This is a genomic window from Microbacterium sp. CFBP 8801 (genome assembly GCF_014839455.1).
Lineage (GTDB): Bacteria > Actinomycetota > Actinomycetes > Actinomycetales > Microbacteriaceae > Microbacterium.
Genome location: NZ_JACYNU010000004.1, coordinates 57,672 through 113,337, shown reverse-complemented (window position 1 = coordinate 113,337; position 55,666 = coordinate 57,672). Strand labels below are relative to the sequence as shown.

General features: G+C 70.5%; 56 protein-coding genes and 2 tRNA genes (2 of these 58 only partly in view). 18 read left to right on the top strand and 40 right to left on the bottom strand.

From position 1 onward, the window contains the following. The 11 genes from paaC to IFR11_RS06670 all read right to left on the bottom strand — a co-directional run. A protein-coding gene (paaC, locus tag IFR11_RS06720) for a 1,2-phenylacetyl-CoA epoxidase subunit PaaC (protein WP_441005409.1) crosses the window boundary here: on the bottom strand, positions 1–251 show its beginning. Its footprint begins 682 nt before the window's first position; the window shows 251 of its 933 coding nt (coding positions 1–251); it begins with the start codon at positions 249–251; its stop codon lies beyond the left edge, outside the window. Then, positions 248–553 (bottom strand): 1,2-phenylacetyl-CoA epoxidase subunit PaaB, encoded by a 306-nt coding sequence (gene paaB / locus IFR11_RS06715; RefSeq protein ID WP_055838158.1) that lies wholly within the window; start codon positions 551–553, stop codon positions 248–250. The genes paaC and paaB overlap by 4 nt, the downstream gene beginning before the upstream one ends. Then, the gene (gene paaA / locus IFR11_RS06710) at positions 553–1,512 is read right to left on the bottom strand and encodes a 1,2-phenylacetyl-CoA epoxidase subunit PaaA (protein ID WP_055838161.1); all 960 of its coding nucleotides are present in this window, start codon (positions 1,510–1,512) and stop codon (positions 553–555) included. Before paaA ends, paaB begins: the two co-directional genes overlap by 1 nt. Before the next feature lie 164 nt (positions 1,513–1,676). Then, positions 1,677–2,987: a phenylacetate--CoA ligase PaaK gene (gene paaK / locus IFR11_RS06705; protein WP_191915647.1), complete on the bottom strand. Its 1,311-nt coding sequence runs from the start codon at positions 2,985–2,987 to the stop codon at positions 1,677–1,679. Continuing rightward, positions 2,984–3,454: a hydroxyphenylacetyl-CoA thioesterase PaaI gene (gene paaI, locus IFR11_RS06700; RefSeq protein ID WP_342030258.1), complete on the bottom strand. Its 471-nt coding sequence runs from the start codon at positions 3,452–3,454 to the stop codon at positions 2,984–2,986. The genes paaK and paaI overlap by 4 nt, the downstream gene beginning before the upstream one ends. Further along, positions 3,451–5,517 (bottom strand): phenylacetic acid degradation bifunctional protein PaaZ, encoded by a 2,067-nt coding sequence (gene paaZ / locus IFR11_RS06695; protein ID WP_191915646.1) that lies wholly within the window; start codon positions 5,515–5,517, stop codon positions 3,451–3,453. Before paaZ ends, paaI begins: the two co-directional genes overlap by 4 nt. Continuing rightward, positions 5,514–6,380 carry a 3-hydroxyacyl-CoA dehydrogenase family protein gene (locus tag IFR11_RS06690; RefSeq protein ID WP_191915645.1) on the bottom strand — a complete coding sequence of 289 codons (867 nt, stop codon included), beginning with the start codon at positions 6,378–6,380 and terminating at the stop codon, positions 5,514–5,516. Before IFR11_RS06690 ends, paaZ begins: the two co-directional genes overlap by 4 nt. Then, a complete protein-coding gene (locus IFR11_RS06685; RefSeq protein ID WP_244630629.1) occupies positions 6,377–7,186 on the bottom strand; it encodes an enoyl-CoA hydratase/isomerase family protein in 810 nt (269 codons plus the stop codon). Before IFR11_RS06685 ends, IFR11_RS06690 begins: the two co-directional genes overlap by 4 nt. Next, positions 7,179–8,369, bottom strand: coding sequence for a thiolase family protein (locus IFR11_RS06680; RefSeq protein WP_191915644.1), 1,191 nt, complete (start codon positions 8,367–8,369; stop codon positions 7,179–7,181). The genes IFR11_RS06685 and IFR11_RS06680 overlap by 8 nt, the downstream gene beginning before the upstream one ends. Before the next feature lie 378 nt (positions 8,370–8,747). After that, a tRNA-Arg gene (locus tag IFR11_RS06675) sits at positions 8,748–8,823 on the bottom strand. A gap of 14 nt (positions 8,824–8,837) precedes the next feature. Further along, the gene (locus tag IFR11_RS06670; RefSeq protein ID WP_191915643.1) at positions 8,838–9,602 is read right to left on the bottom strand and encodes an NRDE family protein; all 765 of its coding nucleotides are present in this window, start codon (positions 9,600–9,602) and stop codon (positions 8,838–8,840) included. Between the two features lie 107 nt (positions 9,603–9,709). Between IFR11_RS06670 and coaBC the strand changes: the two genes are divergently transcribed. Next, positions 9,710–10,924 (top strand): bifunctional phosphopantothenoylcysteine decarboxylase/phosphopantothenate--cysteine ligase CoaBC, encoded by a 1,215-nt coding sequence (gene coaBC / locus IFR11_RS06665; RefSeq protein WP_191915642.1) that lies wholly within the window; start codon positions 9,710–9,712, stop codon positions 10,922–10,924. A gap of 63 nt (positions 10,925–10,987) precedes the next feature. Here coaBC and IFR11_RS06660 read toward each other — a convergent pair whose 3' ends face one another. The 9 genes from IFR11_RS06660 to IFR11_RS06620 form a co-directional block, all read right to left on the bottom strand. After that, the gene (locus IFR11_RS06660) at positions 10,988–11,653 is read right to left on the bottom strand and encodes a peroxiredoxin-like family protein (RefSeq protein WP_191915641.1); all 666 of its coding nucleotides are present in this window, start codon (positions 11,651–11,653) and stop codon (positions 10,988–10,990) included. Positions 11,654–11,991: 338 nt separating this feature from the next. Beyond that, entirely contained in the window at positions 11,992–13,101 is a 1,110-nt protein-coding gene (locus IFR11_RS06655) for a DUF2510 domain-containing protein (RefSeq protein ID WP_191915640.1), read from the bottom strand. A gap of 66 nt (positions 13,102–13,167) precedes the next feature. After that, positions 13,168–16,581, bottom strand: coding sequence for an error-prone DNA polymerase (locus IFR11_RS06650; RefSeq protein ID WP_191915639.1), 3,414 nt, complete (start codon positions 16,579–16,581; stop codon positions 13,168–13,170). Positions 16,582–16,719: 138 nt separating this feature from the next. Further along, positions 16,720–18,264 carry a DNA polymerase Y family protein gene (locus tag IFR11_RS06645; protein ID WP_191915638.1) on the bottom strand — a complete coding sequence of 515 codons (1,545 nt, stop codon included), beginning with the start codon at positions 18,262–18,264 and terminating at the stop codon, positions 16,720–16,722. Further along, a complete protein-coding gene (locus IFR11_RS06640; RefSeq protein WP_055839451.1) occupies positions 18,264–18,980 on the bottom strand; it encodes a hypothetical protein in 717 nt (238 codons plus the stop codon). Before IFR11_RS06640 ends, IFR11_RS06645 begins: the two co-directional genes overlap by 1 nt. Positions 18,981–19,179: 199 nt before the next feature. Continuing rightward, positions 19,180–19,737: a cysteine hydrolase family protein gene (locus IFR11_RS06635; RefSeq protein WP_055938184.1), complete on the bottom strand. Its 558-nt coding sequence runs from the start codon at positions 19,735–19,737 to the stop codon at positions 19,180–19,182. A gap of 59 nt (positions 19,738–19,796) precedes the next feature. Further along, a complete protein-coding gene (locus IFR11_RS06630) occupies positions 19,797–20,294 on the bottom strand; it encodes an HNH endonuclease (RefSeq protein ID WP_055838194.1) in 498 nt (165 codons plus the stop codon). Between the two features lie 342 nt (positions 20,295–20,636). Next, complete coding sequence (locus IFR11_RS06625; protein WP_235560563.1) at positions 20,637–21,356, bottom strand: M23 family metallopeptidase; 720 nt, start codon at positions 21,354–21,356, stop codon at positions 20,637–20,639. Between the two features lie 426 nt (positions 21,357–21,782). Next, complete coding sequence (locus IFR11_RS06620) at positions 21,783–22,481, bottom strand: metal-dependent transcriptional regulator (RefSeq protein WP_055838197.1); 699 nt, start codon at positions 22,479–22,481, stop codon at positions 21,783–21,785. A gap of 98 nt (positions 22,482–22,579) precedes the next feature. Between IFR11_RS06620 and serC the strand changes: the two genes are divergently transcribed. Next, the gene (gene serC / locus IFR11_RS06615) at positions 22,580–23,701 is read left to right on the top strand and encodes a phosphoserine transaminase (protein ID WP_191915637.1); all 1,122 of its coding nucleotides are present in this window, start codon (positions 22,580–22,582) and stop codon (positions 23,699–23,701) included. Positions 23,702–23,716: 15 nt separating this feature from the next. Here the strand turns inward: serC and IFR11_RS06610 are convergent, their stop codons facing one another. Together IFR11_RS06610 and IFR11_RS06605 are read right to left on the bottom strand one after the other, a co-directional pair. After that, positions 23,717–24,394: a DUF3027 domain-containing protein gene (locus IFR11_RS06610; protein ID WP_191915636.1), complete on the bottom strand. Its 678-nt coding sequence runs from the start codon at positions 24,392–24,394 to the stop codon at positions 23,717–23,719. Further along, the gene (locus tag IFR11_RS06605) at positions 24,378–24,761 is read right to left on the bottom strand and encodes a cold-shock protein (protein ID WP_055838206.1); all 384 of its coding nucleotides are present in this window, start codon (positions 24,759–24,761) and stop codon (positions 24,378–24,380) included. Before IFR11_RS06605 ends, IFR11_RS06610 begins: the two co-directional genes overlap by 17 nt. Positions 24,762–24,868: 107 nt before the next feature. Here IFR11_RS06605 and IFR11_RS06600 point away from each other — a divergent pair, with 107 nt between their 5' ends. The 5 genes from IFR11_RS06600 to IFR11_RS06580 all read left to right on the top strand — a co-directional run bounded on the left by IFR11_RS06600 (position 24,869) and on the right by IFR11_RS06580 (position 31,200). Beyond that, positions 24,869–25,150 carry a hypothetical protein gene (locus IFR11_RS06600; RefSeq protein WP_055838209.1) on the top strand — a complete coding sequence of 94 codons (282 nt, stop codon included), beginning with the start codon at positions 24,869–24,871 and terminating at the stop codon, positions 25,148–25,150. Between the two features lies 1 nt (position 25,151). After that, entirely contained in the window at positions 25,152–26,882 is a 1,731-nt protein-coding gene (locus IFR11_RS06595; RefSeq protein WP_191915635.1) for a helicase-associated domain-containing protein, read from the top strand. Positions 26,883–26,987: 105 nt separating this feature from the next. After that, a complete protein-coding gene (locus IFR11_RS06590) occupies positions 26,988–28,637 on the top strand; it encodes a DNA repair helicase XPB (RefSeq protein WP_191915634.1) in 1,650 nt (549 codons plus the stop codon). Between the two features lie 69 nt (positions 28,638–28,706). Next, positions 28,707–29,399, top strand: coding sequence for a response regulator transcription factor (locus IFR11_RS06585; protein WP_055838218.1), 693 nt, complete (start codon positions 28,707–28,709; stop codon positions 29,397–29,399). 133 nt (positions 29,400–29,532) lie between these two features. After that, positions 29,533–31,200, top strand: coding sequence for a sensor histidine kinase (locus tag IFR11_RS06580; RefSeq protein ID WP_191915633.1), 1,668 nt, complete (start codon positions 29,533–29,535; stop codon positions 31,198–31,200). Between the two features lie 208 nt (positions 31,201–31,408). Here IFR11_RS06580 and groL read toward each other — a convergent pair whose 3' ends face one another. The 5 genes from groL to IFR11_RS06555 form a co-directional block, all read right to left on the bottom strand. Further along, positions 31,409–33,028 (bottom strand): chaperonin GroEL, encoded by a 1,620-nt coding sequence (gene groL, locus IFR11_RS06575; RefSeq protein WP_055838221.1) that lies wholly within the window; start codon positions 33,026–33,028, stop codon positions 31,409–31,411. Between the two features lie 168 nt (positions 33,029–33,196). Beyond that, a complete protein-coding gene (locus tag IFR11_RS06570) occupies positions 33,197–33,397 on the bottom strand; it encodes a cold-shock protein (protein ID WP_055838224.1) in 201 nt (66 codons plus the stop codon). Positions 33,398–33,528: 131 nt separating this feature from the next. After that, positions 33,529–34,131, bottom strand: coding sequence for a LytR C-terminal domain-containing protein (locus tag IFR11_RS06565; protein ID WP_070409550.1), 603 nt, complete (start codon positions 34,129–34,131; stop codon positions 33,529–33,531). A 35-nt stretch (positions 34,132–34,166) separates the two neighbouring features. Beyond that, entirely contained in the window at positions 34,167–34,421 is a 255-nt protein-coding gene (locus IFR11_RS06560) for a DUF3263 domain-containing protein (protein ID WP_055838229.1), read from the bottom strand. Positions 34,422–34,430: 9 nt separating this feature from the next. After that, on the bottom strand, positions 34,431–35,420 hold the full coding sequence (locus IFR11_RS06555) for a DUF2332 domain-containing protein (protein ID WP_191915632.1): 990 nt from the start codon (positions 35,418–35,420) through the stop codon (positions 34,431–34,433). A gap of 73 nt (positions 35,421–35,493) precedes the next feature. On the opposite strand from IFR11_RS06555, the gene msrB reads away from it, so the two are divergent. After that, positions 35,494–35,901, top strand: a complete 408-nt coding sequence (msrB, locus tag IFR11_RS06550) for a peptide-methionine (R)-S-oxide reductase MsrB (RefSeq protein WP_055838235.1) — start codon at positions 35,494–35,496, stop codon at positions 35,899–35,901. 14 nt (positions 35,902–35,915) lie between these two features. Next, a complete protein-coding gene (locus tag IFR11_RS06545) occupies positions 35,916–36,467 on the top strand; it encodes a nitroreductase family protein (protein ID WP_070410032.1) in 552 nt (183 codons plus the stop codon). Positions 36,468–36,568: 101 nt separating this feature from the next. Here the strand turns inward: IFR11_RS06545 and IFR11_RS06540 are convergent, their stop codons facing one another. Further along, entirely contained in the window at positions 36,569–37,510 is a 942-nt protein-coding gene (locus IFR11_RS06540) for a DMT family transporter (protein ID WP_191915631.1), read from the bottom strand. 156 nt (positions 37,511–37,666) lie between these two features. Between IFR11_RS06540 and IFR11_RS06535 the strand changes: the two genes are divergently transcribed. The 3 genes from IFR11_RS06535 to IFR11_RS06525 all read left to right on the top strand — a co-directional run bounded on the left by IFR11_RS06535 (position 37,667) and on the right by IFR11_RS06525 (position 40,639). Further along, entirely contained in the window at positions 37,667–39,556 is a 1,890-nt protein-coding gene (locus IFR11_RS06535) for an alpha-amylase family protein (RefSeq protein WP_342030257.1), read from the top strand. 16 nt (positions 39,557–39,572) lie between these two features. Beyond that, on the top strand, positions 39,573–39,845 hold the full coding sequence (locus IFR11_RS06530; protein ID WP_191915629.1) for a hypothetical protein: 273 nt from the start codon (positions 39,573–39,575) through the stop codon (positions 39,843–39,845). Positions 39,846–40,318: 473 nt separating this feature from the next. Continuing rightward, complete coding sequence (locus IFR11_RS06525) at positions 40,319–40,639, top strand: hypothetical protein (protein ID WP_191915628.1); 321 nt, start codon at positions 40,319–40,321, stop codon at positions 40,637–40,639. Between the two features lie 28 nt (positions 40,640–40,667). Here IFR11_RS06525 and IFR11_RS06520 read toward each other — a convergent pair. The 3 genes from IFR11_RS06520 to IFR11_RS06510 form a co-directional block, all read right to left on the bottom strand. Then, positions 40,668–40,740, bottom strand: a tRNA-Thr gene (locus IFR11_RS06520). A gap of 43 nt (positions 40,741–40,783) precedes the next feature. Then, positions 40,784–41,170, bottom strand: coding sequence for a hypothetical protein (locus tag IFR11_RS06515; protein ID WP_191915627.1), 387 nt, complete (start codon positions 41,168–41,170; stop codon positions 40,784–40,786). A 45-nt stretch (positions 41,171–41,215) separates the two neighbouring features. After that, positions 41,216–42,169 carry a DsbA family protein gene (locus IFR11_RS06510; protein WP_055838256.1) on the bottom strand — a complete coding sequence of 318 codons (954 nt, stop codon included), beginning with the start codon at positions 42,167–42,169 and terminating at the stop codon, positions 41,216–41,218. A gap of 210 nt (positions 42,170–42,379) precedes the next feature. Here IFR11_RS06510 and IFR11_RS06505 point away from each other — a divergent pair, with 210 nt between their 5' ends. Together IFR11_RS06505 and IFR11_RS06500 are read left to right on the top strand one after the other, a co-directional pair. After that, complete coding sequence (locus IFR11_RS06505; RefSeq protein ID WP_055838259.1) at positions 42,380–43,483, top strand: ABC transporter ATP-binding protein; 1,104 nt, start codon at positions 42,380–42,382, stop codon at positions 43,481–43,483. 81 nt (positions 43,484–43,564) lie between these two features. Beyond that, on the top strand, positions 43,565–44,887 hold the full coding sequence (locus IFR11_RS06500) for a DUF4032 domain-containing protein (RefSeq protein ID WP_055838263.1): 1,323 nt from the start codon (positions 43,565–43,567) through the stop codon (positions 44,885–44,887). A gap of 63 nt (positions 44,888–44,950) precedes the next feature. Here the strand turns inward: IFR11_RS06500 and IFR11_RS06495 are convergent, their stop codons facing one another. The 3 genes from IFR11_RS06495 to cysS are packed head-to-tail and all read right to left on the bottom strand — an operon-like array spanning position 44,951 to position 47,998. Further along, a complete protein-coding gene (locus IFR11_RS06495) occupies positions 44,951–45,592 on the bottom strand; it encodes an NAD(P)-dependent oxidoreductase (RefSeq protein ID WP_055839465.1) in 642 nt (213 codons plus the stop codon). Positions 45,593–45,609: 17 nt separating this feature from the next. Beyond that, a complete protein-coding gene (gene rlmB / locus IFR11_RS06490; RefSeq protein ID WP_055838266.1) occupies positions 45,610–46,611 on the bottom strand; it encodes a 23S rRNA (guanosine(2251)-2'-O)-methyltransferase RlmB in 1,002 nt (333 codons plus the stop codon). After that, positions 46,604–47,998, bottom strand: a complete 1,395-nt coding sequence (cysS, locus tag IFR11_RS06485) for a cysteine--tRNA ligase (protein WP_191915626.1) — start codon at positions 47,996–47,998, stop codon at positions 46,604–46,606. Before cysS ends, rlmB begins: the two co-directional genes overlap by 8 nt. Before the next feature lie 68 nt (positions 47,999–48,066). Here cysS and IFR11_RS06480 point away from each other — a divergent pair, with 68 nt between their 5' ends. Further along, positions 48,067–48,528, top strand: a complete 462-nt coding sequence (locus tag IFR11_RS06480) for a GNAT family N-acetyltransferase (RefSeq protein ID WP_191915625.1) — start codon at positions 48,067–48,069, stop codon at positions 48,526–48,528. Here IFR11_RS06480 and ispD read toward each other — a convergent pair. Both ispD and IFR11_RS06470 read right to left on the bottom strand, forming a co-directional pair. After that, positions 48,525–49,712 (bottom strand): 2-C-methyl-D-erythritol 4-phosphate cytidylyltransferase, encoded by a 1,188-nt coding sequence (gene ispD / locus IFR11_RS06475; protein WP_191915624.1) that lies wholly within the window; start codon positions 49,710–49,712, stop codon positions 48,525–48,527. The two genes, IFR11_RS06480 and ispD, sit on opposite strands and share 4 nt — an antisense overlap. A 43-nt stretch (positions 49,713–49,755) precedes the next feature. Further along, a complete protein-coding gene (locus IFR11_RS06470; protein ID WP_055838280.1) occupies positions 49,756–50,238 on the bottom strand; it encodes a CarD family transcriptional regulator in 483 nt (160 codons plus the stop codon). 134 nt (positions 50,239–50,372) lie between these two features. On the opposite strand from IFR11_RS06470, the gene IFR11_RS06465 reads away from it, so the two are divergent. After that, on the top strand, positions 50,373–50,963 hold the full coding sequence (locus IFR11_RS06465; RefSeq protein ID WP_197978914.1) for a DNA modification methylase: 591 nt from the start codon (positions 50,373–50,375) through the stop codon (positions 50,961–50,963). Positions 50,964–51,020: 57 nt separating this feature from the next. Here the strand turns inward: IFR11_RS06465 and IFR11_RS06460 are convergent, their stop codons facing one another. Next, on the bottom strand, positions 51,021–51,704 hold the full coding sequence (locus IFR11_RS06460; RefSeq protein ID WP_191915623.1) for a response regulator transcription factor: 684 nt from the start codon (positions 51,702–51,704) through the stop codon (positions 51,021–51,023). Next, positions 51,701–52,915 carry a sensor histidine kinase gene (locus IFR11_RS06455; protein ID WP_070409536.1) on the bottom strand — a complete coding sequence of 405 codons (1,215 nt, stop codon included), beginning with the start codon at positions 52,913–52,915 and terminating at the stop codon, positions 51,701–51,703. Before IFR11_RS06455 ends, IFR11_RS06460 begins: the two co-directional genes overlap by 4 nt. Positions 52,916–53,084: 169 nt before the next feature. Between IFR11_RS06455 and phoU the strand changes: the two genes are divergently transcribed. Further along, the gene (gene phoU, locus IFR11_RS06450; RefSeq protein ID WP_055838293.1) at positions 53,085–53,762 is read left to right on the top strand and encodes a phosphate signaling complex protein PhoU; all 678 of its coding nucleotides are present in this window, start codon (positions 53,085–53,087) and stop codon (positions 53,760–53,762) included. Between the two features lie 54 nt (positions 53,763–53,816). Here phoU and IFR11_RS06445 read toward each other — a convergent pair whose 3' ends face one another. Then, positions 53,817–54,569 (bottom strand): phosphoglyceromutase, encoded by a 753-nt coding sequence (locus tag IFR11_RS06445; protein ID WP_055838296.1) that lies wholly within the window; start codon positions 54,567–54,569, stop codon positions 53,817–53,819. Between the two features lie 41 nt (positions 54,570–54,610). Between IFR11_RS06445 and IFR11_RS06440 the strand changes: the two genes are divergently transcribed. Further along, entirely contained in the window at positions 54,611–55,399 is a 789-nt protein-coding gene (locus tag IFR11_RS06440) for a class I SAM-dependent methyltransferase (RefSeq protein ID WP_191915622.1), read from the top strand. A 42-nt stretch (positions 55,400–55,441) separates the two neighbouring features. Here IFR11_RS06440 and IFR11_RS06435 read toward each other — a convergent pair whose 3' ends face one another. Next, positions 55,442–55,666, bottom strand: partial view of an FUSC family protein gene (locus IFR11_RS06435; protein WP_181015943.1) — the final stretch only. The gene runs 885 nt beyond the window's last position; the window shows 225 of its 1,110 coding nt (coding positions 886–1,110); its start codon lies off the right edge, out of view; it ends in the stop codon at positions 55,442–55,444.

The window sequence follows — 55,666 nt, the reverse complement described above, 5'->3', positions numbered from 1 at the left end:
GCGAGGATCAGGGCGTCGTCGGCGAGACCGAGCGCGTAGGCGGCGACGTCGGGGTCGGTGGCGCGGTCGTCTCCGCCGGCCAGTTCGGCGGCGAGCTCGCGGGCATCGAGCGAGACGTCGCCGTGCGGGTCATCGCCGTGCGGGTCAGCGCCGTGCGGGTCAACGCCGTGCGGGCCGTCGCCGTGTCCCGCGTCGGTGACGTCGATGAACTCATCCGCCGATGCCCGCGACCCATCCGTCGTCGTCCTCACAGGTGCGGCACCCCCTCGGACGCGGTGTAGTACACCGCGTGCCGGTAGTTCTTGCCCGCCGGCGACTCGAAGAACGCGCCCTTGGCTCCCGGATCGCTCGTGGTCACGGCATCCGAGGGCACGACCCAGACCGACACGCCCTCACCGCGACGCGTGTAGAGGTCGCGGGCGTTGCGGACGGCGAGTTCGGCGTCGGGCGCATGCAGCGAGCCCACGTGCACGTGGCTGAGGCCGCGGTTGGCGCGCACGAAGACCTCCCACAGGGGCCAGGTCTCGGCGGGGCTCCCCCCGGGAGTCGCCATCAGGCGGCCGCCTTCGCGCTCTTCTTCGCGGCGTACGCGGCGGCGGCTTCGCGCACCCACGCGCCCTCTTCGTGCGCGTCGCGACGGTGCTGGCGCCGCGTGGTGTTGAGGGGGCCTCGCCCGGCGAGCACCTCGTGGAACTCACTCCAGTCGATCTCACCCATGTCGTACTGGCCCGTCTCGTCGTTGAAGCGCAGGTCGGGGTCCGGCAGGGTCACCCCGAGCACCGCCGCCTGCGGGACGAGCATCGACACGAACCGCTGACGCAGCACGTCGTTGCTGAAGCGCTTGATGTTCCACGCCGTCGACTGCGCCGAGTTGGGCGAGTCGTCGTCGGGGGGACCGAACATCATCAGGCTCGGCCAGTACCAGCGGTTCACGGCGTCCTGCGCCATCTCTCGCTGCGCGTCGGTGCCCTGCATGAGCGTGAGGAGGATCTCGAATCCCTGGCGCTGGTGGAACGACTCCTCTTTGCAGATGCGCACCATCGCGCGACCATAGGGTCCGTACGAGGCGCGGCACAGCGGCACCTGGTTGCAGATCGCGGCGCCGTCGACGAGCCAGCCGATCGCACCCATGTCGGCCCACGTCGGGGTCGGGTAGTTGAAGATCGACGAGTACCGCGCCTTGCCGTCGACGAGCTGCTGCGTCATCTCGTCGCGGGTGATGCCGAGGGTCTGCGCCGCCGAGTAGAGGTAGAGGCCGTGTCCGGCTTCGTCCTGCACCTTGGCCAGCAGGATCGCCTTGCGCTTCAGGCTCGGCGCCCGCGTGATCCACGCTCCCTCGGGCTGCATGCCGATGATCTCGGAGTGCGCGTGCTGCGAGATCTGACGGATCAGCGTGCGGCGGTAACCCTCCGGCATCCAGTCGCGGGGCTCGATGCGTCCGTCGGCCTCGATGAGGGCGTCGAACATCGCCTCGCCGTCGAGTGCGGCGTCCGTCGTGAGTGCTGTCGTCATCGTCGACTCCCTTTACAGACCGATCGTTCAGTAAAAGTGTAACCGGGGGCGGGTCGCCCCGCAACGGGCGTCCTCCTCCGTCTTGACGGCGCCGAGGAACGCCCGACCGGCGCGAGCCCACGATGGTCCGCGGTCTCGACGTCGGCCCGGCGCCCGGGCGCCCGTCACCGCAGGTCGTACACCCGCTTGTACTTGCCCTCGCTGCGCGGCAGGGCACCCGGCTCCTCGACGTTCACGTCGACGCTCGTGCCGATGAGCACCTTGATCCGCTGCTGCAGCACGATACCGGCGGCCTCGCAGACCTCTCGCTGCAGGGCGGGGTGCCGTTCGATGCGGACGGTCATGGCATCCATTCGTCCTTCGCGACGCAGTTCGAGCACGAAGTGCGGGGTGAGCGTCTCGATCCCCATCACGATCTCCTCGATCTGGGTCGGGAAGAGATTCACCCCGCGCAGGATGATCATGTCGTCGTTGCGCCCGGTGATCTTCTCGATGCGCCGCATCGACGGGAACGCCGTGCCCGGCTTCAGGCGGGTGAGGTCGCGGGTGCGGTAGCGGATGACCGGGAACGCCTCTTTGGTGAGCGAGGTGAACACCAGTTCGCCCAGTTCTCCGTCGGCCACCGGGGCGCCGCTCTCGCCGTCGATCGTCTCGGGCAGGAAGTGGTCCTCCCACACGTGGGGGCCGTCTTTGGTGAGCGCGCTCTCGCTGGCCACCCCCGGGCCCATCACCTCACTAAGTCCGTAGATGTCGACGGCGACGACGTCGAGGCGCCGCTCGATCTCCCGGCGCATCTCGTTGGTCCAGGGCTCGGCGCCGAGCACGGCGACGCGCAGCGACGTGGACCGCGGGTCGACGCCGGCCGACTCCAGCGCGTCGGCGATGGTGAGCAGGTAGCTCGGCGTGCAGAGGATCGCATCGGGCGCGAAATCCTGAATGAGCTGCGCCTGGCGCGCGGTCTGCCCACCCGACATCGGGATGACGGTCGCCCCGAGCCGCTCGATTCCCGCGTGGGCCCCCAGCCCTCCGGTGAACAGGCCGTACCCGTAGGCGTTGTGCACGCGATCGCCCGCGCGGATGCCCGCGGCGCTCAGCGAGCGCGCGACGAGATCGGCCCAGCGATCCAGGTCACCCGCGGTGTAGCCCACCACGGTGGGGCGCCCGGTCGTGCCCGACGAGGCGTGGATGCGACGGACCTCGGCCATCGGCACGGCGAACATGCCGAAGGGGTAGGTCTCGCGCAGGTCGGCCTTGGTCGTGAACGGCAACAGCCGAATGTCGTCGAGGGCGCGGATGTCGTCGGGGCGCACGCCCGCGGCGTCGAATTTGCGGCGGTACGTCTCGACGTTGTCGTAGGCGTGCCGCACGGTCCACTGCAGGCGCTCGAGCTGCAGCGCGCGCAGGCTCTCGAGCGGGATGCCGGTGGGATCGACGGATGCCAGGAAGTCGGGGCGCGAGGGAACGGTCATGGTCATCGGGACACCTCCGTGGTGGAGAGCGCGGCGTCGCGCTCGGGGTCGGGTGTGGCGGTGGGTCGGGAGTCGGCCGGCGGACGCCGATCCGTCGTGATGCTGCGCCCGCGCACCTCGGCGACGAGGTCGCCGGTCTCGTCGGTCACCCGGATGTCGTACAGGCCCGTCCGCCCGCTCCGGGCGCGGCGGGCGGCGGTCGCCGTCAGCGTCTGCCCCGCGGTGGTGGACTTCAGGAACGTGACGTCGGCGCCGCCGGCGACGGTCACGCGCTCGTCTTCGTTGCACGCGATCGCGAACGCCGTGTCGGCGAGGGTGAAGACGAGCCCGCCGTGGGTGATGGCGAAACCGTTGAGCATGTCGTCGCGCACGGTCATCGACACGCGGGACTCCCCCGGCGCGTCGTGCTCGACGACCATGCCGAGCATCGCCGAGGCCTGATCGCGCTGCATCATCGGTCGGAGCGCGCTCACACCAGCACCTCGGCGGGCTGCCACGTCTTCGCCACGAGTGTCAGCACGTCGTAATGCGCGACGATCTCGTCATCCTGGTTGTGGATGACGGCATCCCACCGCACCTCGCCGTACTCGTCGGTCTCGCGCGGGGTGATCTGTTTCGCCGTCAGAGCGACGCGGATGCGGTCGCCGGGTGAGACGGGGGTGACGAAGCGCAGGTTCTCGAGGCCCGAGTTCGCGAGCACCGGACCCGGTGCGGGATCGACGAACAACCCGGCCGCCCACGACACGAGCAGGTAGCCGTGCGCGACGCGTCCCGGGAAGAAGGGGTTCGCCGCGGCGGATTCCTCGTCCATGTGCGCGTAGAACGTGTCGCCGGTGAAGTTGGCGAACACCTCGATGTCGTCGAGGGTGACTTCCCGCTCGGCCGACTCCACGGCATCGCCGATCCGCAGGTCGGAGAGGGGCTTGCGGAACGGATGCCGCCCCGCGGTGTCGGTCTCGGCTCCCGGATGCCACACCCCCGTCAACGCGGTCAGCATGCGCGGCGAGCCCTGGATCGCGGTGCGCTGCATCGAATGCAGGACCGAGCGGATGCCGCCGAGCTCCTCGCCGCCGCCGGCGCGGCCGGGTCCGCCGTGCACGAGGTGCGGCACGGGGGCGCCGTGCCCGGTGGAGGTGCGGGCGTCGTCGCGGTCGAGGAAGAGCACGCGGCCGTTCATCGCGCCCATGCGCGTGAGCAGCTCGGTGGCGACACCGGGGTCGTGGGTCGCGACGCTCGTCACGAGCGAGCCGCCGCCCCGGCCGACGATGGTCGCCGCCTCCGCGACGTCGGTGTACTCGACGATGCTCGCGACCGGTCCGAAGGCCTCGATGTCGTTGACGGCCGGGGTCGTGGCATCGGCGAAGGCCAGGAGCATGGGCTCGAGGAAGGCGCCGTCGGCCGGGCTCGCGCCGTCGGCCACGCACGCGTCGGGGGCCTCCGCCGACCCGACGACGAAACGCCCGCCCGCGTCCTGCAGCACGGCGACCTGCCGCAGCACCTCGTCGCGCTGCTCGCGCGAGACGAGCGGTCCCATGGTCACGCCCTCGACGCGCGGGTCGCCGACGACGACGCGTTCGGCGATCTTCTCGCGCAGCGCCGCGGCCACGGCATCCGTGGTCCCCGCCGGCACGATCGCGCGGCGGATCGCGGTGCACTTCTGCCCCGCCTTGGTGGTGAGCTCGACCAGCAGCTGCTTCACGTACGCGTCGAACTCGGGGGTGCCGGGCACGGCGTCGGGGCCGAGGATCGAGGCGTTGATGGAATCGGTCTCGCTCGTGAAGCGCACGCCGGTCTTCGCCTGGGCGCGCAGGCGCTCGGCGGTGGAGGCGCTGCCGGTGAAACCGACGGTGTCGCCGAGGTCGAGCAGGTCGAAGAGGCCGGGAACGCTGCCGCTGACCAGCTGCAGCGAGCCCTCGGGGAGCAGGCCGGTCTCGACGACCATGCGCACCCAGGCCTCGGCGATGTACGCCGTGGGCGTCGCGGGCTTGACGATCGTGGGGAGGCCGGCGAGGAACGCGGGGGCGAACTTCTCGAGCGACCCCCACATCGGGAAGTTGAAGGCATTGATCTGCACCGCGACGCCGGGGAGGCGCGTGTACACGTGGCGCCCGAGGAACGATCCGTCCTTCGACAACGGTTCGACCGGCCCGTCGAGCACGACGGTTCCGGCGGGCAGCTCACGGCGGGCCTTCGACGAGAAGGTGAACAGCACGCCGATGCCGCCGTCGATGTCGCTCAGCGAGTCGCGGCGGGTCGACCCCGAGCGCATCGACAGCGCGTACAGCTCTTCGCGGCGCTCGTTCAGCGCGATCGCGAGGTTCTTCAGCACCATCGCGCGCTGGTGGAAGGTGAGGGCGCCGAGGCTCCGCTGGCCCTCCCGGCGCGCGAAGGCGACGGCGCCCGCGAGGTCGAGACCCTTCGTGCTGACGCGGACGACCTCGTCGCCCGTCGACGCGTCGCGGACGACGGCGGCGTCGGGATCCTCGACGGGCGTCCACCAGGCGCCCTTCACGTAGCTCGGGAGAAACGTCATCATTCGCTCCATTCGTAGAATCCGCGGCCGGTCTTGCGGCCCAGGTGCCCCGCGTCGACGAGCTTCTTCAGCAGCGCCGGCGGGGTGAAGCGCGCGCCGAAGGCGCGCTCCAGTTCTTCGGCGATGCCGAAGCGCACGTCGAGTCCGACGATGTCGGTCGTGCGCAGGGGGCCCATCGGATGCCGGTACCCCAGCTCCATGGCCGTGTCGATGTCGTGGGCCGAGGCGACGCCCTCCTCGAGCATCCGGATCGCCTCGAGGCCGAGGGCGACGCCGAGGCGGCTCGACGCGAACCCGGGCGTATCGCGGACGACCACCGCGGTCTTGCCGATCGCGGCGATCCACACCCTCGCGGCCTCGACCACCTCGGGGGCGGTCGCAGCCCCCGTCACCACCTCGACGAGCGCCGAGGCGGGCACCGGGTTGAAGAAGTGCAGCCCGACGAAGCGCTCGGGGCGCACGAGCGATGCGGCGAGCGCGTCGATCGAGATGGACGAGGTGTTGGATGCCACGACCGCACGATCCGACACGACCGCCTCGAGGCGGGTCAGGGCGTCGATCTTCAGCGCGCGGTCCTCGGGGACGGCCTCGACGACGAGGCCGGCGTCGGCGAACGCGGCGGGGTCGGTCCCGGTGGTGAGGGCCGTGGCATCCGGCGTCTCGATGCCCCGCACGGCCGAGCGCTGCAGGGCCGTCTCGACGCGTTCGCGTGCGGCATCGGCCGCGTCGGCGTCGCGCTCGACGACGTGCACGCGGGAACCGGCGAGCAGGAACGCGTGGGCGATGCCGGCGCCCATCCGGCCCCCGCCGAGCACGCCGATGGTCGAGGGCAGCGAGGCCGCGGGGGCCGAATCGGGAAGGGTCATCTCTTCTTCCTCTCGAGGAACGCGGTCATGCGGGCGCGCTTGTCGTCGCTGTCGAACAGCTCGGCCTGCAGTTCTCCGTCGATCGCGGGGTGCTCGGCGCGGGGGGCGAGCAGCGCGCGCTTGGTCAGCACGGTCGCCCGCACGGAGTTCGCGGCGATGCGGTCGACGATCGCGTGGGCGGCGCCCCGCAGGTCGCCGGGCTCGTGGATGCTCGACAGCAGGCCCCACGCGAGCGCCTCGTCGGCGTCGATCACCCGCGCGGTGAGCAGCAGTTCGCTGGCGCGCGCGTGGCCGACGATCTCGGGCAGGCGCCAGGCGGCGCCGGCGGCGGCGATGATGCCCAGGCCGGGCTCGGGGTTGCCGAAGCGCACGCGGGGTGTGCCGATGCGGATGTCGGCCGCGTAGGCGAGCTCCGCTCCCCCGCCGAGGGCGAAGCCGTCGACGGCCGCGACGACGGGCATCGGCAGGTGGCGGATGCGGTCGAACACCGTGGCGTTGATGCCGCGGCGGGCGTCGTCGCCGGTGCGCTCGCGCAACTGCGCGATGTCGGCCCCCGCGGCGAAGATCCCGCCGGCGCCGGTGAGGATCAGCGTGCGCGGTCGCTGCTCGAGCTCGGCGCACAGCGCGTGCAGCTCGTCGACCATGGCCTGATCGATCGCGTTGCGGCGATCGGGGCGGTCGAGGGTCGCGATGACGCGGTCGTCGAAGGCGTCGACGCGCAGACGGGAGGCGTGGCTCTCGGTCCCGTCGACGACCTCGGGGGTCCGGCTCGCGTCGGCGGCGGCCCCGCGCGTCGGCTCAGCCATCGACCCGCTCCACGATCATCGCGGTCCCCTGTCCGACGCCGACGCACATGGTCGCGAGCCCGTACCGGGCGTTCTCGCGCTCCAGGCGTCCGAGCAGCGTCACGAGCAGGCGGCTGCCGCTCGATCCGAGCGGATGACCGAGGGCGATCGCACCGCCGTCGGCGTTGACGATCTCGGGGTCGAGTCCCAGCCGTCGCATGCACGCGAGCGACTGCGACGCGAACGCCTCGTTGAGTTCGACCGCGCCGAGGTCGGATGCCGAGAGCCCCGCCTTCGCGAGCGCCTTCTCGGTCGCGGGCACGGGACCGAGGCCCATGATCTCGGGCGCGAGAGCGGCCGACGCGTGCGAGACGAGGCGCGCGCGGGGTCGGAGTCCGTAGCGTTCGACCGCTCTGGCGCTGGCGACGACGACCGCCGAGGCGCCGTCGTTGAGCGAGCTGGAGTTGCCCGCCGTGACGACCTCACCACCCTGGACCACCGGGCGGAGCCGGGCCAGCGCCTCGAGCGAGGTGTCACGGCGCGGACCCTCGTCGGCGTCGACCACCCCTCGGCCCGTGTCCACCGCGACGATCTCGCTCGCGAAGCGCCCGGCATCCTGAGCCGCCACGGCCCGCTCGTGGCTCCGCAGGGCGAAGGCGTCGGCGTCGGCGCGGGTGATCGCGTCCACGCGGGCGACCTCCTCGGCCGTCTCGGGCATCGAGAAGGTGGCTTTGTCGCGCGCGGCGAGGCGCGGGTTGGTGAAGCGCCAGCCGATCGAAGTGTCGAAGGAGGCGCCGGGCTTCGCCCACGCGCGCTCGGGCTTCGCCTGAACCCAGGGCGCGCGGGTCATCGACTCGACGCCGCCGGCGACGACGATGTCGGCATCGCCCGACCGCACCGCCTGCGAAGCGAGGGCGACGGCGCTCATCCCCGACGCGCAGAGTCGGTTCACGGTGAGGCCGGGGATGGCATCCGGCAGTCCCGCGAGCAGCACGGCCAAGCGGGCGACGTTGCGGTTGTCTTCGCCGGCCTGGTTCGCGGCCCCGAGGATGACCTCGTCGATCGCGTCGACGGGCACGCCCGCGCGCGTCACGGCTTCAGCCACGACGAGGGCGGCCAGATCGTCAGGACGAACGGATGCCAGAGCCCCGCCGTACCGCCCGACCGGGGTGCGCGCACCGCCGATGAGAAACGCCTCCGACATCGCCATCCTCTCCCCCGCCGACGTTGGCGAGGTCGTTCATCCTCGACTTCGAGGTTTTCCGACCGATCGTTCAGTAATCATGTCACGGTGGGGGTGCGAGTGGCAACGGGCGTGCGCGGGCGCGGGTTTCACGCGGGCGGGATCTCACGCGCGCGGGGCCTCACGCGGGCGGAATCGCGAGCGCGCCAAACACCCACGTCCCCTCGGATCCTCAGCGTGAACGCGTGAGCCCGCGACGTCTGTGCGCGCGGCGAACACCCGCCGACTGCCGGCCCGGAGCGGCGCCTCAGCCGGAACGCGCGACCCCGTGGAGCGTGTGCGCGGGGTCGCAGCCGGCCATGCCGACCGTTCGATGTGCCGACAGCCGCGACCAGGAAGTGGTGCCCCCGACAGGATTCGAACCTGCGACGCCCGCGTTAGGAGTGCGGCGCTCTATCCCCTGAGCTACGAAGGCGGGATGGATCCAGCCTACTGCGGCCTCTCGGCGGTCTCGGCGCGCGGGACCATCGCCGAGGGGATGCCGCGGCGCAACCGCGCGGCGAGTCCGTCGTCCCAGCGGCCGGGCTCCTGCAGTGTGGCTTCGCGCACATCGACGCCGCCGGGTCCGATGCTGGCGACACAGACGAGCAGCGACTCGAGCACGTGCCCGTCATGGTCGTCGCGGCGCAGCACCGCCGCGCCCGGGTCGTGGGTGGACTGCTCGACGACGCCGAGCCACGGCATCCACCACTCCTCGCCCGCGGCGAGGCCCACACGGCGGAATCCCGCCAGCCATCGCGCGATGCGCGGCGTGCCCTCGTCGTCGACCGCGTGGTGGGCGATCATGTGCGTGCCCGGTGCGAGGCGCGTGCGGCGGGCGACCAGGCCGTCCCACTCCACGAGGTGGGCGCCCGCGGCATCCACCTCGACGAGATTGAAGCCCCGCGTGAGCGGTCGATCCGGGATGCCGTCCCCCACCGCGTCAAGGGGAACACCGCCGCGCGTGACGACCTCGTCGTCGCCGCGGTCGGACAGGTCTTCGCGATTGAGGAGCACCGCGAGGCGGGCCGCGTCGGGGTCGACGGCGAGCCAGGCACCGCCGGCGCGGTCGTCGCGCACACCCAGCACTCCGCCGCGCTCCGGCCACCAGCGGCCCAGACCGCGCCACGGCCGGTGGCGGTCCTCGTCGCGCACGGCGAGCAGCCGCACCGGTTCGCCGGGCATCCCCGGAACGTCGATCACGACCGTGCACATCTGCTCCACGCTACCCGGGCGGGGGTTCGGTCGGGGCGCTGCGCGGTCCCCGGGGCGCGCGCGGTACTCGCCACCCGCCACCCGAGCCGACCTGGAAGACTGGGGCGATGTTCGTCGTGGTGGGAGTGACCGGGGGCATCGCCGCCTACAAGAGCGTCAGCCTCGTGCGACTGCTGGTCAAAGCGGGACACGACGTGCACGTGGTGCCGACCGACGACGCACTGCGCTTCGTGGGTCTGCCGACGTGGGAGGCCCTGAGCCGCAACCCCGTCACGACGTCGGTGCACGATGACGTCGCCCGTGTGCGCCACGTCGCGCTCGGACAAGCGGCCGACCTCGTCATCGTCGCCCCCGCGACCGCCAACACCCTGGCCGCGATGACGGCGGGCTTGGCCTCCGACTTGCTCGGGACGACACTGCTCGCCACGACCGCGCCGGTCGTGGTGGCCCCGGCGATGCACACCGAGATGTGGCGGCACCCGGCGACGACGCACAACATGACCGTGCTCCGCGCGCGCGGGGTGCACGTCGTGGGTCCCGCCGACGGAGTCCTCACCGGCGGCGATTCAGGTCCCGGACGCATGTCGGAGCCGGAGGAGATCGCGGCGGCGGCCCTCGCTCTCGTCGAACGCCCGCGCGACCTCGACGGTCTGTCGATCGTCGTGAGCGCCGGAGGCACGCGTGAGCCGATCGATCCCGTGCGCTTCCTGGGCAATCGTTCGAGCGGACGCCAGGGTGTCGCGATCGCCCGCGCCGCCGCCGACCGTGGCGCGCGGGTGACCCTCGTGGCCGCGCACCTCGACGCCGACGTGCGCCCCGATCCACGCGTCGAGGTGATCGCTGCGGGTACCGCCGAGCAACTCGGACGGGCGATGGATGCCGCGGCTCCCGACGCCGACGTGATCGTGATGGCCGCGGCGGTCGCCGACTACTCGGTGGCCACGGTCGCCGAGCACAAGCTCCGCAAGCAGGACTCCCCCGGCGGTCTGACCCTCGAGCTCGTCGAGAATCGCGACATCGTCGCCGGGCTGGTCGAGCACCGCCGGCCGGGGCAGACGATCATCGCCTTCGCCGCCGAGACGGTGGGTAGCGACGAGGAACTGCTCGAACGCGCTCGCGCAAAGGCCGCGCGCAAGGGCGTCGATCTGCTGGCCGCCAACGCGGTCGGGTGGTCGCGAGGGTTCGAGACCGCCGACAATGCCCTCACGATCGTCGGTCGCGACGGTGGGGTCGTGGCCACGGCATCCGGTTCGAAGGACGACACCGCACACGCCCTGCTCGATGCGATCGTCGCGACGCGGGCATCGACGCTCGAGGCCTGACGCCGGTGGACCGTGTCGCACGGGTGCAGGAGGACGAGCGGCCCGCCGCCCGTCCTCCCCGCGTCATTCGCTGCGAACGCCGTCGACCGCGTCGATGATCCTGCCCGGCTCCGTACGCGTCGTGTAATCGACGTGGACATCGGCGAAGCGCACCACACCGGCGGCGTCGATCAGGTACACCGAGGGGAACGGAACGCGAGCGGTCTCGTCGGCGTTGCTGTCGGCGACGTCGAAGCCGAGCTCGGTGTGCGCCGCGCGCGCGTCGACGCTCGGCTCGGTGACGATGCCGAAGCGTTCGGCGAGCGTGTTCGCGGGGTCCGAGAGCACGGTGAACTCCAACGACCCGTTCGTCGTACTCTGGGCCGATCCGTCGGGCGTCTGCGGCGAGATCGCGATGAGCTGGACTCCGCGTTCCTGCAGCGCGGGCAGTAGTTGCTCCTGATAGGTGCGCAGAGTGATGTTGCAGTACGGGCACCACGCACCGCGGTAGAACACGACGACCGACGCGGCTCCGGCCCGGGCCTCGGAGAACGTCGTCGCCGCCCCCTCCGCGGTGACGAGCTCGGCATCCGGGGCGTCGTCACCCACGTCGAGCGCTCCCGCCGGGACGCCGGCGCTGCGAAGGGCGGCCTGCTCGTCGGAGAAGACCGCCGACAGTCGGTCTCCGATCTGCGCCTCGAACCCGGCGGTGAAGCCGTCGATCTGCTGCGCGATGGACGGTGTGGACATGCGTCGCCTCCCGGCGGAATCGGCGTCACGCGCCGGCTCCAGAAACCTAGGTCCGCCCGCAGGGGTCAGGGCTGTTCTCGTCATCCAACGAGACGCGACGTCACGAGGCGTCACGAAGGGTGCGCCTCATCCCCGCGCCCCCTCTCGGCCACGGGACTTCTCGAACACGGGCCTTCTCCGACGGCCCCTCTCCGACGTGGCTTCCCAGACAGGGGCCTCTCAAACACGGGGCCTTCCAGACACTGGGCCCTCCAGAAACGGGGCCTCCCAGACGAGGGCTCTCCGGGGCTCGAGGCGGTTCTCAGGTGGGGGCCCGCTCGGGGCCCCCACCTCGTCACTCAATAACCGAGGTTGTACTGGGCTTCTTCGATGAGGGTGAAGACCTGCGTCAGGATGATCACGAACCAGATCGCGGCGATGACGATCGAGACGACCGTCACGACGATCGACGCCCAGACGGGGGCGAGTCCGCTGCCCGTGCGTCGCCGCAGCACCACGCCACGACCGATGACGTAGACCAAGCCGCTGCCGATGACGAGCACCAGGAAGCTCCACGCCCAGTGGAACGGCTTCTCGACGCCACGGGCTCGGAGTTGGCGCCAGTCGAGGAACGAGAACAAGACGACGAGGGCGCCCAGGACGACGCTCGCCAGAGTGGCGACCGTCGAGACGATGGCGTCGGTGCCCATCGCGCCGGGTTCGCCGTACAGGCCGGCGTAGAAGGACTCCCGGATGTACGACGACCAGTCGAAGAGGAACAGCGACAGCACGCCCACCAGCGGCAGGAAGACGACCAACCACACCCAGACGGTGTTCGTGGGGATGTCGCGACGCAGCACGGGCTGGGCGCCGACCGACGGCGCGGCGGGATAACCGCCGTACCCGGCGGGGGCGGGCGTTCCGGGGTACGCCGGCGCCGACGAGTACGCGGGAGCAGCCGAGGGCGGGGTGACGGGGTACGCCGCGGGCGGTGCGGACGCGAACGGCGCACTGGGTGCCGGAGGCGCCGGGATCGCACTGGGTGCCGGAGGCGCCGGGATCGCACTGGGTGCCGGAGGAGCGGGAACCTCGCTGTGCACTGCCGGTGCGGAAGCGTCGGTGGCGGCATGGTCGGTCGACGACGAGGGCGCGGCGGGGTCGTTCGACGCCTCACCGGAGAGGGCAGGCTCCTCCGCGGCGGCGGCGGCGGGCGTCGGGGTCGACTCGGGGGCGAACCCGTGGGCGGCGGCAGACGCCGAAGTCGACTCGTGGGCGGCGGTGTCGGCGTCGTCAGACACCGGAGCCGACTCGGACGCGGAACCCGAGTCCTGCGCGGCCACCTGCGGAACCCCGTCGCCGTGCACGGGGCGCACCTCATCGGTCCAGGCGGTGCCGTCCCACCGGCGCAGGCCGTCGCCGCCTGCGGGGTCGGGATACCAGCCTTCGGGCGGAGTGGGTGTGTCGGTCATGTCGTTTCCCCTGTCGTGGTGCGGAACCGGGCGAGATTGCCCCGAGTCTAGTGACGGCGCCCGACATCACCGGAAGTCCCGGGACGCGTGCGCGACGCCGACCTGGAGATCGGTGAAGCCGTCGGCGACCACATTGGTCACTCCCTCGACCGATCGTTCGAGCATGCCCCGCACGATGAGGGCGGGTGATTCCCGCGCGACCCGCCGGTACCTGTTCCACACTCCCACCGAGCAGATGATGTTCATCAGTCCGTGCTCGTCTTCGAGGTTGAGGAAGGTGATGCCGGATGCCGTGGCCGGGCGCTGCCGATGGGTGACGAGCCCCGCCACCTCGATGCGACGATCGGTCTCGAAGGTGCGGAGCTCCCGCGAGGTGAGCACCCCGCGCGCGTCGAGCGCCGAGCGGAAGTGGGTGAGCGGGTGGTCGTCGGCCGAGAGCCCGGTCGCCCAGAGATCGGCCGCGAGCACCTCGTAACTCGACGGGTCGGTGAACAGCGGCGGCTGCACGGCCACGAGCGAGTCGGGAAGGAACTCGGCGCGATCGAGCGCCGCCGACCCGGCCAGCCAGATCGCCTCGCGCCGGGTATGGCCCAGGCTCTCGAAGGCCCCCGCCGTGGCGAGCGCCTCGAGTTGCGCCGTGACAAGTCCCGTGCGCCGCACGAGGTCGCGTTGATCCCGATAGGGGCCGCCCCTCTCTCGTTCGGCGACGATGCGCTCGGCGACCTTCTTGCCGATCCCGGTCACTCCGGCGAGCCCCAGGCGCACGACGAACCCGCCGTCTCGGCGATGGGCGATGGTCTCGTCCGGCTCCGACGCATCGAAGTCCCCCGTCGGGGACTGCTCCGCGTGCGCGCAGGCGTCGAGACCCGTCGGGGCGCGGGCGCCCGTCTCGTCGACCGGCTCGAGGCCCGCTTCGACGCTTGAGCGCAGCAGGTCGGGCCGCCGTACGGTCACCCCGTGCCGGCGGGCATCGGCGGTGAGGGTGGCGGGTGAGTAGAACCCCATGGGCTGGGCGCGCAGCAGGCCGGCGAGGAACGCCGCCGGGTAATGCAGCTTGATCCACGAGCTCGCGTACACCAGCAGCGCGAACGACAGCGAATGCGATTCGGCGAAACCGAAGTTCGCGAACGCCTGGATCTTCGCGTACAGATCGTCGGCGACCTGACCGACCAGACCGTTCTGCGCCATGCCCTCGTACAGCTTCTCGCGCAGGGAGTCGATACGCTCGAGCCCCCGCTTGGACCCCATGGCCCGGCGCAGCAGGTCGGCGTCTTCGGCAGAGCAGTTGCCGATGGCGACGGCCATCTGCATGAGCTGCTCCTGGAACACCGGCACTCCCATCGTCCGCTCCAGCACCGGCTCGAGCTTGGGATGCACGTAGGTGACGGGCTCCTGTCCGAGCTTGCGTCGAACGAACGGATGCACGGCACCGCCCTGGATGGGTCCCGGGCGGATGAGAGCGATCTGCACGACCAGGTCGTAGAACTTCCGCGGCTGCAGACGCGGCAGCAATCCCATCTGCGCGCGGGATTCCACCTGGAACACCCCGATCGAGTCGGCGCGGCACAGCATGTCGTAGACGGCCTTCTCTTCTTTCGGCAGCGTGGACAGCTCCCACGCCTCGCCCGTGGCATCGCGGATCAGGTCGAAGCAGTACTGCAGCGCCGCGAGCATGCCGAGCCCCAGCAGGTCGAACTTCACCAGCCCCATCCACGCGGCGTCGTCTTTGTCCCACTGGATGACCGTGCGGTTCTCCATGCGCGCATGCTCGATCGGCACGACCTCACCCACCGGTCGATCGGTGAGCACCATGCCTCCGGAGTGGATGCCGAGGTGGCGAGGCGCTTTCAGCAGCTCCGACGCGAACTCGATGACCTGATCGGGGATGTCGTGATCCGCACCGGTTTCGAGCGTCGCTCCCCACCGTTCGACCTGCTTCGACCAGGCGTCTTGCTGGCCCGGCGAGTGCCCGAGCGCCCGAGCCATGTCACGGACGGCGTTCTTGGGACGGTACTGGATGACATTCGCCACCTGCGCCGCACGCTCGCGCCCGTACTCCTTGTAGACCCACTGGATGATCTCTTCGCGGCGATCGGAGTCGAAGTCGACGTCGATGTCGGGCTCTTCGTCGCGCAGGCTCGACAGGAAACGCTCGAAGGGCAGCTTGTAGAAGATCGAGTCGACCGCGGTGATGTCGAGCAGGAAGCACACCGCGCTGTTCGCCGCCGACCCGCGCCCCTGGCACAGGATGCCGCGCCGCCGGGCCTCGGCGACGATGCCGTAGACGATGAGGAAGTACCCCGGGAAGTCCTTCATCTCGATCACACCGAGTTCGCGTTCGATGCGGTTGCGATCCTCGTCGGAGAGCCGGGGGTACTTGCGCGGTACGGCCTCCCACACCAGATGCCGCAGCCAGGACATGGGGGTGTGCCCCTCGGGGACGTCTTGGCGCGGAAGCGCGGGCTTGGCGCGGCGCAACGGGAAGGCGACCTCGTCGGCGAGCGTCACGGTGCGCGCCACCGCTCCGGGATACCGGGCGAACCGCGCCGCCATCTCGACCCCCGAGCGCAGGTGCGCGCCGGCGTGCGCGGGAAGCCACCCGTCGAGTTCGTCGAGACCGCGGTTGGCGCGCACGGCGGCCACGGCGGCGGCGAGAAGTTCTTTCTGCGGGGCGGCGTAGTGCACGTTGTTCGTCGCGAGGATCGGCAGCCCCCGCTCGGCGGCGAGCGCCGCCAGCACGTCGTTGCGTCTCGAGTCGAGTGGACTGCCGTGATCCATCAGCTCGACGTACACGGCCTCGGGGCCGAACAGGTCGACGAGGGTGTCGAGTTCGCGCGCGGCCCCCGTGGGCCCTTCGAACGCCAGAGCTCGGCGCACCGTGCCCTTGCGGCATCCGGTGAGCACCGCCCAGTGCGGGTCACCTGGCCCGCCCGCGCGTTCGGCCAGGTCGGCGAGGTCGTAGACGGGACGCCCCTTCTCGGCACCGCTGAGCTGCGCGTGGGTGATCGCGGCGGCGAGGCGGTGATAGCCCTCTTCGCGGCGTGCGAGCACGAGCAGATGCGATCCGCCCGGGTCGGCCTCGCCGTTCTGCGGACCGGTGAGACCCAGCGACAGTTCTGCGCCGAAGACGGTGTTCACCGTGCGCGCCTCGGCGGCCTCGGCGAAGCGCACGATGCCGTAGAACCCGTCGTGGTCGGTGAGGGCGAGGGCGTGCAGGCCCAGTCGTTCGGCTTCTTCGACGAGTTCTTCGGGCGACGAGGCTCCGTCGAGGAACGAGTACGACGAGTGCGCGTGCAACTCGGCGTACGGCACGGTGTCGGCCGGGCGCGCGATCGTCGGCGGCACGTAGGCGCCGCGCTTGTGCGACCAGGCGGGGCTGTCGCCCCCGTCACCGTTCGGCGGGGCACCGGTCGGGCGCCGGGCGTCGCTGAGCACGCGCTCGAGTTCCGACCATTTCACCGGCGGATTGTTCCAGCCCATCGGCGCACCTCCGCCCGGGTTCTGTTCATCGATGGGGAGCAGACGGCGGGCGCGAGGCCCGCACCGCCCGAGGGGACGTCGCCGGTGCTGCTGCCGCCGCGGCCCGAGGTTCGTCGAGAGGAGCGGTGGAGCCGAACCTCAGTCATAGCGTCCCTCCGCCCGCCACTCCCCTTCTTCGACCACCAGCAACCAGGCGCCCCCCTCGGCGTCGATCACTTGGAACCGATGCGCCCTGCGCCGTCGCAGGGGATCCCATCCGCGTTCGCTGATCGGCCAGGGCCCCGCCCATTCGCTGATGCGTCGCCGCTGTCCCGCCGTCTCGAGCACCGCCGGTGGAGCGCTGAGCGCGTCGCGCTCCCCCACCGTCACCGGGGCTCCCGCGATGTCGGTGACCCCGACCGGTCGGGGTTCGGGGTAGACGGTGGCCGGCAGCGGATCGGGCAGGCTGCCGGGCCAGGGGCGCGCGCGTTCCTTCGCCGTCACGGCTCGGTCTCCCCAGGGCACGAGCACCTGCCGTTCGGCCAGCCAGCGTCCCCCGCCGATCACGGGAGTGACCACTTCGCGGTGGCCGAGCATGGCCTGCACGCGCGAGAGGGCATGGTGGACGCGTTCGTCGGGCCCCGCCCCGAACAGCCCCTTGGCGTGGTGGGCGGCGGCGTCGACGGCCTCGGGCTCGATGTGCACGCCCGCCACGCCGCTGCCGAAGATGCCCTGGGCGTCTTCGGCGAGCTGCCAGCGCACCCGGTCGACCACCGCGGCGGCGTCGAACGATCCGGGATGCAGCCACACGCGTTCGCTGCGCTCGGCCCGCTCACCCGTCAGCACGACACGCAGCTCGGTGCACACCAGGTCGTGGGCCCCCAATCGGGCGATGAACTCCTCGGCCGCCACGCGCATGCCGAAGGCGATCTGGTCGGCGAGTTCGAGGGGAGGCTCGAAGGCGACGTCGCGGTGCAGCTCGGGTGGAGGGGTGCGCGGCTGCACGGGTTGCGAGTCGAGTCCTCCCGCCAGCGCATGCAGGCGCACTCCCCGCTCTCCGAAGCGTTCCCGCACCCGTTCGGCCGCGAGAGTGGCCAGATCACCGAGGGTGTGCACGCCCAACCGAGAGAGCAGACTGCCGAACTCCTCGTCGTCGAGGGTGGCGATCGACAGCGGTGAGAGGAACGCCGCAGCGTCACCGGGCGCCACGATGCGCACGGGCTCTTCGACGGTGGCCGAGCGGGCGGCATGCTCGGCGGTGAAGACACCGTCGGCGACGCTCGCCCGCACCTCGCCGAAGCCGTCGTCGTGGAGGAGGCGGATCAGTAGGCGCGCCGCCTCGGCTTCGCCACCGTAGTAGCGCGCCGGACCCCGCGCCCGCAGTGCGCACAATCCCGGCCGTATGATCTGCACCCCGGGGGCGCGTTCTTCGATGCGGGCCACGACGGGGGCGAACACACGCGCGTCGCGCACCGGGTCGGCGGGGACCACCTGGAGGGTCGGACACAGGGCCTGAGCGTCACGGCGTTTCTGACCTCGTCGCACCCCCTGCGCGCGGGCGGCCCACGAGCTGGCGACGACGAGGTTGTGGGAGAACACCGCCACCGGGGCCTCGGGGCGAGGAGGCGTGACGGCCTCGGCGACGAACGCCGTGATCGGCCAATCGGGAAACCAGAGCACGAGGCTGCGCGTGGGAGCCTGCATCAGCCGACCGCTCTCGGACGATACTCGTCGCGCTCGCGAGGGACGAGACGTTCGGTGGGCGTACCCAGCAGCTCGACCGACCCGTCGGCCGCGGGCAGCAGCATGCGCGCCCGACGGGCGTGGGGCGAGCGTCGGCTGCTCACCGACACGGTGAGCTCACGCCCCGCCAGGTACCCGTGTCCCTGACCGAGTCCCGTCCATCGCGGGTCGGCGACGTCGATCACCGCTTCGGCCTGCGGCCAGGCGCCCTGCACCAGCAGCACGGCTCCGCGGTCGCGCAGCCGGGCGGCCAGACGTGTGGTCTCGGCACCCCCGCGGGCCGCCGTGGAACCCGACGGCGGGCGGACGGCCACGACCGGCAGCACCTCGGCGATCGTCGCCGTCACCGCCAGCCATCTCGGCCCCGGGTCGGGGATGAAGACCAGACGATCGAGGTCGAGGCCGTATTTCTCGGCGGCCTCGGCTCCCAGCTCGGGCATGCCGATCACGCCGCACCACGAACCGTCTTGCGAGGGCCGGGCCAGCAGGGCGAGCAGCAGCGACGCGGATCGGGCGAGGGCATAGGCCGACCCCGCCCGCAGACCGCCCCCGGGAAGCAGGGACGAGAAAGCCGGATGCGTGGGCAGCACCGGGGCGTCCATGCGCCGGCCCTGCATGCGCTCCAAGCGATCGCGCAGCGCGTGGATGTCGGGTACGGCCTGTACCTGGTCTCTCACGATCGCCCTCACTCCCACAGGCTAGAACATTTGTTCTAGTGTCTCAATCCCTGTGGGTCGAAGATACGATCGACCTCCGACATTGCCGTCGTCCCTTCGCGAGACGGCACGACGCCGCGAGCCCGACGCCGCGCGCACCGACCGACACCAGCCCCGACGCGAGGTGCCGACGCCCCCGCGACGCGGGGGGCGGCGCGCCTCAGACCAGGTCGACGGTCGCCGCGATCCGCGCGAATCCGCCCTGCTGCAGCACGACGGCCGTGTTCGCCATCAGCTCGGCAGCCGTCCGGGTCACCGTTCCGAGCCCCGCGACCTCACCGCTCAGATCGAAGGTGCGCGTGGCATCCAGAACGACCGTCACCTCGTAACCGAGGTTGCCGGCCATGCGCGCCGTGGTCTCGACGCACATGTTGGTCTGGATGCCGCAGATCACCAGTTCGCGGATGCCGTTCTCGCCCAACCAGGCGTGCAGGTCGGGGTCGCCGTAGAAGGCCGAATTGACATTCTTCGTCACTCGCAGGTCGGCTGAGACCTTCGCGACCGCATCGACCAGCGCGTTACCGCCTTCGTCCGGGTGCAGGGGCGATCCAGGCGACGCCGAATCGTGCCGCACGACGACGATCGGCTCGCCCTCACGCTGCCACGCCCCGATCAGCGCGGTGACGTTGCGCTCGCAATCGGGGTTGGCGGTCGGCCCCCAGAAGTCGAGGTCGTCGAATCCGCGCTGCATGTCGATGACGATCAGGGCACGAGGCATGCCCCCATCCCATCACCCGGATGCCGGGGACGCCAGCGCCGCGAAGACGGCGACGACGCTCACGCCGCCAGGGCCAGGTACGGCTCCCACCGCGGATCGCTCTTGTCGACGCCGCGCACGGTCCAGGACGATCCGCGCGGGGGCGCCGGCACCAGACGGAGATCCCAGTGCATCTCCTGGGGGGTGCGATCACCCTTGACGTTGTTGCAGTGCAGGCAGCAGGCCACGAGGTTCTCCCAGGTGTCCTTGCCCCCGCGCGAACGCGGCAGCACGTGGTCGATCGTCGACGCCGCTTTGCCGCAGTACCCGCAGCGGTGCGCGTCACGACGCAGCACCCCGCGCCGCGTGACCGGCACCTGCCGCGCCCCCGGCACCCGCACGTAGCGGGTCAGGATGATGACCGCCGGGCGATCGTAGGTCCCCGCCGCGGCCCAGACCGGATCCTCGTCGATGCGTTCCACGACCGTGGCCTTGTCGTTCATCACGAGCACGAGGGCCCGCTTGAACGACACGACCGCCAGGGGCTCGTATCCCGCGTTCAATACCAGTGTGCGCATTCACGTCTCCTCTCGAATGGCCGAGACGGCTTCTCGGATGTTCGACTTGCGACGACGGCCCGCGCGCAGGGCATGAAAAAAGGCGCTGTCTAGACAGACAGCGCCTCGGAAGTCGCGGCGACACCGCGGCATCCGAACACACGATGCCGAAGAACGAGCAGGCCGAGCGCATCCATGGTGCGGATGCGAGGCCTGATGCTCATCGGGCTTTCCCTTCGGTTGTTCCGACGTCGGAGACAGGCTAACCCACCCCGACACGCCCGGGGGCGGCGGGATCGGGAAACGAGAGACGGCGTGTCGGAGAACATCGTTCTCCGGCACGCCGTCTCTCGTTCGGTCTGATCAGCCGGCGTTCTGCTGCAGCCAGGCGTAGGGATCGACGACCGATCCGTTGATGTGCACCTCGAAGTGCAGGTGGTTCGCGGTCGAGCTTCCGGTCGAGCCGACGAGGCCGATGAGCTGGCCCGCGGCGACCGTCTGACCGGCCTGCACCTGGCGGCTGCCGTACGTCATGTGGCCGTAGGTGGTCGACACCTTCTGGCCGTTGATGACGTGCTCGATGACGATGCCCACGCCGTAGCCGCCGAAGCTCTCGGACGAGGTGCTCACGACGCCGGCGGCGGCGGCGAAGATGGGCTGCCCACCCGGGGCGAGCAGGTCGACGCCCTGGTGGTAGCCGGAGTCCCACAGGCCACGGCCGAGCACGTAGCTCGACAGGGGCCAGCGCACCTCGCCCGAGCCGGGGGCCGTCATGTTCAAGTCGATCGACGAGACCGAGGCGCCGGCATTGGATGCCAGCTGGCGGGCACGCTCCGCAGCTGCGGCGGCAGCGGCTTCGCGGTCCTTCTTCTGCTGGATCTCGTCGGCGGTGGTCGCCGAGTAGCTGCTGCGGTCGAGCGTCTCGGCGGCGGCGTCGGACGCCACGACCAGCGACTGGTTGTCGGGGGCCGACACCTGCTGCAGGGTCATCGTCTCGGCCGCGGGCATGGTCGCCGCGTAGGCCGGGATGGCGACGGTGGCGACGAGACCGGCGACCATCGTCAGGATCACGGCACTGCGCACGGGCTTGCCGTGGCGACGCGGTCCCGAGGGACGTCGTGCGGGGGCGGTGCGAGATGCCGGCGGAGTCGCCGACGTCGAGACCGCCACCGGTCGCTGCGGGGGTCGAGCGACGGCTGCGCGCGCGCTCTTACGGGTGAGACCCGTCGTCGGAACCTCGGGTAGGTCCCCGACGGGATCGGTGGTTTCAGCCAAAAGTCCTCCGGCGCCTCTGCGTCCAGGACGCTAGCTCGTCAGCACTCGATGGGGCACGATGTGCGGGCTTCACCCTCTGCAGACGACGAGCCGATGAGGCAAACCGCGAGGGGTCCGACGGCGGGCTTCTCGCCTGTGGACTCTCGAAGGCTACCCGAAGATAACGAACAAGTCACGCTCCGATCACCGTGTTCAGGCAATGCTCGGTCGCGGAACGCGGGGGTGTCGGCAGGCTCAGTCCTCGGCGACGAGGAAGATGTGCGACGCCACCTCGACCGGCAACTCGAGACCGTCCTCGATGCCCTCCATCTGCACCAGCACGTATCCCTCGTTGAAGCGATAGTCGCCGCGCGCCCCCGGGAGCACCCCGGCGGCCTTGAGCTGCTGGAGCAGCTCGGGGTCGACCTGCGCGGGTTCGGCCAGGCGGCGCACCGTGCCGGTGATCGGATGCCCGGCGTCGGTGAGCTTGCGGACGAGTCCGACGACACCGTCGTCGAACGTGGAGCTGGCCGCATCGCCCAGCTGGTCGAGTCCCGGAATCGGGTTGCCGTACGGCGACTCGGTGGGGTGGCCGAGCAGTTCGACGAGGCGGCGTTCCACCTGCTCGCTCATCACGTGCTCCCAGCGGCAGGCCTCGTCGTGCACGTAGGCCCAGTCGAGGCCGATGACGTCGCTGAGCAGGCGCTCGGCGAGACGGTGCTTGCGCATGACGTCGACGGCCTTCTGGCGGCCGGTGCCGGTCAGCTCGAGACGGCGGTCCTCCGAGACGACCACCAAGCCGTCGCGTTCCATGCGTCCGACCGTCTGCGAGACGGTCGGGCCCGAGTGGCCGAGGCGTTCCGAGATGCGGGCCCGCAGGGGCACGATCTTCTCTTCCTCGAGCTCGAGGATCGTGCGCAGGTACATCTCGGTGGTGTCGATGAGATCTGTCATTCGGGTGTCCTCGGCGTCGCGCGGCTGGAACCTCCAGCCTACCGACCCCCTCCGTCATGAGCGCGGGAAGCCCGCGGAGGGGACCATAGAATCGAGCCATGTCGCACGTGGAACTGCCCACAGGTCTCCTGCCCGCCGACGGTCGCTTCGGGTGCGGCCCCTCGAAAGTGCGCGGTGCGCAGCTCGAGTCGCTCGTCACCCGCGGAGCCTCGATCCTGGGTACCTCGCACCGCCAGGCGCCGGTGAAGAACCTCGTCGCGAGCACGCGCGAGCGTCTCGCCCAGCTCTTCCGCCTTCCCGACGGGTACGAGATCATCCTCGGCAACGGTGGATCGACCGCCTTCTGGGATGCCGCATCCTTCGGCCTCATCGAGAACCGCAGCCAGAACCTGGTCTTCGGCGAGTTCGGCGGCAAGTTCGCCGCCGCTGCCGCCGCGCCCTGGCTGCAGGCGCCCGACGTCCGTCGCGCCGAGCCCGGCACCCGCACGGTCGCCGAGCCGGTCGACGGCGTCGACGTGTACGCCTGGCCGCACAACGAGACCTCCACGGGCGTCGCCGCCCCGGTCGAGCGCGTGCACGGCGATGCCGGCGCCCTCACCGTCATCGACGCGACCAGCGCCGCCGGCGGCATCGACTTCGACGTCGCCCAGGCCGACGTGTACTACTTCGCCCCGCAGAAGAACCTCGGTTCCGACGGCGGCCTCTGGTACGCCGCGGTGTCGCCGGCCGCGATCGAGCGCATCGAGCGGATCGCCGCATCCGGTCGGTACATCCCCGAGTTCCTGAGCCTGAAGAACGCGGTCGACAACTCGCGCCTGCAGCAGACGCTCAACACCCCGGCGTTGGCCACCCTGCTGCTCCTCGACGACCAGCTCGGATGGATCCTCGACAACGGCGGACTGAGCTGGGCGGGCGCACGCACGGCCGAGTCCTCGGCCGCCCTGTATGAGTGGGCGTCCGCGAGCGCCGTCGCGACGCCGTTCGTCTCGTCTCCCGCCGACCGCTCCCCCGTCGTGGTCACGATCGACTTCGACGACTCCATCGACGCCGCGGCGATCGCGAAGAGCCTGCGCGCGAACGGGATCGTCGACACCGAGCCCTACCGCAAGCTGGGCCGCAACCAGCTGCGCGTCGCGACGTTCGTCTCGATCGAGCCCGACGACGTGCGCCGCCTGATCGGGGCCATCGACTACACGATCGAGCACCTGCCGACCGCCTGACATCGGGCGGGCNCGTCAGTAGCTGCGGTCGTCGCCGCCGTGCACATCGTCTTCGTCGTCGGAGTCGTCGCCCTCGACGCCGCCGTCCGAGTCGTCGTCTTCATCCGAATCATCGTCATCGTCGTCGTACGAGTCGTCCTGCGCGTCATCGTCACGCGTCGCGTCCGCGCGTTCGTCACCGTCCGCGTCGAGCTCGTCGATGTCGACACCGTCGAGGTCGCCCGCGTGGAAACGTGCTTTCGGCCCGTCGTCGTCGAGCTCGTCCTCGTCATCTTCGAGGTCGTCTTCGTCGTCGAGGTCATCGTCTTCGGTGTCGTCGACGTCGGAGTCGTCGGCATCCGCGCCGATGCCCGCCGCGGCCGTCGCCGCCTGAGCGGCCTGGTACTCGGCGAGACGCGTCGCCCACGGCACCCAGTCCGGGGCCAGCAGAGCGCCGTCACCGGGCATGAGTTCGGCTTCGAGCACGGTGGGCTCCGCGTCGTCGACGACGGCCACGCTCACGGTCCAGAACCAGCCGGGGTAGCCGGCGAGACGCGTGTGGAACCGCAACGACACCACACCGTCGTCCTCGATCGCGTAGCCCGCGGCCGGACCGATACCGTCGGCCGGCGTGATCTCCCGCAGGGCGGCGAGAGCCAGGTCGTGAGCGCCGATCAGGCGCTCGTCGACGGGCTGCTCAGGCTTCGAAGTCATCGGCGACCTTGCGCAGCACCGCGGCGATCTTCTGCGCGTGCGGCCCGTTGGGGTAGCGGCCGCGACGCAGGTCGCCACCGATGCCGTCGAGCAGCTTCACGAGGTCTTCGACGATGATCGCCATGTCGTCGGCGGGCTTGCGCGAGCGCTTCGACAGACTCACCGGCGCATCGAGCACGCGCACCGAGAGCGCCTGCAGACCGCGCTTGCCGTCAGCGACACCGAACTCGAGACGGGTGCCGGCCTTGGGCCCGGGTGTCCCGGCGGGCAGGGCGGTGGCGTGCAGGAACACGTCCTGGCCGTCATCGGTGACGATGAAGCCGAAGCCCTTCTCGTCGTCGTAGAACCTGACCTTGCCGGTGGGCATGGACACCTCGCTGGATGAGTGCGCGGAGCGCACGGCGGAACACGGAACCCGATCGGATGCCGGCCTCTCAGCCTACGCCACCGCCGCCAGGCAGTAGGCTGAGCCCGATGAGCACCCGCACCTCCCGCGACAGCACGCCGGGCGACGACGTCCCGGTCCGCCGCATCGACCGCGTCCTGGCGTTCATGTCGCTGGGGCTGCTGGCCCTCGCGATCGTGTGCTTCTTCTCGGTCATCATCGGATCGAGCTCCGGTGCCGACATGCGCTCCGGCGTGTGGCCGACCGTGGGCCTGCTCACCTACTTCGCACCCCCTGTGGCCTTCGCCTGTCTGTTGGCCGTGCTCATCATGAGCTTTGTGCGAAGGGCCCGGGCGAACAAGGCCCGCTGACGTGCCCGAGACCTCCGCACAACGCGCACTGGCGGTCTCGTTGAGCGCGCGCCCCGACGCCGAGCTGGCTCGTCTGTTCGCCGATCGCCAGGTCTCCCCCTCGAGCACCTGGCGCGACATGTTCGACGCCGCCGAGGCCCTGCTCGACCCCGTTTCCGTCACGCGCGGGCTCGTCGCACTCCCGCGCTCCGCAGCGCTCGCCCTCCTCGCCGCCGTCGCAGGCGAACCGGCCCCCGAACCGCAACGCTCCGAGCTGGCATCCCGAGCACTCGTCGACGACGACGGCCACCCGTTCCCCAGCGTGGTCGACGCGGTGCGACAGGTCGCGCCCGACGGCATCGCCGACATGAGTGATCCGCGATCCGGCCACGGGGCTGCGGCGGTCGACGCCGAAGCCGCCGCCGAAGCCGCCTTCACCAGCGCCGCCTCGGTGGCCGACATCCTGCTGCTCACCCTCGACGCTCCCCTCGGACGCATCGGGTCGGGCTCGCTCGGCGCGAGCGAGCGTCGACGCCTGGTCGACGCCGGCGCGGTGTCGACCCCGGCCGAAGCCGACCTCCTCGTCGGTCTCGCGTTCGCCGTCGGCCTGCTCGGCACGAACGAGCGCGCCTGGCTGGTGTCGCCGACCGGGCGCGAGTGGTTGCGTCTGCCGACGCTCGAACGCTGGGAACGCACCGCCGCGGCGCTCCGCGACGCCCTTCCCGCCGCCTTCCGCAGCGCGGCCGGCGGATGGATCCCGCGGGGGCAGTGGCCCGGCGCCACCCCCTTCGACCCCGACGGCCCCGAGCGCGCCGCGGTCTGGGCGCAGCGGCTCGAGCGCTGGGGACTCCTCGACGTGGCCGGCGGTGTCCCCGCGTGGGCCCGAGACCTCTCCGACGGCGGTTCCGTCGACGTCTCGGCGCTGCGCGACCTGCTTCCCCCCGAGGTCGACCGCGTCTATCTGCAGAACGATCTCACCGCCATCGCCCCGGGCCCCCTGGCGCCGCATCTCGATGTGCGTCTGCGCTCCATGGCCGCGCGCGAGTCGCGCGCACAGGCCTCCAGCTACCGCTTCAGCGCGGCCACGATCGGCGCCGCCATCACGGCCGGCGAGACCGCCGACTCCCTGCGCGAGTTCCTCTCGGGACTGTCGCTGACCGGACTGCCGCAGCCGCTCGCCTACGTCATCGAACGCACGGCGGCCGAGCACGGACGAGTGCGCGTCGCCGCCGATCCGACGTCCCTTCTCACGCGCGTCACGACCGAAGACGAGACGCTGCGGCGCTCGATGGACGTCGACCAGTCGCTGCGGTCGGTCGCCCTGACGCGCACCGGCGACGAGCTCGTCTCGCATGTGTCGGCCGACGTCGTGTTCTGGGCGTTGACCGATGCGCACTACCCCGCCGTGGCCGTCGACGCCGAGGGGCGCCCGCGGGCGCTCGAGCGCGCGAAGCTCGCGGCCGAGACGGCGTCCGACCACGATCCCGCTGACACGTACACGCCGCTGGTCTCGCGCTTGCGCACCGGCGCAGACGATTCGGATGCCGCCTGGCTCGAGCGCGAGCTCGATCAGGCCGTGCGGGCCCGCGCCGTCGTCGACGTGACGGTGCGGCTTCCCGACGGCTCCGCGCGCGTGTTCCGCCTCGAAGCCACGGGCCTCGGCGGTGGACGCCTGCGCGGCCGCGATCGCGCCGCGGACGTCGAGCGCACCCTGCCGCTGTCGCACATCGACGCGGTCTCGCTCGTGGGGTGAGGACGGTCGAGCCCCACCCGGTCGAGCCCTGCCCGGTCGAATCCTGCCCGGTCGAACCCTGCCCGGTCGACCGACCAGTCCTGGACCCCGGTAGACTCGAACGCTATGGCTGACGGCCCCCTCATCGTGCAGAGCGACCGCACCGTCCTCCTCGAGGTCGCACACCCCGAGGCAGAGACGGCGCGGCATGAGCTCGCGGTTTTCGCCGAGCTCGAGCGCGCACCCGAACACATCCACACCTACCGCATCACCCGTCTGGGCCTGTGGAACGCCCGCGCGGCCGGACACGACGCCGAGGCGATGCTGCAGACCCTCGACCGCTGGTCGCGCTTCCCGGTGCCCGCATCGGTGAGCACCGACATCCGCGAGACGGTCAACCGGTACGGTCGCCTGGTCATCGAGCGCAACGACGACAAAGAGCTCGTGCTGCGCTCGCCCGACCCCGCGGTCCTCAGCGAGGTGTCGCGCAACAAGCGCATCGCTCCGCTCCTGATCGGTCACCCCGCCCCCGACAGCTACCTCGTCGATGCGTGGGCGCGCGGGCACATCAAGCAGGAGCTGCTGAAGATCGGGTGGCCGGCCGAAGACCTCGCCGGGTACACCCCCGGAACCCCGCACGCGATCGACCTCGCCGAAGACGGCTGGAGCCTGCGTCCCTACCAGCGCCAGGCCGTCGACTCCTTCTCCGAGGGAGGATCCGGCGTCGTCGTGCTCCCCTGCGGTGCCGGCAAGACGCTCGTGGGCGCCGCGGCCATGGCCGACACGCGCACGACGACCCTCATCCTCGTGACGAACACCGTGAGCGCCCGTCAGTGGCGCGACGAGTTGCTGCGGCGCACGAGCCTCACCGCCGAGGAGATCGGCGAGTACTCCGGTCAGGTGAAAGAGATCAAGCCCGTCACCATCGCGACTTACCAGATCCTGACCGCCAAGCGGAAGGGCGAGTACGCCCACCTCGCACTGCTCGATGCGCTCGACTGGGGTCTCGTGCTGTACGACGAGGTGCACCTGCTGCCCGCTCCGGTGTTCAAGCTCACGGCCGATCTGCAGGCCCGACGTCGACTCGGCCTCACCGCGACGCTCGTGCGCGAAGACGGTCGTGAGGGCGACGTGTTCAGCCTCATCGGCCCGAAGCGCTTCGACGCGCCGTGGAAAGAGATCGAGGCCCAGGGCTTCATCTCCCCCGCCGCCTGCTACGAGGTGCGCATCGACCTCCCCGCCGACGAACGTCTCGAGTACGCGGCCGCCGCCGACGAGGACCGTTACCGGCTGGCGGCGACCGCCCCCGCCAAGATCGACGTCGCGCGGCGCCTGGTCGAGCGGCATCCGGGCGAGCGAGTGCTCGTGATCGGGCAGTACCTCGATCAGATCGACGAGCTCGCGCAGGCTCTGGACGCCCCTCAGATCACCGGCGCGACCCCGATCCCGGAGCGTGAGGAGCTCTTCCAGGGCTTCCGCGACGGCAGCATCCCGCTGCTCGTGGTGTCGAAGGTGGCCAACTTCTCGGTCGATCTGCCCGAGGCCTCCGTCGCGATCCAGGTGTCGGGTTCGTTCGGGTCGCGTCAAGAAGAGGCCCAGCGCCTCGGACGACTGCTGCGACCCAAGCAGTCTCAGCACACGGCGAGCTTCTACACGCTCATCGCGCGCGACACCGTCGACCAGGATTTCGCGCAGAACCGGCAGCGTTTCCTCGCCGAACAGGGCTACGCCTACACGATTCTGGATGCCGACGGGATCGACGCCGCAGCCGCCTGACCCATATCAGCGTGCGGCTTTCCGTTCCATATCCAGCGCATTGCTGGGTGCAGTCACGATAATGAGGGAATGACAGCTCCTCGCATCCTCGTCGTGGACGACGAACCGAACATCCGCGACCTGCTCATCACGAGCCTGCGCTTCGCCGGTTTCCAGGTGCGAGCCGTGGCAAACGGCGCGCAGACCATCTCGGCCGTGCTCGAAGAGGAACCCGACCTCATCGTGCTCGATGTGATGCTGCCCGACATGAACGGGTTCAGCGTCACCAAGCGCCTGCGGGGCGCGGGGTACACGGCCCCCATCCTCTTCCTCACCGCCAAGGACGAGACCGAAGACAAGATCATGGGCTTGAATGCCGGCGGCGACGATTACGTCACCAAACCGTTCAGCCTCGACGAGATCGTCGCGCGCATCCAGGCGATCCTGCGCCGCACCATGCAGGCCGACGAAGAGTCGATCATCCGCACCGGTGAGCTGACGATGGATCAGGACACCCACGACGTCAGCGTCGGCGACGTCTCGATCGATCTGAGCCCCACCGAGTTCAAGCTGCTGCGCTACCTGATGCTCAACCCGAACCGTGTGCTGTCGAAGGCGCAGATCCTCGACCACGTGTGGGAGTACGACTTCAACGGCGACGCGGGCATCGTCGAGAGCTACATCTCGTACCTGCGCCGCAAGATCGATCCGCACTCGTCCGAGCCGCTCATCCAGACCAAGCGCGGCTTCGGCTACATGCTGAAGTCGGGTAAGACCGCCTGAGCGGAGGCTCCCCCTGTCGCACTCCGACGACACCCTCACCCGCTGGTGGCGTGGCCTGAGCCTTCGGGCCAAGGTCACCGGCGTCACGGTCGCGCTGCTCGCGATCGGGTTGTTCGCCGCGGGTATCGGCACGATGGTGTTCCTGCGCACGACGCTGGTCAACAACCTCGACGAGCAGCTCGCGCAGCAGGCGGCCGGGAGCATCGCGAACAGCATCTTCACCACGAGCGACACCGACGGTCGCATCACCTTCACCCAGGTCGACAACGCTCCGCAGATCGGGTCGATGGTGGTCGTGTACGGGCCCGACGGGCGGCGCGAGGCGTTCTACAACGGCACGTCGTCGCGCGCACTGCCCGATCTGCCCGCGACCTTCACCGTCGAGCAGACCTACAGCCAGATCGACCGGCGGATCGAGCTCGAGAACCCCGAATCCGGTCAGCACTTCCTCGCTCGCGTGGGGGTGCTGCAGGCCCCCGGCAATCCCGGGGTCTACACCCAGATGGTGATCCAGCCCCTGGCCCCCACCGATCGCATCGTCGCGGCGTACGTGGGGATCTACGCGTTCGTCGCGTTGCTCATCCTCATCGCCAGCGCACTGCTGACCCGCTGGCTCGTGACGCTCACGTTCCGCAACCTGCGGCAGGTCGAGACGACCGCGATGGACATCGCCGCCGGCGACTTCAGCCAGCGCCTGACCGACATCGTCCCCGACACCGAGGTGGGACGCCTCAAGACGGCGATCAACGCCATGCTCGCGCGGATCGACGGGGCGCTCGTGCAGCGTGACGCGACCGTGCGCCAGATGCGACGCTTCATCGGCGACGCCAGCCACGAGCTGCGCACCCCGCTCGTCACGATGCGCGGGTACGCCGAGCTCTATCGCATGGGCGCCATCCGTTCCGACGAAGACGTGGCGCAGTCGATGGAACGCATCGAGAAGGAAGCCATCCGCATGGGGGCCCTCGTCGAAGACCTGTTGGCCCTCGCGCGACTCGACGAGCGTCGCGACGTCACGATCACCTCGCTCGATCTGCGCCCGATCGCTCGGGATGCCGCGATGGATCTGCGCGTGACCTCCCCCCAGCGCGAGGTGACCGTCGACGACACCACCGCGCGCACCGAACGCGTCGTCCCGCTGATGACGCTCGACCCGCTCCTCGACGCCGCAGGAGAGCCCGCGTCGACGCCCGGGCGCCGCAGGGGTGCGCCGCCGACGTCGGCGATGGCGATCGCCGGGGCCACCCTGTCGCGTCTGCGTCGCCGTGCCCGAGAGGCGGGCGAGACGCACACGGCCGCGGGCGACGACCCCGCCGCTCCGACCACGCCCCTGGGCGTCGTGCGCACGCCTCCGAGGCTCGCCCCCGTCGTCCTCGGCGACGAGAACAAGGTGCGCCAGGTCGTCGCCAACCTGCTGGGCAATGCGCGACGGTTCACCGCCGACGGCTCCCCCATCGGCCTGCGTGTGGGGGTCGACGCCGACGCCGACATGGGGTGGATCGAGATCATCGATCACGGTGAGGGCGTTCCCGAGCAGATCCGCGACCAGATCTTCCAGCGCTTCTGGCGTGCCGACACCTCGCGCACGCGCGAGACCGGCGGTTCCGGCCTCGGGCTGTCGATCGTGGCATCCATCGTCGATCTGCTGCACGGCACGGTGCAGGTCGTCGACACCCCCGGCGGCGGAGCGACGTTCCGCGTCTCGCTTCCCCTGGCCGACCGGCGCGACGCGCAAGAGCACGCGCTCATCGAGACGCAACCGCTCGAGCGCCTGCCCGACGACTACCGCCCCGACGCGTAGACCCGACGCTTCCGCCCCGGCCCCGGCTCCCACCCGCCACGTCGCACCTCGGCGGAGTTCTCGAACCGTGTCCCAAGAGATGCAGGCCGCGTCCCACATCGGGTTGCCTGGCGCCGCGGCAGGCAACCAGAAGTGGGACATGTGCCCCAACCGGCCGGCCAGCAGCCACGCGAGCCAGCAGCCAACNCTGTCACTACCTAGGCGTGGATCAGAAGTCCATGCCACCGGTCGGGTCGCCCGCGGGAGCGGCCGACTTCTCGGGCTTGTCGGCGACGACGACCTCGGTCGTGAGGAACAGACCGGCGATGGATGCCGCGTTCTGCAGAGCCGAACGCGTCACCTTGGCGGGGTCGATGATGCCCTGTGCGAACAGGTCACCGTACTCGCCTGTCGCGGCGTTCAGGCCGTGGCCCACGGGGAGCTCCGCGACCTTGTTCGCCACGACACCGGGCTCGAGACCGGCGTTGAGCGCGATCTGCTTGAGCGGGGCCTCGATGGCGACGCGGACGATGTTCGCACCCGTGGCCTCGTCACCGACGAGGTCGAGGGTCGCGAGCGCGGTCTTGCCGGCCTGGATGAGCGCGACGCCACCACCGGCGACGACACCCTCTTCGACGGCAGCCTTGGCGTTGCGCACGGCGTCTTCGATGCGGTGCTTGCGCTCCTTGAGCTCGACCTCGGTGGCCGCGCCCGCCTTGATGACGGCGACGCCACCCGCGAGCTTGGCGAGACGCTCCTGGAGCTTCTCGCGGTCGTAGTCGCTGTCGGTGTTCTCGATCTCGCGACGGATCTGGGTCACGCGACCCTCGATCAGCTCGGACTCGCCCGCACCCTCGACGATCGTGGTCTCATCCTTGGTGATGATGACCTTGCGCGCACGGCCGAGCAGGTCGACCGTGGCGTTCTCGAGCTTGAGGCCCACCTCTTCGGTGATGACCTGTCCGCCGGTGAGGATCGCGATGTCCTGCAGCTGAGCCTTGCGACGGTCGCCGAAACCGGGAGCCTTGACGGCCACCGACTTGAAGATGCCGCGGATCTTGTTGAGCACCAGCGTCGCGAGAGCTTCGCCCTCGACATCTTCGGCGATGATGAGGAGCTCTTTGCCCTCCTGGATCACCTTGTCGACGATGGGCAGAAGGTCCTTGATGTTGGAGATCTTCTGGTTGGCGATCAGGATGTACGGGTCTTCGAAGACCGCTTCCTGACGCTCGGGGTCGGTGACGAAGTAGGGGTTGATGTACCCCTTGTCGAAGCGCATGCCCTCGGTGAGCTCGAGCTCGGTGCCGAAGGTGTTGCTCTCCTCGACGGTGACGACGCCTTCCTTGCCCACCTTGTCGATGGCTTCGGCGATGAGTGCGCCGATGGCCGGGTCGGCGGCGGAGATCGATGCGGTAGCCGCGATCTGCTCCTTCGACTCGACCTCTTTGGCCGAGGCCAGGAGCTCGTCGGTGACGGCCTTGACGGCCTTCTCGATGCCCTTCTTGAGCGAGATGGGGTCTGCGCCGGCCGCGACGTTGCGCAGGCCCTCGCGCACGAGCGCCTGGGCGAGAACGGTGGCGGTGGTGGTGCCGTCACCCGCGACGTCGTCGGTCTTCTTGGCGACCTCCTTGACCAGCTCGGCGCCGATCTTCTCGTACGGGTCGTCGAGCTCGATCTCCTTGGCGATCGAGACGCCGTCGTTCGTGATCGTGGGGGCGCCCCACTTCTTCTCGAGCACGACGTTGCGACCGCGGGGGCCCAGGGTCACCTTGACGGCGTCGGCCAGCGTGTTGAGGCCACGCTCGAGACCGCGTCGGGCCTCTTCGTCGAAAGCGATGATCTTTGCCATAAGTGTGTCGTCCCTCCCGGACGGGTGACTGCTGATTTTGGCACTCGACGAAAGCGAGTGCTAACTCATTCTGGCACTCGCCCCTGGGGAGTGCAAGCCGCCCACCCGCGCGGAAACGACGACGCCACGGCATCCGGGATCGGATGCCGTGGCGTCGGGAAACGGTGATCAGGCCAGTCGCACCGACTCCGCCTGGGGGCCCTTCTGCCCGGTGCCGACGGTGAACTCGACGGCCTGGCCCTCCTCGAGAACGCGGAAACCCGACATCTCGATGCTCGAGTAGTGGACGAAGACGTCCTGGCCGTCGGCGACGGTGATGAAGCCGAAGCCCTTCTCGGCGTTGAACCATTTGACAGTGCCCTGCGTCATGCGAATCTCCCGTTGCTGAATGACGAGGTCATCGTAAGCACGCGTGATCCCGCCGCACCGGCCGCTCGGCCCATTGTTGACGCGCAGGCCGCGAACTTGTTACGCCGCGGAAACACGCGGCCGTCGAGGGGTCAGGGAGCGGTCGACGGCGACGCCTGACCGGCGGCGCGATCGAGGCCGATGACGACGACGAGCCGCTTCACGGCGCTCTCGTCGTCGGGGGTGCTGGGGTCGTCGGTCGGCTGCAGGAAGTCGCTCTGCGCGATCTGCGCGCCCCCGATGGTCTGGGCCAGGCCCTGGGCTGCCGCCTCGTCGGTGTCGCGGAGGTAGTAGATCGTCGTCTCGGCGAAGTCGGTGCTGTCGGAGTCACCGGTCTCGACGCCCTCACCCGGCCATCCGGCCGCCACGATCTGGTCGCGCACGGCGGCGGCGAGTCCCTCGTCGGCCGTGCCGTTGAGAACGACCACCGAGTACGACGTGTCGACGACGGCGGGCGTCGTGGGTTCCGCCGAGACGGTGGGCACCGGCGCGGGCCCGGAGCCGAACGAGATGCGGCCCGACACCACCAGCGAGCCGAAGATGCCGGCGATGATCAGGGCGAGGGTGGCGATGGCCGCCCACAGGAAGATGATCCACCCGCGCAGCCGGGGATTCTCGGCGCGGTGGGCGCCGACGCGACCCGCATCGGCCGGCAGGTCGTCGAAGCGATCCCGCGGGAAGGTCGATCTGGCCATTGGACGATGCTACCGGTCCGACCCGCGCGCACCCGTCACCGGGTGGCGGTGCGGCCGAGGCGTGCGCGCTGCTGCGCGGCCGCGTCATCGCGGCGTCGGCGCAGGCGACGCACCAGCATGGGGTCGGACGCGAGGGCTTCGGGGGTGTCGATGAGGCGACCGAGCAGCTGGTAGTACCGGGCCGGCGTCAGCGCGAATTCGGCGCGGATCGCCTCCTCTTTCGCACCCCCATGGCGTCGCCATTCACCCTCGAAGGCGAGGAAGGCGCGATCACGGTCCGACAGGGGCACGCTTCGACGCTACTGCGCACCGCCCGTTGATTCCGGATGCCACGCCACCCACGCCCCGAGCGGATCGACCTCGGCGCGCACGTCGCCGTCGAGCGCGAGCGCGAACCCGCCCCGTCGGATGCGAGGGGGGTGCGTCCAGCCGTCGTGCAGTGCCGCGGCGTCGAGCGTGATCCACCGCCCCGCGGCCCGCGCGGCCGCGATGACGGGGGCGCGCCCGGCGCGCGGGATGTGGGCGAGCACGCCGGGCGTCGTGACCACCAGTGTCGCTCCGCGGGGAGCCTGCGCCGCGAGGGCGGGAAGGGCCGCCGCCCCCTCGCCCGCGACGAGAAGGGGCGGATCGGCCGCCGCGATGTCGAGCGCGCCGGCGATGCGCTCACGCCTGCCCTCCTCGCCCGGCCACACCAGGCCCGTGAGCCACGCACGATCGTCGGCGGCTCGGGCGTCGAGGGGGTTCAGATCGATGCCGGCCCGCCACACGACGTCCGGCATCCGCAGGTCGGGGTGCCCCTCGAGCTCGCACTCCAGCACGACCGGGCTGCGGCCGTCGGCGGGGTCGAGCGCGATGACCTCCTCGCCACGGCGGTAGCGATAGGAGTACCGGTCGGGGTACAGGCACAGACCCGCGCTCGCCCCCACCTCGAGCAGCGCGATCGGCCCCTCGATGAGCGAGAGCGCCGGCAGCAACGCGGCGCACCGGAGCGGCTCGTTGGTCTGCACGCTCCGACGCCCGCACTCGACGACCACCTGATCGGCGTGGGCGACGACCCACGCGGCCCACGCGTCGACATCGTCCTCTGGTGCGCCCAGCAGCCGCAGCACCGCGAAGACGAGCGGGGGCTGACGCCGCGTCTCCGCGATGCGGGCGAGAGCCTCGGCCACCGCGGTGTCGTCGACGACGCGCCGCGCCCACCCCTCGTACACCGCCGAACGACCCGGCGCCTCGTCGCGGGCGAAGCGCCCATAGCGTTCGACGACGGCTTTCACGGCATCCTGCTGCATTCCGCAGATTATGCCGCGCCGACCTGACCGGCCCCCGGCACGAGAGAATAGGGACCGGAGAGAGGAAGATCCCATGACTTACGCCGTCGACAAGACCGACGACCAGTGGCGCGAAGAGCTTTCGCCCGAGCAGTACGCGGTGCTGCGCCAGGCCGGAACCGAACGCGCGTGGACCGGTGAACTGCTCGATGAGAGCCGCTCCGGCTTCTACACCTGCGCCGCGTGCGGCTCCGAGCTGTTCCAGAGCGGAACGAAGTTCGACTCGCACTGCGGGTGGCCGAGCTTCTACGAGTCGGTGCGTCCCGAGGCCGTCGAGCTCATCGACGACAACAGCCACGGCATGCAGCGCACCGAGGTGCGCTGCGCCAACTGCGGTTCGCACCTCGGACACGTGTTCCCCGATGGTTTCGGCACGCCCACCGGCGACCGGTACTGCATGAACTCGCTGTCGTTGAACTTCACCCCGGAAGAGACGGCGTGAGCGCACTCGAGGCGATGCGCGACCGCCGGTCGTGGTCGAAGGTCACCGACCTCGCCCCCACCGGCCCCGAGCTCGAGGCGTTCGTCGCGGCCGCGGGTCGCGTCGCCGACCACAAGACGCTGCGTCCCTGGCGGATCATCGAGATCCGCGGGAGCGACCGCGACCTGCTGGCCCGCGCATTGAACAAGGCCGACGGTAAGAAGGGCTACTCCTCGAAGCCCCGCCGCGCTCCCCTGATCATCGCCGTGGTCGCGAACCTCGAGTCGAAGAAGATCCCCGCGTGGGAGCAGGAGGCCGTGGCCTCGGGCGTCGCCCACATGCTGAGCCTCGCGCTCGACGAAGCCGGCTTCGGCGTGTTCTGGCGCACCGACGACAACACACGCAGCAAGGCGCTCGCCAAGGCGCACGGCCTGTCGAAGGGCGAGGTGCTGCTCGGCTGGCTCTACGTCGGAGGCAAGCCGCCGCGCTCGCGCCCGGTGCGTCGCAAGACCGTGGACGCCGCGAAGCACATCTCGCGTCTGCCCGGGAGCAAGAAGCGTCGCGCCGCCGACGACGCGCACCTCTGATCGATCCGTCTTCGTCGTACGCCGCCGGTGGGGATCGTCCCCCCGGCGGCGTCGTCGTTCACGGGCGGGCGGCGCGCGTCATCCGCTGACCGGGCTCCGGCTCACGGCCGGCGGCGGCGCCACGGGACCGCCGCGACGATGACACCGACGATCGCGACCGCGGACGCGAGCAGGGCGACGGGGGTCGATGGGGCGGCGGGGGCAGGCCAGAGGGCGTCGAGCAGCACCGACGTGCTCAGAAGCCCCACGACTGACCCGAGGCCGAGCAGCAGCACGCCCGTGCGGCGAACGACCACCGCCGACAGGAAGATGTAGACGACCCCGACGGCTCCACCCACGTACAGCCAGGGCTCGGTGGGGATGACGCGTGGGGCGCCCACCACCCCCACGTGCACCACCGCGGCCACGACGAGCACCGCCGTTCCGCCGACGAAGTTGACCAGCGTCGCGGTCAGCGGGCTCTCGACGCGCACCCGCAGACGCCCGTTCGTCCCCTGCTGCCACGCCACGCCGGCACCGGCGATGGCGGGGACGACCAGCATCCACAGCGGCACTCCCCCCAGCGCGTCGCCCGACAGGCACACGATCACACCGGCGATGGCGAGGACGGTGCCGACGAGGCGGCGCACGGTGACAGGAACGACCCCCGCCGGGCCGTAGCCGACCCGGTCGAGCACGAGTCCGCCCGTGGTCTGCCCGGCGACGAAGCCGACGGTGAACAACGCCACGCCGATCGTGGCGACCGTCAGGCCCTGGCTGGCGACGGTGAACGCCCCGGCCAGACCCCCCAGCAGCATCCAGGGCGGGATCGAGCGGGATCGGATGCCGGAGACCAAACGTCCGAACCCGCGTCGCCCCTCGGGCAGCAGCGCCGACAGCGCGACGAGGATGAGCAGTCCCGAGCTGAACGAGATCGCGGCGGCGACGATGCCGTCAGCGATCTCGGCGCCGAGCGTGCCGTTGATTCTCGCCTGCAGGGCCGTGAGCGCGCCGATGAGCACCGCTCCCGCCACGGCGACACCGACCGAACCGCGCTCCGACACCGCACTCCCCTCGCGCCCGAGGGTCGGGCCATCGTCGATCGTACGTCGGCGTCGGCGTCGCGGACGGCGGCACCGCCCGGCGCAGAACTCACGCCACGGCGAGCACCGGGCACGTCGCTGCCGACCGGAGGGGCGCCGATGCACCAGGCTTTCCCCGTGACCCAGTTGCGCACCGACCACGACGACGTCTCCGAGATCATCGCCGATCTCCTCGGCGACGGCGTCGACCGCGAATTCCTCCCCCACGTGGAAGCCCACCTGCCGCGACTGCACGATCTCTTCGTGCAGTTGTACGGCGAGCGTCCCGACGGCCGCGAGCGATTGGCATCCGTCGTCGATCTCGCCCGACGGTCGTGGGCGTTGCGTCCGACCGAGCTGAAGGCCATCGACCGCGAGCGCGAGAGCGCGCCCGGATGGTTCGAGAACGAGCGCATGCTCGGTGGCGTCTGCTACGTCGATCGCTACGCCGGAGGACTCAGCGGCATCCGGGATGCCATCCCCTACTTCCAGGAACTGGGCCTGACCTATCTTCACCTCATGCCGCTGTTCGAGAGCCCGGAGGGGAACAGCGACGGCGGGTACGCGGTGTCGAGCTACCGCCGCGTGAACCCGAAGCTCGGCACGATGCAGGAGCTCGCCGAGCTCGCCGCCGACCTCCGCCGCGCCGGGATCTCGCTGGTGGTCGACTTCATCTTCAACCACACCAGCAACGAGCACCGGTGGGCGCGGAAGGCCATCGCCGGCGACCCGGCGTACGAGGATTTCTACCTGATCTTCCCCGACCGCGAGATGCCCGACGCGTACGAGCGGACCACGCGCGAGATCTTCCCCGACGACCACCCGGGGTCCTTCGTGCAGCTCGACGACGGGCGCTGGATCTGGTCGACGTTCTACCACTTCCAGTGGGACCTCAACTACGCCAACCCCGCCGTCTTCGAGGCGATGGCCGGCGAGATGCTGTTCCTGGCGAACCAGGGCGTCGAGATCCTGCGGATGGATGCCGTGGCCTTCATCTGGAAGCGGCTCGGAACGACCTGCGAGTCCCTGCCCGAGGCGCATCTGCTGCTCCAGGCCTTCAATGCGGTGCTGCGCATGGCCGCGCCCGGCCTGCTGTTCAAGTCGGAGGCGATCGTGCACCCCGACGAGGTGATCTCGTACATCTCGCCCGACGAGTGCCAGATCTCGTACAACCCGCTGCAGATGGCCCTCACGTGGGAGGCGCTCGCCACCCGCGACGGACGCCTTCTGCAGCAGGCGCTCGAGCGTCGCCACGCCCTGCCCGACGGCACCGCGTGGGTCAATTACGTGCGCAGCCACGACGACATCGGGTGGACCTTCGCCGACGAGGATGCCGCCGAGCTCGGGATCGACGGCTACCCGCACCGCCGCTTCCTCAACGATTTCTACGTCGGGCGCGCCGAGGGAACCTTCGCCCGCGGTGTGCCGTTCCAGGAGAACCCCCGCACGGGCGACGCGCGCGTGACGGGGACCACCGCCTCGCTCGCCGGTATCGAGGCGGGCGACTCCGCGGGTGAGGACCGCGTCGTCCTCGCGCACGCACTCGCCCTGTCGACCGGCGGCATCCCGCTGCTGTACCTCGGCGACGAGGTCGCGCAGCTCAACGACTACGGCTTCGCCGACCGCCCCGAAGAGGCGGGCGACAGCCGCTGGGTGCACCGACCGTTCCGCCCCGCACAGAACTACACGGATCGCGCGGATGCCGGGACCCCGGCCGGACGCGTCTTCACGCGACTGGCGCGCCTGCTCGCCGTTCGTCGGTCGACCCCCGAGCTCGCCGGCAACGAGCTCATCGCCTTCGACGCGCACGTGGCGTCGGTGGTGGCCTTCGTCCGCCCCGGCAACGCGGGCTTCGACGTTCTCGTCATGGCGAACGTCGCCGACAGCCCGGTGACCATCGACGCGCTCACGCTCTCGGGCCTTCGACCCGAGGCACTGGACCTCGTCTCGGGCGCTCCGACCTGGTTGGGCGCGGACCTTCCGCTCGCCGCGCACGAGGTGCGCTGGTTGCGCGTGCGCTCGCGTTGACGGAGGACAGCGGGCGATGAGCGAGGCACCGGCGCACCAGACGCGTCACCTGGCCGCGCTGGCGGCGGGGGTGATCGCGCTCGCGACCGCGGTCTGGGCCCCGGCGGGCATGGTGGGCGACCTGCTCATGGTCACCGTGGCACTGTGCGCCCTGCTGTTCGCGCTGGAGGCGGGCAGGCGGCCCGGGCCCCTGCGCTGGGGCGCGATCGTGGGCGCCCTGCTCGCGGGCCTGTCGGCGATCGTGGCGGCGGCGATTCTCGTCGTCGCGCTCGCACGGCTGTCATCGTGACCGCTCGGCGACGGGCGAGGTCGACGAACGAGACCCGCAACGCGGCGGGATGTCAGGTGACGGGCGCCTCGCGCCGTTCAAGGTAGGTGGCGATAGAGCGTTCGCGACTACTCCCCCACCCTCGGCGTACCCGCATGAGGGTGAAGCCGGCGGTGCGCAGCTCGCGCGCGTAATCGATGGTGAGTCGATGTCGGGCGAGCTTCTCCCACCCGCCGGGCATTCGGTAGGCATGTGTGACAGTGCGCGGTAGAGCCATTGTTCCCACTCCCTTGGGCGAGCGGACCGGTCGCGTGGCTTCGCCATCGGAGCGGTGCGCGTAGGGTGCGCGGGTAGGTAATGGTGAGGATACCCATTCGACTACTGGTTGTCTGTCCTCTTTTCGGGCGACGCACCGGCGCGTCTCGGTCTCGTGCCGGTGGGCGCGGGGCATGGACCCCTATCCGCCACCGCGGTCGCGGCGTACAGTCCGCACTATGGGCGACATGGATCACGACGAGGAGATCGCCGCAGATAACTGGGATGACGAGGGCGGCCACCTGGCGACGCTGCGACGCAATGGCGAGTGGGACAGCTGGAATCAGACCGCGGGCGACCACTGGCACGGCTACGCCCCACCCACGACGACACGAGCTATACGCGACGAGGACAGCGCACGGGACGGACGGCCCGGCGCCGACGCCACCGCCCTGGAGCACTGGGATGACGACGGCGGAACGGAGCCCATCGCACGCCCGGCGACGACCGGGTCTCGGTCGCGTTCACCTCACCGGATCGCGCACTTTCCACCTCTGTGAGAGGCGCGCGCTCTTCGCGTGAGCGGGGTGCCGGCTACAGGACTTGAACCTGCAACCCCCGTATTACAAGTACGGTGCGCTACCAATTGCGCCAAGCCGGCGTGAGGCTCCGAGGAGCCCCGGGGCACGAGTCTAGGGCGTCCCTCAGGACGCGCTGGACCTCGGGTGGGTTCCGCTCTCTCGGTCCCATTCGAGCGACTTCCACTGCAGGAACGAGCAGAGGTTGCCCGCCACGACGAGCTCTGCCGCGAGGCTCGCCATGTCGTGCGGCGAGAGCGTCAGGTCTTCGGGACGTCCCGTCAGGGTCGCCTCCCACAGGGGCTGGTCGTAGCCCTTGGGCTGCATGTAGATCGACGCCTTGGCGTTCATGAGGCTCATGACCACGAGACCGGTGTCCTGGCTGTCGGCGTGTTCTTGTTCGACGACCTTCAACCGGCCGGCGAACAGGTGTCCCTGCTCGCGGAACTCCTGCACCCACTCCTCCAGCTGCGCGCCGGAACGGCGTGGCGGGGAATCCTCGATCTGGTCCATGTCACCTGAATCGTACAGCGATGCGTTCACCTGCGGGATAGCGATTCAGCCCGCGGGCGTCGCCGTCACCGACGGGGTCGGCGTGGCGGTCGAGTAGTAGGCGTTGCTGTCGACCGTGAGCACGAACTGCGCGAACTCCTTCGCGTCATCCATGCGTCCCACGTACGGCGTTCCGTTGACCAGCACCGTCGGGGTGGCCGTCAGTGCCTGACCGTTGGTGTTGGGGAGTCCCTTGATCGCACGATCGGTCGCGGCCTTCGCCCACCCGGTGTACGTCTCGTCTTCGATGCAGGAACGCACGGCAGCGATGTCGCCCACTCCCGCGCCCTGCGCCATGTCGGCGAGCTGCTGATCGCTGTAGCCGTCGGAGTCGACCGCGGGCTGGTTCGTGAGCAGCTCGTGGTTGTACGCGAAGAAGCGATCCGACGCGTGGGTGGCCACGCACGCGGCCGCGCCGGCGGCACGCAGACTGTACTTGGTGCCGTTCGACTTCGAGGTGAGCATCGCGACGGGGTAGTACGTCAGCGAGGCAGCGTCGTCACCTACCCACTTCGACAGCTGGTCGGCGTTGGCCGTCTCGAACTCGCGGGCCTCGGTCGACATGTAGTCGACGTACACGCGGATGTCGACGGGGGACGCCGTCCCCGTGGGGGTCGGCGTGGGCTCCGCCGTCGGCTCCGCACCCGCGGCCATCGTGGCCGCATTGCCGTCGATGGTCTGCTGCGCACCCGGGTCGGCGACGCCGGAGGCGCTCGACACCATGAAGCCGTCGTCGGCCGCAGCTCCCGGCAGGGCCTGGGAACGCGGGTCGTGCGAGCTGAGGGCCGAGGTCACCGCGACGGCACCCACGGCAACGACGGCCACCGCACCGACGCCGATCAACGAGCGACGCGCGATTCGCCAGCGCGTCTGCTTCGCCTTGACCTGCTGCGCCTTCTCGCGGACCGCCCCGCGGCGGTCGCGCTCGGCGGGCGAATTCGGTGACTGGTCGTTGGACATGGAACCTCTCGGGCACGGGCTTTCTGCCGCAGGAATTGGGGGGACGCACGGGTGAGCGAACGAGCACCGATGCTAGCTAGGCAGTCTGGGAAATGACCAGACACGTGGCATACTGACCCTTGCGTCCACTGTCGGGCGCACGGGGTCGCCCCCGTTTTCCATTCACTACGGATCGTCCGGCACGTACCTGCCGGTGAAGGAGAAGAAAAAATGGCGTCCGTCACATTCGACAACGCAACCCGTCTGTACCCCGGCGGAACCCGCGCCGCCGTCGACAAGCTCAGCCTCGACGTCGCCGATGGCGAGTTCCTGGTTCTCGTCGGCCCCTCCGGCTGCGGAAAGTCCACCTCGCTGCGCATGCTCGCGGGCCTCGAAGAGGTCAACTCGGGCCGCATCATGATCGGTGACCGCGACGTCACCGACGTGCCCCCGAAGGACCGCGACATCGCGATGGTCTTCCAGAACTACGCGCTGTACCCCCACATGACCGTCGCCGAGAACATGGGCTTCGCGCTCAAGATCGCCGGCATCGGCAAGGAAGAGCGTGCCGCTCGCGTGCTCGAGGCCGCCAAACTCCTCGACCTCGAGCAGTACCTCACGCGCAAGCCGAAGGCCCTCTCGGGTGGCCAGCGTCAGCGCGTCGCCATGGGTCGCGCCATCGTGCGTCAGCCCCAGGTGTTCCTCATGGACGAGCCGCTGTCGAACCTCGACGCCAAGCTCCGCGTGCAGACGCGTACGCAGATCGCGTCGCTGCAGCGCCGCCTCGGCGTCACCACGGTCTACGTCACGCACGACCAGACCGAGGCGCTCACCATGGGCGACCGCATCGCCGTGCTCAAGGACGGCCTGCTCCAGCAGGTCGGTACCCCGCGCGACCTGTACGAGACGCCCAAGAACGTCTTCGTGGCCGGCTTCATCGGCTCGCCCGCGATGAACCTCTTCACCGTCGACCTCGCCGAAGGCGGCGTGCAGTTCGGTGACATGGTCGTTCCCGTCGAGGCCGACACCATCGGCAAGGCGCACGGCTCCGAGGTCACCATCGGTGTGCGTCCCGAGGACATCCAGGTCGCCCCGGCCGACGGCCGCGGCCTCAAGGTCGTCGTCGACCTCGTCGAGGAGCTCGGCGCCGACGGCTACCTCTACGGCCACACCGACATCAACGGCAAGCGCACCGACCTCGTCGCCCGCGTCGACGGCCGCCGTCACCCCAACGCGGGCGAGACGGTCGTGCTGGCGCCGGTCCCCGGCCACATCCACGTGTTCGACCTCGAGTCGGGCGACCGTCTGACCGACCGGGCCATCGCTTCGGCCTGACCTGACGCACCGTCGCGGCGCGTCCCGGTTCCCGATTCATCGGGGGCAGGGGCGCGCCGCACCGCTTTTTCCGGAGGTACCGTGAGCGATTCGCTCAGCATCACCGCCAGCACCGTCGACCCGGGACTGCTTCAGCTGCCGTGGTCGACCGGGCTCGCCGACTGGTCCAGCAACCACATCGTCGCCCTGCCCAAGGGCATCTCCCGCCACCTGGTGCGCTTCGCCAACCTGTCGGGCCGGGTTGTGGCGATCAAAGAGACCACCGAAGAGATGGCGCGTCGCGAGTACGACATGCTCGGCAACCTCGACCGTCTCGCGTCGCCGTGCGTCGAGCGGGTGGCCGTCATCGCCGGGCGCACCGACGCCTCGGGCCGCCCGTTGCCGGCGGCGCTGGTCACCTCGCACCTGCGCTTCTCACTCCCCTACCGCGCCCTCTTCACGCAGGTGCTGCGCCCGCACACCGCCACGCGTCTCGTCGACGCCCTCGCGGTACTGCTCGTGCGGCTGCACAACGTGGGCTTCTACTGGGGTGACGTGTCACTGTCGAACACCCTCTTCCGCCGCGACGCCGGCGAGTTCGCGGCGTACCTCGTCGACGCCGAGACGGGCGAGCTGCACGGCAACCGCCTGAGTCCCGGCCAGCGCGCCCACGATCTCGACATCGCGCGCACCAACATCGCCGGCGAGATCATGGACCTCGAGGCCGGCGGGCGACTCGAGGGCGGTGTGGATGCCGTGGCGATCGCCGACGGACTGGTGGCGTCGTACCACTCGCTGTGGGCGGCCCTCACCGACAAAGAGACCTTCGCCGTCGACGAGTCCTGGCGTATCACCGAGCGCGTGCACAGCCTGAATGCGCTCGGGTTCGACATCGGCGAGATGTCGATCCGCACCGCGAGCGACGGCACGCAGGTGTCCATCCAGCCCAAGGTCGTCGATGCGGGCCACCACCAGCGGCGTCTCCTGCGCCTCACCGGCCTCGATGTCGAAGAGAACCAGGCGCGACGCCTGCTGAACGACCTCGACGAGTTCCGCGCCCGGGTCTCGCGTCTCGGCGCCGACGAAGAGATGGTCGCGCACGAGTGGCTCACGCGCGTGTTCGAGCCGATCGTGATGGCGATCCCGTGGGATCTGCGCGCCAAGCTCGAACCGGCTGAGGTCTTCCACCAGGTGCTCGAGCACCGCTGGTACATGTCGCAGGCGCGGGGGCGCTCCGTGCCCCTGGCCGAGGTGGTCGCCTCCTACATCGACGACGTGCTGCGCCACCGGCGCGACGAGGCGACGGTCATGGGACCGCCGACCGACACCATGTCGCTCGCGACGGTGTCCGACGTCGACGCACCCGAGACCGGCGCGGTGCCCACGACCGACACGGACGCCGTCGACTGGCGCGATCTCGTCTGAAACGGCGAGGCCGTGGCATCCGGGACGAATCCGGGATGCCACGGCCTCGAACCGTGGAGGGCCTCAGTAACCGACGGTGAAGCGTCCCCGGGAGTGGCGCGGGTTCTCGATCTCGTCGAGGACGGCGACCGCGAAATCGGCACCGCCGATGAACGAGTCGCCGTTGTCGTCGACGACGAGCACGTCGCCGCCGTCGCGATAGGTTCCCGTGCGCTCCCCCGGTGCCCACGAGCCGAAGCCCCCGGCCGGGTGCACGTAGAACCAGTCGCGGCCGGTGTCGTCGGCCTGCAGATCTTCGAGTATGCCGATGGCCTCGCGGGCCTCGGGCTTGTACTCCTCGGCGAAGCCGTCGGTGTCGATGAGGCGAGGACCACCGTCGGCGACGAGCGAGCCGCCGGCGCCGCCGATGACTCCCAGACGCACCCCGTCGGGCAGCGCGGTGGCCAGCTGGGCGATGGCGGGGCGGAGCTTGCCCTCCATGTCGCCGCGCGGGGCGGCCGCCGACACGACGACCTCGACGCCTTCGAGTTCGGCGACGAGACCGGGCACGTCGAGGACGGTGCCCTCGATGTACGTCGCACCCTCGACGCGCTCGGCCGGGACCGAGCGGGCGACGGAGACGACGGTGTGGCCGCGGCGGACGGCCTCGGTGACGATGTGGCTCCCGGCGTAGCCGGTGCCTCCGATGACAGCGATGCGGGGCATGGTGTTCCTCTCGACGGTCAGTGGGCGGCGCGCAGCGACGACACCTGGTACAGCGCGACGGATGCCGCGATGCCGGCGTTGAGCGACTCGGTGGCGGTCGAGATCGGGATCGACACGACCTGGTCGCAGGTCTCGGTGACGAGGCGCGACAGCCCCTTGCCCTCGGAACCCACGACGATCACGACGGGCCGGTCGGCGAGGGCGAGGGCGGGCAGCGACACGTCGCCGTCACCGTCGAGCCCGAGCACGAACACGCCCTGCTTCTTGAACTCCTTGAGCGTCGCGGTGAGGTTCGCCGCGAGCGCCACGGGGATGCGCGCGGCAGCTCCCGCACTCGTCTTCCACGCCGCGGAGTTGACGCTCGCCGACCGGCGCTGCGGGATGATCAGACCCTGCCCGCCGAAGGCACCGGTGGAGCGGATGATCGCGCCGAGGTTGCGAGGATCGGTGATGCCGTCGAGGGCGACGAGCAGCGGCAGCTCGCCGCGGTCGACGATTTGCTCGAGCAGGTCCTGCGGGTGCGCGTAGGCGTACGGGGGGACCTTGAGGGCCACGCCCTGGTGCACGCCGTCGAAGCCGGCCATGCGGTCGAGCTCGGGACGCGTGACCTCGAGCACCGGGATGCCGCGGTTGGTCGCGATCGACAGCATCTCTTTGACGCGGTCGTCCATCTCGACGCGCTGCGCGATGTACATCGCGGTCGCGGGGATCTTCGCGCGCAGGGCTTCGAGCACCGAGTTGCGGCCGGTGACCGTCTCGGTGTCGTCGTTCGCCTTGGCGCGGCCACCGCGATTCTGGTTCCCCCCGACCGCGCGCACGCCGGGCTTGGACGTGCCCCCGGCGGCGGCGTAGCGCTCTTGGGCGGCCTTGCGCTTGCCGGCGGGGTGCCAGGCGCGGTCCTCGGCCTTGGGGGTCGGTCCCCGACCCTCGAGCGCCTTGCGGGAGTGCCCGCCGGTGCCCTTCAGGGGACCCTTCTTCTTGCCCGTGTTGCGCGCGCCCGGGCGTCCTGGCTTAGGCATTGATACTCCAATGTGTTCCGGCCGGAGTGTCCTCCAGCGTGATTCCTGCGGCAGCGATGGCGTCGCGGATGCGATCGGCCCCTGCCCAGTCCTTGTCGGCTCGCGCCTGCGATCGCTGGGCGATCATCGTCTGCACGAGGGCATCGAGAGCCATGTCCGTCGACCCGGTCGCGACCGCGGGCTCCGAGGCATCCAGACCCAGGATGCCGAGCATCGCGACGACGGAGCGGTGAGCCGTGATCGCGGCGTCGAGGTCGTGCCCGTCGATCGCCGCGTTGCCCGCACGCACGGTCTCGTGCAGCACGGCGAGAGCCTGGGGCACTCCGAGGTCGTCGTCCATCGCCGAAGCGAATTCTGCGGGGATCTCGCCCGGCACGGTTGCGAGCGGGTCGGCGCCGGCGGCTCGGAGCACGCGCTGCCCGAAGGTCGAGATGCGCTCGAGCGCCGCGGCGGCCTCGTCGAAGGCCCGATCGGAGATGTCGAGGTTCGAGCGGTAATGCGCGGCAGCGAGCGCGTAGCGCACCACCATCGGGTCGCGCGCATCGAGGACATCGCTCGCGAGGGTGAAGTTTCCGAGCGACTTCGACATCTTCTGTCCGTCGACGGTCACGAGTCCGTTGTGCACCCAGTAGCGCGCGAAGGCGTCACCCGCGGCGGTCGACTGGGCGATCTCGTTCTCGTGGTGGGGGAAGCGCAGGTCGAGGCCGCCGCCGTGGATGTCGAACTCGGGCCCGAGGTAGCGCCGCGACATGGCCGAGCATTCGATGTGCCACCCCGGGCGTCCCGCGCCCCAGGGCGACGCCCAGATCGCCGACTCGGGCTCCCCGTCTTTCGCACCCTTCCACAGAGCGAAATCGCGCGGGTCGCGCTTGCCGCGGGGGTCGGCATCTGCCGCCGATTCCATGGCATCCGGGCTCTGGCGGGTGAGCTCGCCGTAGGCGGCCCAGGAGCGCACGTCGAAGTACACGTCGCCGTCGGCGGCGTAGGCGTGCCCCCGCTCGAGGAGCTCGGCGATGAGCTCCTGCATCTGGGTGATCGATGCGGTCGCCCGCGGCTCGTACGTGGGGGCGAGGATGCCGATGGCGGCGTAGGCCCGAGAGAACTCGAGCTCCATGCGATATGCCAGGGCCCACCACGGCTCGGCATCGGTGGCGTTCGCGAGCACCTTGTCGTCGATGTCGGTGACGTTGCGCACGAACGTCACGCGCCCGAACCGGTAGGCGAGCCAGCGGCGCAGCAGGTCGAAGGCGAGCGCCGCGCGCACGTGCCCGATGTGCGGCCCGGACTGCACCGTCGGTCCGCAGACGTAGACCGTGACGTTCGAGGGGTCGAGAGGGACGAAGTCGCGCAGGACCTGCGCCTTCGTGTCGTACAGCCGAAAAGTCACCGCCCTAGCCTACCGGCCGCCCCTCACGACGACATGTGAGGGAAACATGCGCTCGGTACGGTGCCGACATGCCCCTCATCATCCGTCCCGACGACCTCTCCGGAGACGAGACCCGCGACCTGGTCGCCGCGCACCTGGCCGGCATGCTCGAGAACACCCCGATCGAGAGCGTGCACGCGCTCGACATCGACCTGCTCACCGCCGAGGGGGTGACCGTCTGGTCCGCCTGGGTCGACGACGAACTCGCCGGTATCGGCGCGTGCAAAGACCTCACCGCCGACCGCGCAGAGGTGAAGTCGATGCGCGTGGTCGACCGCTTCCTCGGTCAGGGCATCGGCCGCGCGCTGCTGCGCCACATCGTCGACGACGCCCGGGAACGCGGCATCCGGAGCCTGTGGCTCGAAACCGGGAGCACCGACGACTTCCTTGCGGCGCGACGCCTGTACGCGAGCGAGGGATTCGTCGAATGCCCGCCCTTCCCGCCCTACGCGGCCGACCCCCTGTCGACCTTCATGACGAAGCAGCTCTAGATCGGAACGACCAGGGCGGTGGCGAAGGCCGCGACGCCCTCGGTGCGGCCGGTGAAGCCGAGACCGTCGGTCGTCGTCGCACTCACCGCGACGGGTGCGCCGCCGAGCGCGGCCGACAGCACCCGCTCCGCCTCTTCGCGTCGCGCGGCGAAGCGCGGACGATTGGCCTGCACCTGCACGGCGACGTTGCCGACCCGCCACCCCGCCGTGTGCAGCAGCCCGAGGGTGTGGGCCAGGAACGCCTCGGCGTGCGCCCCGGCGAACTCCGGGCGATCGGTGCCGAAGTGGGTTCCGATGTCGCCGAGGCCGGAGGCGGCGAGCAGCGCATCGACGATCGCGTGTGCGACGGCGTCACCGTCGGAATGCCCCGACAGCGCCGGCTCCCCGGGCCATTCGAGGCCGGCGAGCCAGAGCGTGCCGTCTCCACCGAATCCATGCACATCGGTGCCGAGTCCGACGCGGGGCACGTCGTTCGCGGCCTCGGCGGATCCCGACGATGAAACGAGCGCGCGGGCGCGCTGCAGATCGGGGGCGGTGGTGATCTTGAACGACGACGCGTCTCCCGCGACCGTGACCACCGCATGGCCAGCCGCCGCAACCAGTGCGGCGTCGTCGGTGTGATCCGCGTCGGCCGCGGCCACGGCCGCCTCGAGCTCGGCCCGGCGGAAGCCCTGCGGCGTCTGCGCGGCCGCGAGCTCGGAACGGTCGACACCCTCGACGACGCGGCCGCCGGTGTCGACGCGCTTGATGGTGTCGACGACCGGGACGGTGGGGATGACAGCGGCCGCCCCCGCGGCGACGGCGGCGACCACACGATCGAACACGGCGGGCGGGGTGAGCGCGCGGGCCGCGTCGTGCACGAGGACGATGTCGACCTCGGCGCCGAGCGCCGCGAGACCGGCGGCGACCGACTGCTGACGCGTCTGCGCCCCCGTGACCACCGTCACGCTGTCGTCGCGCCCGCCCGCGGCGCGCGCCGAGGCGAGGGCCTCGGTCTCGTAGCCGACGGGCACGACGACGATGGTCTGCGCCTGGGGCCCCGAGAACACGCCCCGCAACGCGTGGTGCAGGATCGTGTGCTCGTCGAGCGCGACGAACGCCTTCGGGCCGCCGCCGTTCAGGCGTGTACCGGAACCGGCGGCGACGACGATGATCGCGAGACGAGAAGCGGGTGCAGAAGTCACCCGCCCACGCTAGCGCGCGCCCCGTCGACCGGAGCGGAGGGCGTCAGGACGCGAGGACCTCGTCGAGCACGAGGCCCGCACGGTCTTCGTCGGTCTTCTCGGCCAGAGCGAGCTCGGAGACGAGAATCTGCCGCGCCTTGGCGAGCATGCGCTTCTCGCCGGCCGACAGTCCGCGATCCTGGTCGCGGCGCCACAGGTCGCGGACGACCTCGCTGACCTTGATGACATCGCCGGAGGCGAGCTTCTCGAGGTTCGCCTTGTAGCGACGCGACCAGTTGGTCGGCTCCTCGGTGAAGGGTGCACGCAGCACCTCGAAGACGCGGTCGAGACCCTCTTTGCCGATCACGTCGCGAACGCCGACGAGGTCGACGTTGTCGGCCGGGACCTCGATGACGAGGTCTCCCTGCGTGACGTTGAGCTTCAGGTATTTCTTCGTCTCGCCCTTGATGACGCGTTCCTTGACCTCGATGATCGTGGCCGCGCCATGGTGCGGGTAAACGACGGTCTCGCCAACCTCAAAAAGCATGGAGTTATGTCCTTTCGGCAACACCCAGGATACCACAGGCTCAGATGCGCTATTGTTCCGCCCACCTTTGCCGACCTCCCCCTCCCGTGCGTGCGAGGGCGGGCGGACACCGCGAACCCCGTAGGATGATGACGATGTCGTCTGTCGATCTTGGAGGATCCGTGAAAACGCGCCTGATCGCGTCCATCGCCGTGGGTGCCGCCGTCGTGCTGGGCACGACTGGATGCAACATCCTCGCCCCGCAGGCGACCACCATCGACTACTCCGCCTCCGACGGGATCAACGTCCCCGCGGAGTCCGGCCCGCTGTCGGTACGCAACGTCCTGATCGTCGCGAACGGCGACGGCACGGTGGGCAACTTCGTCGCCGCCGTCGTCAACGACACCACCGACCCGCAGACCCTGCGCATCGAGGTCGGCGAGGGCTCGTCGGCCGTACGTTCCTCGGTGAACGTCCCCGCCCAGCGCACGCTGAGCCTGGGCGACCTCGCGAACGACGTCGAGCCCCTGCGCCTCGACGGCATCGACGCCCAGCCCGGATCCACGGTGTCGGTCTACTTCCAGTCCGGTGACGGCGAAGGGGCGCTCATGCAGGTCCCCGTCCTCGACGGTGCCCTGGAGTACCTCGCGCCGCTGGCGCCGACCGCGACCCCGTCGCCCTCGCTGACGCCGATCCCCGTGCTGCCCACGGTGACCCCGACGCCGAGCCCGACCCCCTCGTCCTGAAACACGACGAAGGCGCCGACGATCCGATCGTCGGCGCCTTCGTCGTTCCTGGGAGGGTCAGCCCTCGAAGCGGTAGCCGAGTCCACGCACGGTGACGAGCATGCCGGGGTCGCTGGGGTTCTCTTCGATGCGCGAGCGGATGCGCTTGATGTGCACGTCGAGCGTCTTGGTGTCGCCGAAGTAGTCGGTGCCCCATACCCGGTCGATGAGCTGGCCGCGGGTCAGCACGCGCCCGGCGTTGCGCATGAGCACCTCGAGGAGCTCGAACTCCTTGAGCGGGATGCTGATCTCCGCACCGTTGACGGCGACCGTGTGCCGGTCGATGTCGAGCACGACCCGTCCGCCGGTGAGGATGCGGTCGTCGAGATCGGCCTCCTCCGGGGCGCGTCGGCGCAGGACCGCCCGCATGCGGGCCAGCAGCTCGCGGGTGGAGTAGGGCTTCGTCACGTAGTCGTCGGCGCCGAGTTCGAGACCCACGACGATGTCGACCTCGGAGTCCTTCGCCGTGAGCATGATGATGGGCACCTGCGTCGTCAGCCGGAGCTGGCGGCACACCTCGGTACCGGGCATGCCCGGGAGCATGAGGTCGAGCAGCAGGATGTCGGCTCCCCGCTCGCGGAAGGCGGCGAGCGCGAGCGTGCCGTCTTCGGCGATCTCGACCTCGTATCCCTCTCGACGCAGCAGATAGGCCAGGGGGTCGGCCAGGTCGGGTTCGTCCTCGACGATCAGAACACGAGTCATGCGGTGTCTCCCTTCGCGGGGACGGTCGGCGCGCCGCCGGCCTTGCGGCCCTTGCGACGCGGTTTGGAACGGGCGGGGTCGATGTCGGGCGCCTCCGACAGGGGGAGGCGGATGGTGAAGGTCGATCCTCGGTCGGGCCGCGACCAGAGTCGCACCTCACCGCCGTGGCGCTGCACCGCGTGCTTGACGATCGAGAGGCCGAGCCCGGTTCCGCCGGTGCGGCGAGAGCGTGCCTGATCGGCACGGTAGAAGCGCTCGAAGACGCGGGCCTGATCGGCCTCGGGAATGCCGATGCCGCGGTCGGTCACGGCGATCTCGACGACGCCGTCGTCGAGTTTGACGCCGAGCCCGACCTTGGACCCCTGCGGCGAGTAGGCGATCGCGTTCGCGACGAGGTTCCCGACCGCCTCGGTCAGGATCTGCGGTTCTCCCCGTACCCACAGCCCCTTCGTGCCGCCGCGCACCACGGTCACCTGCGCCTGATCGGCCTGCACGGTGTGGGCTTCGACGGCCGAGGTGACGACTTCGTCGATCGAGACCGCGCGGACGTCGCGCAGCTCATCGGAGGCCTGCAGCCGCGACAGGCTCAGGATGCGGTTGACCAGCGCCCCCAGACGCGTCGCCTCGGCCTGCAGCCGCGACGAGAAGTGACGGACCTGATCGGGGTCGTCGGCGGCTGACTCGATGGCCTCGGCGAGCAGACTGACAGCCCCCACGGGGGTCTTCAGCTCGTGGCTGGTGTTGGCCACGAAGTCACGGCGCATCTCTTCGACGCGCTCGCGCTCGGTGATGTCGCGCAGCACCAGCAGGGTGAGGCGCCCCGAGATGGGCGTGGCGCGGACGGCGACCAGCCGGGGCTCGGCCGGGGCCGCACCGCGGCGGAGCCGGAGGTTCTCACCGATGCCCGCGCCCGTGTCGCGTGCCACCCGCGCCACGCGGCGCAGGTCGTCGCTCGCGATGACCTCACCAGATCGCAGCCCGAAGACTTCGGCGGCGGGCGAGAGCGCCAGCACGGTCGACGACATGTCGCACACGATCGCGGGGTCGTCCATAGCCCCCAGCATCGCCTCCACGCCCTCGGGCACTTCGACGGAGGTCTGCGCCATGGAGCGGTCACGGGCCCGCAGCGCGACGACCAGCAGGCCGACCACCGAGCCGCCGACGAGGAGTCCGACGAGGAGCGCGAGCAGCGGGAGCTGCGTGTGTTCCATGGCACCAGCGTAGAGCCGCCGATCGAACGTCACCCGCCGTTCACCCCCGCCGGGCAGTGGGGAGAGGCTACTATTCACTGTCACTGCACCGCTCGTTAACCTTCGCTGGGAAGAATCCCCGAAGGTAGCGGGACGTATGTGTGCCGTGCCGCCGACGGAAGGTACCGCGATGCGCGAAGTATTCCACCAGTCCCTCGAGGACGTCCAGAGCCGCTTGGTCGAGATCGCCGAACTCGTCACGGTCGCCATCGACCGCGCCACCCGTGCTTTCGGATCGAGCGACGTCGCCATGGCCGAAGAGGTCATCGAGGCCGACGCCATCATCGACGAGAAGGCCTTCGAGCTCGACGAGCTCGCCATCGAGATCCTCGCCCGCCAGCAGCCGGTCGCGCGCGACCTGCGCATCGTCGTGACGGCGCTGCGGGTCAGCGCGTCGCTCGAGCGCATGGGCGACATGGCCGAGCACATCGCGCAGCTCGCGCGCTCGCGCTTCCCCGAGCGCGCCATCCCGCGCGGCCTCAAGACGACCTTCACCCGCATGGGTGAGTTCGACGTCGAGGTCGCCCGCAAGCTCACCGAGCTGCTGCGGACGCAGGACCTGCGTATCGCCGACGAGATCCGCAACGCCGACGACGCCATCGACGAGCTGCACATCAGCGTCTTCGAGAAGGTGCTCGGCGACACCTGGAAGGGCGAAGCGACGGCCACGGTCGACGCGACGCTCGCGAGCCGCTACCACGAGCGGTTCGCCGACCACGCCGTCTCGGTGGCCAAGAAGGTCGTCTACCTCGCGACCGGCGATTGGGCCGGCGCCGACGACGAGGTCGAGACCAGCCCGGTCATCTGAGCACCGACGACGAAGGGGTGGATGCCGATCGGCATCCACCCCTTCGTCGTTGCGTCAGTGCTTGTTGCCCTGCGCGGCGACCGCTGCGGCGCCCGCGGCGGCGGCCTCGGGGTCGAGGTACTCCCCCGGTCCGAGGGGCTTCAGGTCGGCGTCGAGGCGGTAGACGAGCGGAATACCCGTCGGGATGTTCAGCTCGGCGATGTCGGCGTCGCTGATGCCCTCGAGGTGCTTCACGAGACCGCGCAGCGAGTTGCCGTGCGCCGTGACCAGGACGGTCTTGCCGGCCTGGAGGTCGGGGACGATGTCGCTGTGCCAGTAGGGCAGCATGCGGTCGATGACGATCGACAGCGACTCGGTCGCGGGGACCTCACCGTCGATGCCGACGTAGCGCGGGTCGCCGACCTGGCTGTACTGGTCGTCGGCGGGCAGGGCCGGCGGCGGAACGTCGAACGAACGGCGCCAGAGCATGAACTGCTCGTTGCCGAACTCCTCGAGCGTCTGGGCCTTGTCCTTGCCCTGCAGGGCGCCGTAGTGACGCTCGTTGAGGCGCCACGAGCGCTTCACCGGGATCCACAGACGGTCGGCGGCGTCGAGCGCGATGTTGGCGGTCTGGATGGCGCGACTGAGGACGGAGGTGTGCAGCACGTCGGGCAGCACGCCCGACTCGGCGAGCATCTCGCCGCCGCGCTGCGCCTCGGCCTTGCCCTGGTCGGTGAGTCGCACGTCGACCCAGCCGGTGAACTGGTTGGTCTTGTTCCACTCGCTCTGCCCGTGGCGGAGGAGGATCAGCGTGTGAGGCGCGGTCATGCCTCCATGTTATCGACGCGCGCGGCTGGCATCATGTTCCGGTGACTCCCTCCCCCGTCGGCCGCCCGACCCGCGGGACGACCGGGGTCAATCGGCTTCGCCGGGTGGACCGGTGGATCGCCCGGCATCCGGTGCTGCGCCGCACCGACGACCCCCTCGTGGTCGACCTCGGCTTCGGCGCGAGCGCGGTCACGCCCCTGGAACTCCTCGCCCGGCTGACGAAGCAGAGAGCGGATGCCACGGTCGTCGGGCTCGAGATCGACGCCGATCGCGTCGCCCGCGCCCGCGCGCAAGCGGAGGGCGTCGCGGGCGTCACCTTCGCCCGTGGGGGGTTCGAGGTGCCGCTGCCGGGCCGGCGACGCCCCGCCGTCATCCGCGCGATGAACGTGCTGCGTCAATACGACGAAGACGACGTCGCCGACGCCTGGGGCCGCATGTGCGCGCGGCTTCAACCCGACGGCATCCTGGTCGAGGGCACCTGCGACGAGATCGGGCGCATCGCCACCTGGGCCGAGATCGGGGCGGATGCCATTCCCCGCAGCCTCACCATCTCGCTGCGCCTGGCAGAGCTCGACTCCCCCGCGATCGCGGCCGAGCGCCTGCCCAAGGCCTTGATCCACCGCAACGTGGACGGCGAGCGGGTGCACGCCTTCGTGGCCTCCCTCGAGCGGGAGTGGACGCGGGCGGCCGTGGTCGCGCCCTTCGGCTCCGTCCACCGGTGGCGCATCGCCATGATCGCCCTCGCCGACGCCGGCTGGCCGCTGGTGCGGCGCGAACGCTGGCGGTTGGGCGAGGTCGGCGTCGCGTGGGAGGCCGTCGCGCCGCTCTGAGCCCGACCCGGCGTGGTCGCACCGACGTCGCGCGGCTCGCGCTCAGATGCGCGGGAGAAGCGCCCGCGCCTCGGCCGACGGCATCCCCGCCGCCACGAGCAGGTCAACGGCGAGCGGACGCAGGGCCGCGACGAGGTTGAGTTCTCCGACACCCCCGCCCGGTAGCAGCGCGGCGGGGTCGAGCCGTCGGATCACCGCGACCACCGCCGCGCGGGCGACGGGCTCGAGCGAGATGTCGTCGAGGCTGTCGCGCACCAGCCCCGCCCC

Bases quoted from the DNA above. Each gene is read 5' to 3' on its own strand.
- IFR11_RS06590 (WP_191915634.1), top strand. From the start codon at position 26,988: ATGGCTGACGGCCCCCTCATCGTGCAGAGCGACCGCACCGTCCTCCTC.
- IFR11_RS06690 (WP_191915645.1), bottom strand. From the start codon at position 6,380: ATGACCCTTCCCGATTCGGCCCCCGCGGCCTCGCTGCCCTCGACCATC.
- serC (WP_191915637.1), top strand. From the start codon at position 22,580: ATGTCGCACGTGGAACTGCCCACAGGTCTCCTGCCCGCCGACGGTCGC.
- IFR11_RS06620 (WP_055838197.1), bottom strand. From the start codon at position 22,481: ATGACAGATCTCATCGACACCACCGAGATGTACCTGCGCACGATCCTC.
- IFR11_RS06525 (WP_191915628.1), top strand. From the start codon at position 40,319: ATGGGCGACATGGATCACGACGAGGAGATCGCCGCAGATAACTGGGAT.
- rlmB (WP_055838266.1), bottom strand. From the start codon at position 46,611: ATGCCTAAGCCAGGACGCCCGGGCGCGCGCAACACGGGCAAGAAGAAG.
- IFR11_RS06585 (WP_055838218.1), top strand. From the start codon at position 28,707: ATGACAGCTCCTCGCATCCTCGTCGTGGACGACGAACCGAACATCCGC.
- IFR11_RS06465 (WP_197978914.1), top strand. From the start codon at position 50,373: ATGTCGTCTGTCGATCTTGGAGGATCCGTGAAAACGCGCCTGATCGCG.
- paaK (WP_191915647.1), bottom strand. From the start codon at position 2,987: ATGACCATGACCGTTCCCTCGCGCCCCGACTTCCTGGCATCCGTCGAT.
- IFR11_RS06600 (WP_055838209.1), top strand. From the start codon at position 24,869: ATGAGCACCCGCACCTCCCGCGACAGCACGCCGGGCGACGACGTCCCG.
- IFR11_RS06510 (WP_055838256.1), bottom strand. From the start codon at position 42,169: ATGTCCAACGACCAGTCACCGAATTCGCCCGCCGAGCGCGACCGCCGC.
- IFR11_RS06630 (WP_055838194.1), bottom strand. From the start codon at position 20,294: ATGCGCACACTGGTATTGAACGCGGGATACGAGCCCCTGGCGGTCGTG.
- msrB (WP_055838235.1), top strand. From the start codon at position 35,494: ATGACTTACGCCGTCGACAAGACCGACGACCAGTGGCGCGAAGAGCTT.
- IFR11_RS06565 (WP_070409550.1), bottom strand. From the start codon at position 34,131: ATGGCCAGATCGACCTTCCCGCGGGATCGCTTCGACGACCTGCCGGCC.
- IFR11_RS06685 (WP_244630629.1), bottom strand. From the start codon at position 7,186: ATGGCTGAGCCGACGCGCGGGGCCGCCGCCGACGCGAGCCGGACCCCC.
- IFR11_RS06680 (WP_191915644.1), bottom strand. From the start codon at position 8,369: ATGTCGGAGGCGTTTCTCATCGGCGGTGCGCGCACCCCGGTCGGGCGG.
- IFR11_RS06505 (WP_055838259.1), top strand. From the start codon at position 42,380: ATGGCGTCCGTCACATTCGACAACGCAACCCGTCTGTACCCCGGCGGA.
- IFR11_RS06660 (WP_191915641.1), bottom strand. From the start codon at position 11,653: ATGTCCACACCGTCCATCGCGCAGCAGATCGACGGCTTCACCGCCGGG.
- IFR11_RS06645 (WP_191915638.1), bottom strand. From the start codon at position 18,264: ATGCAGGCTCCCACGCGCAGCCTCGTGCTCTGGTTTCCCGATTGGCCG.
- IFR11_RS06470 (WP_055838280.1), bottom strand. From the start codon at position 50,238: ATGCTTTTTGAGGTTGGCGAGACCGTCGTTTACCCGCACCATGGCGCG.
- coaBC (WP_191915642.1), top strand. From the start codon at position 9,710: ATGTTCGTCGTGGTGGGAGTGACCGGGGGCATCGCCGCCTACAAGAGC.
- IFR11_RS06670 (WP_191915643.1), bottom strand. From the start codon at position 9,602: ATGTGCACGGTCGTGATCGACGTTCCGGGGATGCCCGGCGAACCGGTG.
- IFR11_RS06580 (WP_191915633.1), top strand. From the start codon at position 29,533: ATGGTGTTCCTGCGCACGACGCTGGTCAACAACCTCGACGAGCAGCTC.
- IFR11_RS06455 (WP_070409536.1), bottom strand. From the start codon at position 52,915: ATGGAACACACGCAGCTCCCGCTGCTCGCGCTCCTCGTCGGACTCCTC.
- IFR11_RS06605 (WP_055838206.1), bottom strand. From the start codon at position 24,761: ATGCCCACCGGCAAGGTCAGGTTCTACGACGACGAGAAGGGCTTCGGC.
- paaB (WP_055838158.1), bottom strand. From the start codon at position 553: ATGGCGACTCCCGGGGGGAGCCCCGCCGAGACCTGGCCCCTGTGGGAG.
- IFR11_RS06650 (WP_191915639.1), bottom strand. From the start codon at position 16,581: ATGGGCTGGAACAATCCGCCGGTGAAATGGTCGGAACTCGAGCGCGTG.
- phoU (WP_055838293.1), top strand. From the start codon at position 53,085: ATGCGCGAAGTATTCCACCAGTCCCTCGAGGACGTCCAGAGCCGCTTG.
- IFR11_RS06555 (WP_191915632.1), bottom strand. From the start codon at position 35,420: ATGCAGCAGGATGCCGTGAAAGCCGTCGTCGAACGCTATGGGCGCTTC.
- IFR11_RS06570 (WP_055838224.1), bottom strand. From the start codon at position 33,397: ATGACGCAGGGCACTGTCAAATGGTTCAACGCCGAGAAGGGCTTCGGC.
- paaA (WP_055838161.1), bottom strand. From the start codon at position 1,512: ATGACGACAGCACTCACGACGGACGCCGCACTCGACGGCGAGGCGATG.
- IFR11_RS06530 (WP_191915629.1), top strand. From the start codon at position 39,573: ATGAGCGAGGCACCGGCGCACCAGACGCGTCACCTGGCCGCGCTGGCG.
- IFR11_RS06495 (WP_055839465.1), bottom strand. From the start codon at position 45,592: ATGCCCCGCATCGCTGTCATCGGAGGCACCGGCTACGCCGGGAGCCAC.
- IFR11_RS06480 (WP_191915625.1), top strand. From the start codon at position 48,067: ATGCCCCTCATCATCCGTCCCGACGACCTCTCCGGAGACGAGACCCGC.
- groL (WP_055838221.1), bottom strand. From the start codon at position 33,028: ATGGCAAAGATCATCGCTTTCGACGAAGAGGCCCGACGCGGTCTCGAG.
- IFR11_RS06635 (WP_055938184.1), bottom strand. From the start codon at position 19,737: ATGCCTCGTGCCCTGATCGTCATCGACATGCAGCGCGGATTCGACGAC.
- paaZ (WP_191915646.1), bottom strand. From the start codon at position 5,517: ATGATGACGTTTCTCCCGAGCTACGTGAAGGGCGCCTGGTGGACGCCC.
- IFR11_RS06515 (WP_191915627.1), bottom strand. From the start codon at position 41,170: ATGGACCAGATCGAGGATTCCCCGCCACGCCGTTCCGGCGCGCAGCTG.
- IFR11_RS06545 (WP_070410032.1), top strand. From the start codon at position 35,916: ATGCGCGACCGCCGGTCGTGGTCGAAGGTCACCGACCTCGCCCCCACC.
- IFR11_RS06460 (WP_191915623.1), bottom strand. From the start codon at position 51,704: ATGACTCGTGTTCTGATCGTCGAGGACGAACCCGACCTGGCCGACCCC.
- IFR11_RS06445 (WP_055838296.1), bottom strand. From the start codon at position 54,569: ATGACCGCGCCTCACACGCTGATCCTCCTCCGCCACGGGCAGAGCGAG.
- IFR11_RS06610 (WP_191915636.1), bottom strand. From the start codon at position 24,394: ATGACTTCGAAGCCTGAGCAGCCCGTCGACGAGCGCCTGATCGGCGCT.
- IFR11_RS06655 (WP_191915640.1), bottom strand. From the start codon at position 13,101: ATGACCGACACACCCACTCCGCCCGAAGGCTGGTATCCCGACCCCGCA.